This window comes from Phenylobacterium sp. (assembly GCF_036563385.1).
Lineage (GTDB): Bacteria > Pseudomonadota > Alphaproteobacteria > Caulobacterales > Caulobacteraceae > Phenylobacterium.
Window position 1 is genome coordinate 1 of record NZ_DATCML010000016.1, and the last position, 55,060, is coordinate 55,060.

A 55,060-nucleotide genomic window follows, 5' to 3' on the forward strand; every position below is an offset into this window, starting at 1 on the left:
AACTGTCGCCAGGTTGTTCTTCACGCGGTGATTGAGCTCGAGGACCATGAGCTGCAGCTGCTCCTGGCTCGCGCGAACGGCCAGTTCCGACAATGTGCGGTCGGTGACGTCCGCTCCGAGTACGAAAATCCCTGTAACCCGTCCCTCAACGTCCTTCAGCGGCTGGTAGACGAAGTCGACATAACGCTCGTTCACCGGGCCGTCAGGCTCGGCCTGCACCGCGTACTTCGCGCCCGTCGCCGAATAGGCGTTCCCGCTCGAATAGACGCCGTCGAGCAGCGTCAAATATCCTTGGACCACCGCGTCCGGCAGAGCCTCGGCGACCGTCCGGCCGAGCACCCGCCGATGGCCCACAAGGGTCATGTAGCCGGGGTTGGCCAACTCGATCCGATGCTCGGGGCCCGCCAGCATCGCCATGAAGGTCGGGGCTTGCTCAAACATGTCGCGGAGTCGCTGGCGGTCCTCCATTGTTCGTTGCTGCGCCAGCACCTTCTGCGTGGTCTCGCTCGCCATGCAAATCATGCCCTGCACACCCCCGGCGTCGTCGCGGATCGGCGTGTAGGAGAAGCTGAACCACGCGTCCTCCCGGTACCCTTTGCGCTCCATCGGTATCAGGAGGTCCTCGTGCCAGCTGGCCTGTCCGGCCATCGTGTTCTCAACGAGTGGGCTGATCTGCTCCCAAATGTCCGCCCAAACCTGGGAGAAGGGCCGTCCGAAGGCGTTGGGATGCTTGATCCCAAGTATGGGGGCGTACTCATCATTGTAGATGAAGGTGAGGTCTGAACCCCACGCGATGAACATCGGCTGCTGGGCTTCAACCAGCAGGCGCAGATAGGCCTTCAAGAGCGGTGGCCAGGTGGCCGGGGCGCCCAGCGAGGAGCTCTCCCACTCCCCGTCAAGCATCAGCCTGGCCGTCGGGCCCTGCGGGCAGAACCCGAACAGGTCAATCAGTGGTTCTGACATGTTGCTGTTCAGGACGGGGTAAGCTGAGCGGGAGCGCGCATCGTTGTTTCGCAGATGCTGAGGCTCGGAGCCAGCCCGGAGCTGTCCTGCTGTGTTCCGATCCTGACGCATCGAGTCCGCGCGTCTACCGGTAGCCTTACAGAGTACCCTCAGCGTCATCGCACAGGATCGCGCTTAGTAAGGTGCTCCGGGATTGCGCAGTTCAGCGCCGGATTGGGGCCGGTATCTTCCGCCCTGAAGCAGGGGCAGGCACCGGGCTCTACGCAGCAACGCGATCCTCTGCCATCTAGCCGTCCAATACCAGTCTGACCTTAGTCGCGAGATCAGCGATGCTGAAAGGCTTGGGAAGGAACGCGACGTCGGGATCAAGCACACCGTTGTGGACCACAGCGTTACGTGTGTAGCCGGTCGTGAACAGCACCTTCACATGTGGCGCGCGCGCCAGCACCTGGTCGGCGAGCTGGCGACCGCTCATTCCCGCCATGACGACGTCGGTGAAAAGCAGGTCGAGGCGAGCCAAGGTGTCGACGACGCGAAGCGCCTCTTCGCCCCCCGAGGCTTGGTAGACGATATACCCGAGCTCCTTCAGCGCATCGACGCTCATCTGCCGGACGCGCTCTTCGTCTTCGACCACCAGCACCACTTCCGTCCCGCCGGCCTCCGGCAGCAGCCCGCCCTGCGGCGGGTTGGCGTGCTCATCCACGACGCCAAGATGGCGCGGCAGGTAGATTTTGACCGTCGTGCCGACGCCGGGCTCCGAATAGATCGCGACGTGCCCGCCGGACTGCTTCACGAAGCCGTAGACCATCGAAAGGCCGAGGCCGGTGCCCTTGCCGACTGGCTTGGTGGTGAAGAAGGGATCGAACACCCGCTGTACGACCTCAGGCGACATGCCTGAACCCTTGTCCGTCACAGCGACCATCACGTACTGGCCCGGGTTCAGGCCCAGATGCTGCCGCGTGTAGGCGTCGTCGAGATGGGTGTTCGCCGTTTCAACGGTGAGCTGTCCGCCCTCCGACATCGCATCCCGGGCGTTGACGGCTAGGTTCAGGATCGCGCTCTCAAGCTGGTGCGGATCTGCATTCACGGGCCATAGCCCGCCGGCCAGGACAGTCTCGAGCTTGATCGTCTCGCCAAGCGTCCGGTGGAGCAGTTCGGACATGTCGCTGACTAGCCGGTTGGCGTTCAGGACTCGAGGGGAGAGAGGCTGCTGGCGGGAGAAGGCAAGCAGTCGCTGCGTGAGCGTGGCCGCACGGGTGGCCCCTTCGCGGGCGCTGTCGAGATACCGCTCGGCGCCCGCTTGACCCCGATCCAGGCGCCGCCGGGCCAGTTCCAGGCTGCCGATGACGATCGCCAGCATGTTGTTGAAGTCGTGAGCTATGCCGCCGGTGAGTTGACCGACGGCTTCCATCTTCTGCGCCTGACGGAGCGCTTGCTCGGTGCGCTGAAGGGCCTCCGCAGCGGCCTTCTCGTCCGTGATGTCCCGAGCAACGGCGTGGATGAACCCGTCGTCCGGGACGGCGGTCCAGCTGAGGCAGCGGTACGAGCCGTCCTTGTGTCTGTAGCGGTTCTCGAAGCGGAAGGTGGTCACCCCGTCCGCCAGTTTGCCCACCTCATCGACCGTGAGCTGGACGTCATCAGGATGCACAAGATCGAGGAATTTTCTCCCGTGCAGCTCTTGCGGCTGATAGCCCAGGTGCTGCGTCCATGCCGGATTCACCGCTCGGATGACCGCTTCGAAATCCGCTACCAGCATGAGCTCGGTCGAAGTCCGCCACATGCGGTCTCGCTCGGCGGTCCGCGCCGCCACCTCGGACTCCAAAGACTGGTTAAGCGCTGTGAGCGCCAGTTCCGCCTGCTTGCGCTCGGTGATGTCCATCACCACGCCAATGACGCCGGCCGGCTCGCCTGCCGGGCTCGTCAGAAACTCGGCCCTGGCCGATAGCCACCGCACCTCGTTGTTGGGCCACAGGTGACGGTATTCGAACTCGAGGTAGCGCTCGCCCTTGAACATGGCCGCTTCGGCCAGTCCCTGAAGCCGCTCCAGCTCACCGGGGTAGTACCGCGAATGGATCTCGGCCAACGTCGGACGGGAATCCTCCGGCAGGCCTAGAAGTCGGTTCAGCTGCGGCGCATGGTTGACTTCGCCTTCAGCGGTGATTTCCCAGACGGCCATTCGGCCGGCATCGACAGCAAGCTTGAGGCGGGCCTCCGACGCAGCCAGCGCCGCCTGTGTCTCGCGGGTCTCGGTGATGTCCTCCATCGTGCCGACGTAACGGACCGCGAGGACCTGACCGGCTCGCGTCTCGAAGACGGCTTCGCCATGAGCGCGGATCCAGCGCGTGCCGGACGGCGTCAGAACCCGGTACTCATAGGGCGCTTCGTCCCGTAGAGCGGGGTCGGTCGCCCGGGCGAACTGCGCCTGCACCTTGCGGACGTCATCGGGGTGCATCGCGGTTGCGAGCATCTCATACGTGACTGTCCCATCCGGCGGGAAGCCCCAGATCTGACGAGCGCGGGCAGAGAATTCCAGAGTGCCGGCGTCGAGTCGCCAATCCCAAACGCCGAGTTTCGCGGCGCGGGTCGCAAGATCCAGTCGCGCCTGCTGAGTCCTCAGCGCTTCCTCAGCACGGCCCCGCTCGATCAGCTCACGGGTCCGCTCGGCGACTTCCTCCAGAAGGAAGACTTCTTCGGAGCTCCAGGCGCGGGGCGCCCGCTGGTTGAGGTAGACGATTGTGCGGAGGCGCCCTGCCTTGAAGAGGGGCGTCACCAGAACAGCTCGGGTATCCACTTCAGCCGAGGTCTCCTGAGACGGCGCATCGGCCGTCAGAGGATTGGATCGGACGTCGTCCATAACGACGGTGAAGCCGCCTCTAAGCCGATCCATCACTTTCGCCCCAAAGGCGCTCGCGGGAAATTCCCCGACAAGGACCGGCACAGAACCGTCAGTCCAGCAGACGTCGTAGTTCACGAGGTCTTCGGCCTCTTCCACGTGGCCGTAGCCCACGCGGTCGACGCCGAACCACCCACCCAGAAAGCCACAAACGGCGTGAAGCACCTGATTGGTGTCGCCGCCGGCGCGCAGGATGTCGGTGAGCTGCAGCAGGAAGGCGTTGCGTTGCTCGTGCTGCCGCCTCTTCATCGCCTCGTCTTCTTCGGCCGTGCGGTCACGCAGGACCTTCAGGAACCCGACCGCTTTGCCGGAAGCCGGGTCTCTGAGCGGCGTTGTCACGCCCGAAGAGAAGACGCGCCGCCCGTCCTTCCGAACGCGCCAGCGTTCGTGTTCGCAGCGGCCTTCGCGCCTGGCTTCCTCGAACTCCCGCGCGCCCGTCTTGGCGAGCCGGTCTTCAGTCGTATGGATATCGGTGACGGCCTGGCCGATCATCTCAGACGCAGTCCAGCCGAAGATGGCTTCTGCGCCGCGATTCCAGCTCGTCACCCGACCTTCCAGATCGGTCGTGATGATCGCGAAATCCGTTGCGCTCTCAATTATCTGCCGCGCGAGAGCATCAAGTTCGGAGTAGCCGCGGGGGTCCAGCGTCACTGAGCGTCTGTCATCCTTAGGGGAGGCGTGAAGTCGGGCTGTCTCATAGGGGAAGGGGGCCCCAAGGTCGAGCCGCTCACCGCGCCATCACAAATATCCCGGGCGCTCAGCGGCCTTGGCAAGTTGCACCTGCTTGTCACTTAGGCGGCATGTTGCGGCCTGTGGAACGTCCGCTCTGCGCATCAGGCGAGTGTCCGCTAACCACCCTTCGCTGACGTTCGCAAAGTACGCTCTTGGCAGGCCGCCGGACGTCCTTTTTTGGGTCCTGAGCTAAAGCGCGTCCCCATCGCTGATGGCTTGGCTTGAGCGCCATCATTCTCCGACGCAGTCTGGGCCGCCGTACTCGCAGGCAGAGTTGTCCCCCCATGAGCCGATGCAGGAGAAGACGAGGACGAGCACTGCGAGCCCCCCTGCAGCCGTGAGAGCTATCGCCGCGACACACCCGTTCTCCTTCGACTGCCCGTTCTGTGGAACGCTGGACAGCGGCGGCAAGCGTCCACGTCAGCTGTCGACCCTCAGCTCACGTTGCGAACCTCCGCTGAGGTTAGCGACGAAGGCTGCGCCTGGGGCTCGCCCCCTCCACCCCCGGCTCTTCGGCCTGCGGCCTCGGCCGGCGGTCCCCCTCCCGCCGTTGCTGCCGCAACGGGGGAGGTAGGAGCGCCGCCGCCAGCTTGACGCCTACCCCTCGCTCCAGACCGCCAGCTCGTTGCCGGTCGGGTCGCGGAAGTGGAAGCGGCGGCCGCCCGGGAAGCTGAAGATCGGCTTCACGATCTCGCCGCCGGCCGCCCGCACGCGCTCGGCCATGGCTTCCAGGTCGTGGGCGTAGAGGACCACCAGCGGCTTGGCCGGCTGGTTGGCCGCGTCGGCGTCGAAGCCGCCGTCGAGCCCCTCGCTCATGGCGGCGTAGGACGGGCCGTAGTCGGTGAAGATCCAGCCGAAGGCCTGTTCGTAGAACCGCTTCAGGGGGATCAGGTCCCCGGCCGGCAGCTCCACATAGTCGATCTTGCCGTCTTCACGCATGGGGGTCTCCGTTCGTTGCAAAGGTCAGTCGGCCTGCAGCCAGACGTGGGGGCGCAGCTGCCCCGGCCGCCCGCCGGTCCAGCGGCCGGGGTAGCCGCCGGCGATCGCCTGGTCCGCCGCGAGCTCCTCGCGCAGCTCCAGCGCCACGGCGTAGGCGGTCCGGAACTCCGGGTGGTTGCGCAGCCAGCGGTAGACCATGGCCACGGCGGGCATCCCTGGTCGGGCGGCGATCTCGCGCAGGGTCAGCCCCTGCAGCAGCAGCTCGCAGAAGGCGTCGCCACGGGCCGGCGTATAGGTGCTCTTGCGGCCCGGCTTGGCGCCCAGCAGGCCGCTGGCCTGCAGCACCCGCCGGGCGTCCTCCCGGGCGGTGAACGCACGCCGCCGCTCGCGCGCCTGGCGTGCGCGGATCTGCATCCACGCCATCTCGAAGGCGGGGTGGCGCAGGCGCCAGTCATAGAGGGTGCGGCGCGAGGGCATGTCGGGCAGGGCGAGGATCCGCGCCAGCGGCCAGCCGGCGTCCAGGGCGTCGAGCACCGCCTGGGCCAGGTCGTGGCTGAACTGGCAGGACTTGGCCCCGCCCGGCGTGTGGTCCATGGCCGGGAAGGCGAGATCCGGCTCGAAGGCTGAGGGCGGCCGCGTCGGCATGCCCCAGCCTAGCCCGGCCGGGAGCGCAAGTTCAAGAACAAATAGCGAACATCAGGCGTCGGGCACGGTCACCCGGTCGCCGCCGCCATAGCTGTCCACGGCCTGCAGAACAGCCGCCACCAGCTCGCGCTCCTCCGCCGTCAGCTCCGGGCGCCAGATGTCGAAGATCAGCACCACGCGCAGCTGGTCGGGATGGCGGTTCCAGGCCTCGTGCTCGATCGTATCGTCGAAGACGCAGGCCTGGCCTTCCACCCACGGCCGCGTCTCCCCGCCCACCCGCATGGCGCAGCCGTCCGGCACGATCAGGGGCAGGTGGCAGACGTAGCGGGCGTTCATGAAGCCGTGATGCGGCTGGATGTGCGCGCCGGGCCGCAGCAGGGAGAAGAGGATCGACGGCGTGCGGCCGGCGATCCGGCAGAGCGGCGCCTCCTCCAGCGCGGCCATGGTGGCCGGGCAGCGGGCGGCGTTCTCCGGGACTGGCGCGCCGGCCTTCCACAGGTAGAAGGCGCTCCAGTCGGGATTGCCCAGCATCCCGTGGTCGTCAAAGAACGGCCGGTTCGCCTCCAGCTCCACATAGGGAGAGAAGGCGGAGTCCTCCGCCAGCACCTGGCGCAGCTCGGCGCGGATGGCGTCGGTGGCGGCCTCCACCTTGTCGAGGAAGGGGAAGGCGGCGCGCTCGGCCCATTCGATGTTGGGCAGCTCGGGGAAGTAGAGCGCCTTGGGCTGCTGCAGGTAGAGCTCGCGGCGACCGGTGAGCAGGTCGACCGCCTTGCGGGCGCGGCGGCCCGCCGGCGCGTCCAGGCCGCGGGGGCCGAGCTCGGCGTCCAGGTGCGCCGCGTAGGCGCGGGCGTACTGCTCGCGCATGTGCAGGGCCCGGCCGACCTCGGCCTCCATGGACTTCTCCACCGTGCCGGCCGCCACCGCCACCTTCACCACGGCGTCGTAGTAGGACGAGGCCGCCCGTGCGTCGCCGTCGGCGGCGTGGTTGTCCGCCGTCATCAGCAGGGCGCGGATGTCGCGCGGGTCGAGGCGCAGGGCGGCGGCCAGAGCCTCCTTGTGGGCGGGGATGTCGCCGAGCTGCTTGGTGGCCAGCGCGATGCCGATCCAGACGGCGGCGTTGGCCTGGCCGCTGTCGACGATGCGCCGGAAGTGCGGCAGGGCGTCGGCGGGCCGTCCCTGGCGCAGCGCGGTCGCGCCGTCGCGCCAGGAGGCCTGCAGGTCGGCGGGGGTGGCGGAGAGGGTCTCGCTCATGCGCGCGAGGAGGCGCTGCCTCGCGGCGCGGGTCAAGCTCGGGCGGCGAGGCTCAGGGCAGCGCCCACACGGCGGTCTTCTTGATCTCCAGGTCTTCCAGTTCCCGGGTGGTGGGCACCTGGTAGGTGGCCAGGTGGGTCAGCCCCTCGCGCGGGAAGTAGCTGCGCCCGGGGTCGCCGATCAGCACCGTGGCGCCCGCCGCCCGGCCGGCCGCCAGCCAGGCCATCACCCGGTCGGCCAGCGGCTTCTCGTAGCAGATGTCTCCGGCCAGGATCACGTCGGCCGCGGGCGGGGCGGCGTCCAGCAGGTCGGCGTCGGTGAATTCGGCCGCGACGCCGTTGGCTTCCGCGTTCAGCGCCAGGGCGGCGCCGCAGAACGGGTCGATGTCCGCGGCCAGCACCGAGGCCGCGCCGGCCTTCAGCGCCGCGATGCCCACCAGGCCCGAGCCCGAGGCGAAATCGACGACGCGGCGCCCGGCGACCAGCTCCGGCCGGTCCAGGACGTAGCGCGCCAGCGCCTGGCCGCCCGCCCAGGCGAAGGCCCAGAACGGCGGCGGCAGCCCGATCTCCTGCAGCGCCTCTTCGGTCATCCGCCAGATCGGGGTGACCTCGTCCGCCAGGTGGAGGACGATCTCGGGGGTGTGCGGCGGCCGCTGCAGGCGGGTGTGCTCGCGGATGAAGGCGCGGCGCGCCTCCGGCGTCGGGGCGATCACGCCGCCTGGGCCAGCGTCGGGGTCTCGGGTCGGCCGGCGGCCATCTTCAGCACCTGCACATAGCCGGGGGCGGTGAGCATGCGCGGGGTCACGCCCTTGCCGGCCAGCAGGCGGTTGACCTTGGGCAGGTTGTAGCAGGGCACATGCATGAACATGTGGTGCTCGCAGTGGTAGTTCACCCAGTAGGGCGCGAGGAGGGCCCGCTCCAGCCAGTTGGCGTGAGTGGTGCGGGCGTGGCGCAGCGGGTCGGGCTCGTCCTTGGCCACGCAGGCGTGCTCGGCGATGTTGCGCAGCCGGGTGACCATCGGCAGCCATGTGGCCTGCGGCACCAGCCACAGCACCGGCCACACCCACCACAGGCCGAACGGCGCGGTGGCGGCCAGCGTGACCGCCATGCCCAGGAAGAAGCGCCGGCGGCGCACGACCGCCTCCTTGAGGATCGGCCATAGCGGCTCGCCCGGCTTGCGCTGGCGAATGCGGGCGACCAGCCCGGACCACTTCAGCTTGTAGTAGGTCTGGCCGGTGAGATCGCGCAGGATCTTCCTGCGGAGCGAGACGCGGGTGATCGGAAAGGGCGCGGAGAGCACCAGGTCGGGGTCCTCGGCCTGCTGGGCGTACTTGTGGTGGCCCAGGTGGTAGGGCCGGTAGGCGCCCAGGTCGCCGGTGGTCAGGTGATTGCCCACCCAGTCGTTGACCTTCAGGTCCGGGTGCAGGGCCGCGTGGGCGGCGTCATGCATCAGGATGGCCAGGCCCAGCTGGCGCGCGCCGATGATGGCGATGGCCAGCGGAATGGTGATCGGCCAGACCACCGCCATGGCCATGGCCAGCCCGATCACCGCCCAGGCGTGGGCGACCAGCGCCGGCCCCTTCCAGGGCGAGCGCCGCGCCAGCGGGGCCCACTCTTCGGGGGTGAAGAAGCGCTTCGGGTCGACGCGGGCGGCGGCGGGCATGGGCGCAGTGTACCGCGCGCGCCGCCTCGCGAACAGCGCCGCGGCCCGCGCGTCCTAGGCCGGCCAACCATCTGAGCCCGTTCCCCAAATCGGCGTTCCGGCGTTCGTCGAAATTTAAGGGCTCGCGGCGAGGCTGCCCGCGGACGCAACTAGGGGGATCGGATGGGCGTGGGGGATGCCGGGGCGGGCGAAGGCCACAGAGCCTTCGAGCCGCGCGGTCTGGAGCGCCGTTTCGTCGCCGCGGCCCTGCTCGCCACCGTCACCGCGCTCGTCGCCTGCTTCAGCCTCTACCAGTGGACCAACTGGTCCCGCGACCGGACCGCACTGGCGGTCGGCGCCGGCCAGCTGGCCTCGGCCCTGGCGCACGACGCCCGCGCCGCCGCCGCCGGCGATCCCGCCGCCGCCGTCGAGGTCGGGGCCGCCCTCTACGCTGCGCCGCAGGTGGCGGCGGTGAGCTATACGCCGCTGGAGGGCGAACCCTTCACCGTCGGAGCCTTCGATCCGCGGTCTCCCCTGCTGCGCCCCAGCGGCGCGACCGAGCCCCGCCAAGTGTACCGCAGCCCCGGCGTGGTCGCCTACGCGCCGGTCTTCGACGACGGCCGCAAGGTGGGCGAACTCGTCCTGCTGGTGGACGACCACGGCATCATCGTCGACCGCCTGCGCAACATCGCCATCGCCCTGATCCTGTCGCTGCTGGCCACCGCCGGCGCCGGGCTGATGGCCCAGCGGCTGGCCCGCCGGGCGCTGGCCCCGCTGCGCGCCCTGAACGAGGCCATGGAGGCCGCCACCCAGTCGCGCGACTTCACCGCCCGCGCCGCCATCGGCCGCCACGACGAGGTCGGCCAGCTGACCCGCAACTTCAACCGCCTGCTGGCGGCGCTCGAGACCTACGACGCCAGCCTGAACGGCGCGCTCGTGGAGGCCACCGTCGCCCGCGACGCCGCCGAGCAGGCCAATGCGCTGAAGTCCCAGTTCCTGGCCAACATGAGCCACGAGCTGCGCACGCCCCTGAACGGCGTGCTCGGCATGGCCCAGATCCTGCTGCTCGACGAGCTGACCCCCGTCCAGCGCGAGCGGGTGGAGACCATCGACAGCTCCGGCCGCGCCCTGCTTTCCGTGCTGAGCGACATCCTCGACCTGTCCGCCATCGAGAGCGGCCGCATGGCCCTCGCCAGCGAGGCCTTCGACCTCGAGTCGGTGCTGGACGAGGCGGTGACCGCGGCCCGCGCCCTGGAGATGTCCGAGCGCCTGACGCTGTCCATGAGCGTCTCGCCCCAGGCCCGCGGCGGCTGGATCGGCGACGCCGCGCGGGTCCGGCAGATCCTGTTCCACCTCACCGCCAACGCCCTCAAGTTCACCGAGGCCGGCGCCGTGCACGTCAGCGCCGCCCGCGGCCTGAAGGGCGAGCTCACCCTGACCGTCGCCGACACCGGCCCCGGCATCGCCCCCGAGCGGCTGTCCAGGCTGTTCGAATCCTTCGTGCAGGGCGACGGCGCCGCCACCCGCCGGGTCGGCGGCGCGGGCCTGGGCCTGACCATCTGCCGCGAGCTCTGCGCCCTCATGGGCGGGCGCATCGAGGTGGAGAGCACGCTCGGCCGCGGCAGCGTCTTCACCGTCACCCTCAAGCTCAAGCGCGCCCGGGCGAAGCTCCGGGAGGCCCCGTCCCCGGCGGCGGCCGCCGACGCCGACGCCCCGCGGCCGCTCCGCGTCCTGGTCGCCGAGGACAACCAGACCAATCAGATGGTGGTGAAGAGCGTCCTGCAGGCCATGGGCGCCGAGCCCAGCGTCGTCGACGACGGCCAGCTGGCCGTGGAGGCCTGGCAGGTGGGCGGCTACGACCTGATCCTCATGGACATCCAGATGCCGGTGATGGACGGCGTCGAGGCCACCCGCGAGATCCGCAGGCAGGAGCGCAAGCGCCGGCTGCCGCGCACCCCGATCCTGGCGCTCACCGCCAACGTCCTGCCGCACCAGCAGATCGAGTACCGCGCCGCCGGCGTCGACGGCGTGCTCGCCAAGCCGATCCAGCTCCCCGAGCTGCAGGCCGCCCTGGAAGGGGCCCGCGCCCGCCGGGCCGCCTAGGCCCCGAAGCTCCCGGCGACGATTGCCGCGAACAGCACCAGCCCCGCCCAGGCGTTGGACTTGAACAGCCGCAGCGCCAGCATCGGCCGGTCCAGCCGCACCCTGCGCGCCTGGTCCAGCAGTCGCACCGCATAGAGCAGGCTGAGCGCGTAGAAGCCCCAGCCCAGGCGCGCGGCCCAGCCCGCGGCGAGCGCCAGGCCGAGGGCGGCCACGTAGAAGCCGGCGATGGCGAGCGGCGCGCCGGTCCCCAGCCGCCGGGCCGAGGACTTCACCCCGGCCAGGGCGTCGTCCTCCAGGTCCTGGATCGCGTAGATCGTGTCGTAGCCGAGGGTCCAGAAGATCCCCGAGGCATAGAGCAGCAGCGCCGGCCAGCCGACGTGGCCCGTGGCGGCGGCATAGCCCAGCAGCGCCCCCCAGTTGAAGGTCAGGCCGAGCCAGGCCTGAGGCCACCAGGTGATCCGCTTCATGAACGGATAGGCCGCCACCAGCGCCAGCGACCCCACCCCGAGCGCGACCGCTACCGGTGGGAAGCTCAGCAGGATGGCCAGCGACACCAGGCAGCAGCCGGCGATGAAGCCCCAGGCCTGCCGCACGCTGATCTGGCCGGAGGGGATCGGCCGCCCGGCGGTGCGCGCCACCTGGGCGTCGAAATCCCGGTCGACGATGTCGTTGTAGGCGCAGCCGGCCGCGCGCATCAGGGCCGCGCCCAGGAAGAACAGCCCGATCAGCCGCCAGTCCGGCCTCAGGCCCTGCTGGGCGGCGGCCAGGGCCACCCCCTGCCAGCCCGGCAGCATCAGCAGCCAGATCCCGGCCGGCCGGTCGAACCGCCCGAGCTTCAGCCACGGCCGCACCGACGCCGGCGCGAACCGGTCGACCCAGTTCTTCGGCGCGGCGTCGGGCAGGGGCGCGGTGGAGGTCATCGGCGCTTGGTAGGGCGCCGCGCCCCGGCGCTCAATCGCGCGCCGCTCACCGCCCCTTCAGGTGGCGGTCCAGGAACTTCACATAGGCCTCCGACGCGGTGACCCGGTTCTCCCGGCGCTGGAAGCCGTGGCCCTCGTCGGGGAAGACGATGTACTCGACGGGCACGTTGTTCGCCTTCACCGCCGCCACCAGCTCGTCGCTCTCCACCTGCAGGACGCGCGGGTCGTTCTTGCCCTGCACCACCAGCAGCGGCCGCTTGATGTTCCTGGCGTGGAACAGGGGCGAGATCCGCCGCAGCCGCTCGGCGTCGGTCTTCGGGTCGCCCAGCTCGTCGTAGAGCGCGTCGCGCTGCTCGCCCCACCACGGCGGGATCGACTCCAGGGTCCGCACCCAGTTGGTCACCCCGAAGATGTTGATCCCCACGTCGAAAGCCTCGGGGGCGAAGGCCAGGGCCGCGGCGGTCATGTAGCCGCCGTACGAGCCGCCCATCACCGCCACCTTGTCGTCGGCCACCCAGTCCAGCGATTTCAGCCACTGGGCGGCGGCGGTGACGTCCTTCAGGTCCACGTCGCCGTGCTTCTTGTCGTCGAGGTGGAAGAAGGTCTTGCCGAAGCCGGACGAGCCGCGGTTGTTGATCGCGTAGACCGCGTAGCCCTTGTTCACCAGGTTCTGGATGTCGGCGGAATAGCCGCGCCGGCTCTGGCCGCCCGGCCCGCCGTGCACGAACACCACCGCATGGGCCGGCCTGGCCGCCGAGGCGCCCTTCGGCCGGTAGAGGATGCCCGGGACCTCCAGCCCGTCGTAGCTCTTGAACCGCGCCACCGTCGCCGGGACCAGGTCGGCCTCCGCGATCTGCGGGTTCAAGGCCGTGGTCAGCCGGCGCGCCCGGCCGTCGGCCAGGTTGGCCACGAAGATGTCGGCCGGCGAGGTGTCGGAGTTCACCGTGAACGCCACCGCCGTCTCGTCGCGGTTGAAGCGCACCGCGTTCAGGTCGCCCGCCGGCACGCCGGCCAGCTTCACCGCACGCCCCGAGCCGGTCTCGGCCAGCTTCAGCACCGTCGAGGCGTCGGCGTTGATGTAGTCGGCCCGATAGCGGCCGGAGGGCGAGTGGCTGACGTTCATCACGTCCCACTTGTCCGCCACCAGCGCGGTCTTGGCCCCGCTCGCCAGGTCGTAGCGCCAGGCCTGGGCGAACTCGCCTGGCTCGTCGGTGGAATAGATCAGCGCCTTGTTGTCCGGCGTGAACTCGTAGACGCCGAACGCCACATTGCCCGTGTGCGGCGTGATCAGCTTCGGCTCCGGCGTCGCCTGAGACAGGTCCGCCAGGAACAGGTCGCTGTTGGCGCTGGTCCGCTCCTTCACCAGCGCCAGCCAGCGGCCGTCGTCGGACACGTCGGCGATGGACAGGCCCGCGTTCCTGAACACCATCCGGCGCTCGTAGCTCTTCGCGTCGTAGGCGTAGAGGTCGAAGGTCTGCGGGTCCCGCTCGTTGGTGGCCAGGTAGAAGGCGCCGCCGTCCTTCCGCCAGCCGGCGAACTGCGCCTTCAGCTTCTGGCCGGGCGTGAGATCCTTCACCTGGCCGTCCAGGCCGCGCACATAGACGTGGTTCAGCTCGTCGCCGCCCTGGTCGGCGCTGAACAGCACCCGGCCATCCGAGGGGAACCACGACAGGGCGAAGGTGGCGTTGGTGGTCGAGTTGGTCAGCGGCTGCGGCGGCCCGCCGGCCACCGGCAGCACATAGGCGTTGAACACGCCCGTCTTGTCGCTGGAGATCAGCAGCTGCTTGCCGTCCGGCGAGAAGGCGAACCCGTCCTGCGAAGGCAGCTGGTAGCGCGTGGTCTCGAAGAACGCCCGCGGCGGATAGATCTTCACCGCCGGCGCAGCCCGCGTCGCCTGCGCCTGCGCCATGGCCGCTGGCGCCATCGCCGCCGCCGCCAGCGCCACCGCCGCCAGAAGTCCCGCTCTCCGCCGCATCTCAGCCCCCGCGTCTGTCGTCCAAGCCGCCAACCTTACGCCCCCCGCCCGCCCCGACAACCCGCCCGGCCCCTCTACCTCCCCCGCGAAGCGGCGGGAGGGGGACCGTTCGCCGAGCGAAGCGAAGAGCGAAGGGTGGAGGGGGCAAGCCGCGCGCGCCGGCGTGTCCGCTCGCCCCCTCCACCCCCGGCTCTTCGGCCTGCGGCCTCGGCCGGCGGTCCCCCTCCCGCCGTCGCTGCCGCGACGGGGGAGGTAGGGCGGCCCCCCTCACTGCCGCAGCGCCTCGGCCCTTTCCTCCGCCAGCCGCAGCGCCGCGTCCGCCGCCGCGCTCAAGTCCCGGTAGATCCATCCAGCCGGCAGGCGCAGCACCGCCACGCCGTGGGCCTCGAGCCAGCGATCCCGCGCCGCGTCCTTCGCGGCCGCCGCGTCGTCCCAGTGCGTCGCCCCGTCCACCTCCACCGCCAGCCGGGCCATGGGGCAGTAGAAGTCCAGGATGATCGACCCAAACGGATGCTGCCGCCGCCAGGTCGGCCGCTCCGCGCCGCGCCCGCGCAGCCGGCTCCACAGCATCACCTCCGGCTCGGTCATCGCCTTGCGCATCGCCCGCGCCCGTCGCGTGATGAGGGTCCGTCGCACCTGAACATATCAGGAACAACGCCGAACGCCGTCAACCCCCTACCTCCCCCGCGAAGCGGCGGGAGGGGGACCGTTCGCCGAGCGAAGCGAAGAGCGAATGGTGGAGGGGGCAAGCCGCGCGCGCCAGCGTGTCCGCTCGCCCCCTCCACCCCCGCGAAGCGCCAGCAGCGATGGGCGGAGCAAGCCGCCCCCTACCTCCCCCGCAAAGCGGCGGGAGGGGGACCGTTCGCCGAGCGAAGCGAAGAGCGAATGGTGGAGGGGGCAAGCCGCGCGCGCCGGCATGTCCGCTCGCCCCCTCCACCCCCGGCTCTTCGGCCTGCGGCCTCGGCCGGCGGTCCCCCTCCCGCCGTCGCTGCCGCGACGGGGGAGGTAGGGCGGTCCCCCTCCCCCCTGCCGCCGCAAAACGGTCACCGTTCAGTCAGCCGCCGTTCACGAGGGGGGGCGCAGTTTGCCTGGGCTGCGGCGGCCTTTGCGGCCTTCGTGTCGACGCCACTCCCGTCCCTCGGTGGTGGCCGCCGCGGCGCCTCTCCCCACCCGCGCGCCCTCAGGCGTCCTGCTTCGCCGGGAACCTCTTCACGACCGCGGACCGGATCCAAAGCTCTGCAGCCCGGCCTTCCCTCAGCTCCTCTCCGCGCGCGATCGCCGCCTCGTCGTCGGGCGCGAAGAACTCCCGGGCCGACTCGATATGGCCGTCACGCATGAGGAAGAGCCGATAACCTTGCACGGGCCTGGCCTTGCGAACTGGGGAACGCGTGAACATGCGACCCGCCGCAGGCGGCGCACTCACATGGGTTAGTCTTCAGGCCGCCAGCTTCCGCAGGCCCAGATAGGCGAGGCAGGTCGCGAGCTTACCCCGCAGGTAATCGCCGGCCTTCCTCCGCAGTGCTCTCCTGGCCGCGTGCAAGGGAGACCTCCGATGCTTCGCCGCTCCATCCTCCTCTCCGGCCTCGCGGCCGGCGCGGCCGCCGCCGCGCCTGCAGCCGCCGCGGCGCCGTCCGAAAGGCTCCCGCTCTTCCGCCGCGACTGGGGCTCGGGCCGCCCGGTCCTGTTCGCCGCCAGCTGGGCGCTCGACAGCCGCATCTGGGCCTATCAGGTGGCCCACCTCTCCGACCGTGGCTTCCGCTGCATCGCCTACGACCGCCGCGGCCACGGTCGCTCGCCGCTCGCCCGCACCGGCTACGACATGGACGTGTTCGCCGACGACCTCCGTGGCGTGATCGACGAGCTGGACCTGCGCGAGGTGGCCCTTGTCGGACACTCCATGGGCTGCGCCGAGATCCTCCATTACCTCGCCCGCCACGGGACCGGCCGCGTGCGCAAGGTCGCCCTTCTCGCGCCGGCCGCGCCCTTCCTGCTGCGCACCGCCGACAACCCGTACGGGGCGCCCATGGCATGGCACGAGGCGGCCATGCGGCGCTGGGCCCGCGACTTCCCCGGCTGGGCGCAGGAGAACAAGGCGCCGTTCTTCACGCCCCAGACCTCCCCCGCGCTGGCCGACTGGCTGACCGGCCAACTGGTGGAGACTCCCCCCGCGGTGGCGATCGCCACCTATCGGGCGCTGCTGCAGACGGACCTCCGTCCGGGTCTGCCCAAGGTGGACCGGCCGACCCTGATCCTGCAGGGCGACCAGGACGCCTCCGCGCCCCTCGACGCCACGGGCCGCCGCGTCGCGGCCGGGGTTCGCGGCGCCGAGCTGAGGGTCTACCCCGGCGCGCCGCACGGTCTCTTCGTCACCCATATGGACCAGGTCAACGCCGACCTGGAGGGCTTCCTGCGGGCCTGAGCGCAGTTAGGATCACCCCATGCTGCAACAGCGCAAACCCGTCGGCGAGCACCTGCGCGAGTGGCGCCAGCGCCGCCGCCTCAGCCAGCTCGACCTGGCCTGCGAAGCCGAGATCTCGGCGCGCCACCTTAGCTTCCTGGAGACCGGCCGGGCTCAGCCCAGCCGCGAGATGGTGCTGCGCCTGGCCGAACAGCTGCAGGTGCCCCTCCGCGACCGCAACCTGCTGCTCGTCTCCGCCGGCTACGCCCCGGTGTTCCCGGAGCGGCCGCTGGACGACCCGGCGCTGTCGCCGGCCCGCACGGCGGTGGAGCTGATCCTCAAGGCCCACGAGCCCTCGCCGGCCCTGGCCATCGACCGGGGCTGGAACCTGGTGCTCGCCAACGCGGCGGTGGCGCCCCTGCTGCGGGACGTCGCGCCGGCCCTGCTGCAGCTGCCGGTCAACGTCTTCCGCCTCGCCCTCCATCCGGACGGGCTGGCGCCGCGGACCGTGAACCTGCCCGAATGGCGGGCGCACCTCCTGGAGCGTCTTCGCCGCGAGATCGAGATCACCGCCGACAGCGGCCTCATCGCGCTGATGGACGAGGTCGCCGCCTATCCCGCGCCGGCGGGTCCCCGCCACCGCCCCGATCCGGCGGCCGTCGTCGTGCCTTTCCAGCTGGCCACCCCCTCCGGCGTCCTTTCCTTAGTCAGCACCACCACCGTCTTCGGGACGCCCGTCGACGTCACTGTCTCCGAGCTCGCTCTGGAAACCTTCTTCCCCGCCGACGACGCCACCGCCCGCGCCCTCGCCGCCGCCCTGGCCGCCACCTGAGCCCCTTCCGGAAGGAGGCGGAGGCTCCCGCGGACAAGCCGCCGCCGCGCCCTGGCGGCCACCTGAACGAGACCCCTCCCCCCTCCGCTCACCCCGGCGAAAGCCGGGGCCCAAGCTGAGTCCCGGAAGGCGCCGCCGCCCTGCCCGAGCCGCACCGCCGCTTGGATCCCGGCTTCCGCCTGGACGAGCGGAGGACGGACCGGCTGACCCGCTGACCGTCGCAAATAAACCCAACGCCCGCCGGCCAGACGTGTTAGTCTAGCTGACGGTCACGAGCGGCTCTCAGGCCGCCCAGCTCCAGATAGATACGCGCAGCGTAGCTCTGGGCCAGATCGCGAAAGCTCACTCGATGGGCGCGATTTCTGCACGAACACTCAAGTCGAGCGGCGTCATGATCGGGGGGATCCGCCGGCCGCTCCGATCCACCTTCAGGGTGTCGGGCGAGGGCGAGGCCTGGCGGGTGCGCCTGGGCGACACCGTCTATGGCGAGTTCCTCTCGCGGGGCGATGCGATCCGTGGCGCCTGCCTGGGCGCACGGACGGCGGAAGCCCGCGGCGGCAAGGCCGAAGTCCTGAGCGCCCCAGGCGACGAGCGCATGCCGCACTACGAACCCCACTTCGCCGACTGACCGGCGCCATTGCGGGCGCCCGAGCGCGTTCGCCAGACACAACCTGGAGACCACCATGGCCAAAGGCCAGAAACGATCCACCCGCGAGACCCGCAAGCCCAAGCAGGTCACCGCGAAGCCGGCGCCGCCGCCCCGTTCGTTCCTCGAGTCGGCGGCTCCGCCCTCGTCGCAGGGGCCCCGGCGCTGATGCTGGGTTGGCTGCGGGCCGCTGCGCCCACCGACGCCGAAGTGCGCGCGGAGATCTGGAAACTTGGCGGACGCCATCTCGGCTGGCCGCTGGAAGGCGCGCTTGCCGAGCTGCGCGAGGCCGGCCTCACCGCCGCCCGCGCCGCCCTGCTGCGCGCCTGCGTGGCCAAGCTCCAGGCCCGACCGGCCTGAACCGCCGCCCGCCCGGGCGGTCTCCCTCGAACAAGGATGCAGCTCCGATGAAACGTCACCTGCCCGTCTACCAGCCCGCCATCCTCGGCGGCCTGGGCGACCCGCGATCCACCCGCACGCCCGCCCCGCAGCCCCGCAAGCCCCTGCTCAACGACACGCGCAGCACCCGCTGAGCGGGCGCTCGGAGGCCTCCGCCTTCGCTTCCCGGTCAGCTCGCTCCGGCGGGCGAGACGGGTCGACTCTGCGGTTGGCCCTGACGAGCGCCGCCGCTAGCCTTCCGGAAAAGCTCTGAAGGAGGGACGCGATGGCTGAAGAGATCCTCGATCCCGCGCTGCCGATCGTCGATCCGCACCACCACCTCTGGGACCGGCGGGTCTATCCCGCGCCGGAGGGGCCGGAGCATCCGTTCCTCACCGCCATCGCCCCGGCGCAGCGCTACCTGCTGGACGAGCTGATGGCCGACACCGGCGGCGGCCACAACGTGGTCGCCACCGTCTTTGTGGAGTGCCGCGCCTTCTACAAGGCCGACGGGCCGGAGGCGCTGCGCTCGCTGGGCGAGACCGAGTTCGTGAACGGTGTGGCGGCGATGAGCGCCAGCGGCCTCTACGGTCCGTTCCGCGCCTGCGCCGGCATCGTCGGCAACGTGGACCTGACGCTCGGCGACAGCGCCGCGGGGATCCTCGAGCGCCACGTCCAGGCGGGCGGCGGCCGCTTTCGCGGCGTCCGCAATTCCGCGTCGCAGGACGACGACCCGGCCGTGCTGGGCCCGCTCAACCGGGTGGCCGCTGGCTTCTACCGGCGTGACGACTTCCGCGCCGGCTTCGCCCGGCTCGCGCCCCTCGGCCTCTCCTTTGACGCCTGGCTGCTGGAGCCCCAGCTGCCGGACCTCATCGACCTCGCCCGCGCCTTCCCAGAGACCACCATCGTCCTGGACCACGTGGGCACGCCGCTCGGCCGCGGCCGCTACGAGGGACGGCTCGCGGAACGCTTCCCGGTGTGGCGCGACAACATCCGCGAGCTCGCCCGCTCACCAAACGTGGTGGTGAAGCTGGGCGGCCTGGCCATGGCGTTCTGCAACTTCCCCTCGTTTCTCGCCGAGCCTCGGGCTTCATCCGAACAGCTGGCGAACGAGTGGCGGCCCTACGTCGAGAGCTGCATCGAGGCCTTCGCCCCCGAGCGCTGCATGTTCGAGTCGAATTTCCCGGTCGACATGGGGGCCTGCGACTACCGGACCCTCTGGAACGCGTTCAAGCGGCTGGCCGACGGCGCCTCGGCCGACGAGAAGACGGCCCTGTTCTCCGGGACGGCCACGCAGGTCTACCGCCTCGACCTCTGAACGCGCCGCTTCCCTTCCCACGTCAGTGGGAAGGGGGGTCCGTTCGCCGAGCCGCAGGCAAGAGCGAAGGGTGGGAAGGGCAAGCGGCGCGCGCCGTGTCTGCGGCTTGCGCTCGGCCCGCCCGCCTCAGCCGTCGAGCCGGTTGCCCTTGCAGTCCACCGCGAACAGCTTGGAGTCGTTCGCCATCACCTCGACGCGGTCGCAGTCGGCGTGGCGGGCCAGCAGTTCCGGGATGGCGGTCAGGACGTCGGCGGCCCGTTCGAGGCTCACCGTCTCCGTGGGGAACGCAGCCCCTGGATGGATGACGCGTAGGCGGTACATGGCGGAATTTTCTTTCGCAATTTCCGCAGCTTTGCGCCGCCCACGAGAAATGACCAACTCAGGGGAATTACGTAGGGCGGACGGCCGCAGGCGCCTCTGCTACCCTGGCGCCGACGGCGGAAACGAAGGGAGAGGACCGTGACCGAGGCGGAGATGGAGGCCATCGTCCTGTCCTTGCCGGGCGCGGAGAAGGGGACCAGCTACGGCCAGCCCGCCTTCAAGGTGAACGGCAAGTTCCTCACCCGCCTGCGGCGCGAGGATGGCAGCCTGGTGATCATGGACGTCAGCCCGGACGAGCGGGAGATGCTGATGGAAGCCGAGCCCGCCACCTTCCACCTCACGCCCCACTACCAGGACTACCCCTGCGTCCTCGCCCGGATGGAGACCCTGCATCCGGGCTCCTTCCGCAACTTCCTGGAGCGCCGCTGGCGCAAGATCGCGCCCCGGAAGCTGGTCCGCGAGCAGGAGAAGGCGGAGGCCGGCCAATGATGCGGCTTCGCCAGATCGCCCTGGTGGCGCGCGACCTCGCCGCCGCCGAGGCCGACATCCGCGACGTGCTCGGGCTGGACTACGCCTACGACGATCCCGGCGTCGGCAAGTTCGGGCTGAAGAACGCCGTCTTCCCGGTGGGCGACACCTTCCTGGAGGTGGTCTCGCCCAAGGCCGAAGGCACGACGGCCGGCCGGCTGCTCGACAAACGCGGCGGCGACGGCGGCTACATGGTCATCCTGCAGGTGGACGACGGGATCGCGGCGCGGCAGCAGGTGGCCCGCGCCGGCGCCCGGGTCATCGAGCAGGCCGAGTTCGAGGGCGTGGTGATGACCCACATCCATCCCAAGGACATCGGCGGCGCCATCCTGTCGGTGGACTCCATGCCCACCCCGGACGAGTGGCGCTGGGGCGGGCCGGTCTGGCCGGAGCACGTGCGCACCGACATCTCCACAGGGATCGTGGGCGCCGAGCTGCAGGGTTCCGATCCCGAACGCATGGCCTGGCGGTGGGGCGAGGTGCTGGCGCGCGAGGCCGGTCGCGCCGGCGAGGGCTGGCGTATCCTGCTGGACGGGTCGGAGCTGCGCTTCGTCCCCGCCCGCGACGGCCGCGGCGAGGGCCTCTGCGCCTTCGACGTCGCCGTGCGCGATCCCGCGGCCGCCGTGGCGCGGGCGCAGGCCCGCGGCCTGGTGGACGCCGCCGGCCAGCCGACCCTGTGCGGGACGCGCGTGCGGTTCGTGGCCGCCTAGAACTCTTCCTCGATGGCCGCGCGGAACTGCTCGAAGACCTCGGCGGCATGTTCCTCCGGCGTCGCAGGCGGCTCCGGTTCGGGCGCCGCGGCGGCCGGCCCGCCGACCAGCCGCCCCACCACCGCGCCGGCCTGCACCAGGACGATCTCCTCGCCCTCGGCGGCGCCGGCCAGCAGGGCCGCCACCTTCGGCGGCACGTCGTCGAGATCGATCGTCCGGCTCATGGCCCCATCCTAGACCGCTCCCGGCGCGGCGGGTAAACCCCCGCCATGGCTTACCGATCGCTCCGCGAGTTCCTCGTCAAGCTGGAGGCCGCGGGCGAACTGGTCCGCGTCACCGAGCCGGTCTCCTCCGTCCTCGAGATGACCGAGATCCAGCGCCGGCTGCTGGCGACCGGCGGCCCCGCCGTCCTGTTCGAGAACGTCATCCGGGCCGACGGCGAGCGCTCGTCCATGCCCTGCCTGGTCAACCTGTTCGGCACGGTGAAGCGGGTGGCCATGGGCGTCACCCTCGAGGGCAAGGCCCGGACCACCGCCGGCGAGCTGCGCGAGGTGGGCGAGCTGCTCGCCTTTCTGCGCCAGCCCGAGCCGCCCCGCGGCCTCAAGGACGCCTTCGACATGCTGCCGCTGGCGAGGACCGTCATGGGCATGCGGCCGAACGTTGTGAAGAAGGCGCCGGTCCAGGAGGTCGTCTGGACGGGCGACCAGATCGACCTCTCCCGCCTGCCGATCCAGACCTGCTGGCCGGGCGAGCCCGCCCCGCTGATCACCTGGCCGCTGGTGGTCACCAAGGGCCCCTCCGACGCCCGCGAGGACGACTACAACCTCGGCATCTACCGCATGCAGGTGATGGGCCGCGACCGCACCATCATGCGCTGGCTCGCCCACCGCGGCGGCGCCCAGCACCACCGCCGCTGGAAGGCCGCCGGCAAGCCCGCCGCCCTGCCCGCCTGCGCCGTGATCGGCGCCGACCCGGGCACGATCCTGGCCGCGGTGACGCCGGTCCCCGACACCCTCTCCGAGTACCAGTTCGCCGGCCTCCTGCGCGGCGCCAAGCTCGACCTCGTCCCCGCCAAGACCGTCCCCCTGATGGTCCCCGCCCACGCCGAGATCGTCCTCGAGGGCCATGTCCACATTGATCAGTATGCGGACGAAGGCCCCTACGGCGACCACACCGGGTACTACAACTCGGTGGAGAGCTTCCCGGTGTTCGAGGTCACCGCCGTGACCATGCGCCGCGACCCGATCTACCTGACCACCTTCACCGGCCGCCCGCCGGACGAGCCCAGCGTGCTGGGCGAGGCCCTGAACGAGGTCTTCATCCCGCTGATCCGCCAGCAGTTCCCGGAGATCGTCGACTTCTGGCTGCCCCCAGAGGGCTGCAGCTACCGCATCGCCGTGGTCTCCATGAAGAAGGCCTACCCGGGCCACGCCAAGCGCGTGATGATGGGCGTCTGGAGCTACCTGCGGCAGTTCATGTACACGAAGTGGGTGATCGTCGTGGACGACGACATCGACGCCCGGGACTGGAAGGACGTCATGTGGGCGATCTCCACCCGCATGGACCCTGCCCGCGACATCACCGTCGTCGAGAACACCCCGATCGACTACCTCGACTTCGCCTCCCCTGAGAGCGGCCTGGGCTCCAAGATCGGGCTGGACGCGACCAACAAGTGGCCGCCAGAGACCAAGCGCGAATGGGGCGAGAAGCTCGCCATGGACCAGGCCGTGATCGACACCGTGACCGAGAAATGGGCCCGCCTCGGCCTGCCGGGTTCCGGCGCGCCGGTCGACTGATCAACCTGCGCTGACGAGCCTTGCCCAAGGCCGCGAACCGGGCGCAACTGCTCCCACCAACGGAGGACCGGCATGGAGGCGACGGCTTCGGCGCAGGCTGCGGCGCTGTGGGCGGGGCTGCACCTGATCCTGCTGCTCGTCCTCTCGGTGCGGGTCGTGCGGCAGCGGCGGCAGCACCAGGTGGCGTTCGGGGACGGCGGGGTCCCCTCGCTGGTCCAGGCGATCCGCGCCTTCGGCAACGCCACGGAGTACGTGCCGGCGGGGCTGGTGGCGCTCGGGATCCTGGCGGCGGCGGGGGCGGCCCCGATGGTGGTGCACAGCCTGGGGCTGATCCTGCTGGCGGGTCGGACGGCGCATGCGGTGGGGCTGTCCCGCAGCGGCGAGGCGACGCTGCCCAGGAGCCTCGGCGTCGTACTCACCTGGCTGGCCTATCTGGCGGCGGCGGTGGCGCTGCTGTTCCACGCCATCCCCTGAGCTTGCCGGGGCGGGCGTGGTCGGCCATATGCCCGGGATGGACGAAAACCTGCTGCGAGATGTGGTCGACGCCGCCCTGAAGGCGGGCGCCGACGCGGCCGAGGCCGTAAGCGCGGAGCGACGCGCGCTGTCGATCACCGTCAGGCTGGGCGATCTCGAGGAGGTTGAGCGGGAAGAGGCGCGCGACCTGGGGTTGCGGGTGTTCGTCGGACGGCGGCAGGCGACGGTCTCAGGATCCGACATCAGCGCCGAGGGCCGGGCGAAGCTCGTGGAGCGGGCCGTGGCGATGGCCCGCCTGGCGCCGGAGGACCCGTACGCCGGCCTCGCGGACCCGGCGCGGCTGGCGCGCGGGCCGCTGCCGGATCTCGACATCTTCGACCCCAGCGAGCCGACCCCGGAGACGCTGGAGGCGCGGGCGCGGACCGCGGAGGGAGCGGCGCGCTCGGTGCCGCGGGTGACCAACTCGGACGGCGCGTCCGCCTCGTGGTCGTCGTCGCAATGGACCATGGTGACCAGCGGCGGCTTCGCCGGGGTGCACCGCGCCTCGGGCTTCTCCATGGGCGCGTCGGCGATCGCCGGGGACGAGAACGGCATGGAGAACGGCTATGAGGGCCGCTCCGTCCGCTGGCAGTCGGACCTGCCCTCCCCCGAGTTCATCGGCACCGAGGCGGGCAAGCGGGCGGCGGCCCGGTTGGGCGCGCGCAAGATCGCCTCCACCACGGCGCCGGTGATCTTCGAGAACCGCTTGGCGGCCTCGCTGCTCGGCCCGCTGATCGGCGCGATCTCCGGACCGTCCATCGCCCGCGGCACCTCGTTCCTGAAGGACAAGCTGGGCCAGCCGGTGTTCGCCAAGGGCGTCTCCATCATGGACGACCCGCACCGGCCCCGCGGCCTGGGCTCCTCGCCGTTCGACGATGAGGGCGTCGCCAACGCCCGCCAGGCCATCATCGAGGACGGGGTGCTGACCACCTGGCTGCTGAACTCCTCCTCGGCCCGCCAGCTCGGCCTGGAGACCACCGGCCACGCCTCCCGCGGCCTGGCAGGCCCGCCGGGCGTCGGCCCCTCCAACCTGACCCTCATGCCCGGCGACAAGGACCAGGCGGCGCTGATCCGCGATGCGGGCAAGGGCCTGCTCGTCACCTCGATGTTCGGCCCCTCCTTGAACGGCAACACCGGCGACTGGTCGGTGGGCTGCTCGGGCTTCTGGTTCGAGGGCGGCGAGCTGGCCTATCCGGTCAACGAGATCACGGTCGCGGGCAACCTGATCGACATCTACGGCCGCCTCGTTCCCGGCGCGGACCTGGAGATCCGCGGGGCGTCCAATGCGCCGTCCCTGCTGATCGACGGGCTCGCCATCGCGGGCCGATGAGCGCCGCGGCCGACCTCGCCCTGATCCTGCAGGCGGCGCACGAAGCCGGCCAGCTCGCCCACGACCTCCGCGCCCGGGGCCTGGAAGTTCAATACAAGGCCGGCAATTCGCCGGTCACCAACGCCGACCTGGCCGCCGACGCCCTGTTGCGCGAGCGGCTGGGGTCCGCCCGCCCCGACTACGGATGGCTCTCCGAGGAGACGGCGGACGATCCCGCCAGGCTCGCATGTCGCCGGCTGTTCGTCGTCGACCCGATCGACGGGACGCGCGCCTTCCTCAACGACCGGCCCTGGTGGGCCGTCTCGATCGCCGTGGTCGAGGATCAGCGGCCGATCGCCGGCGTGGTGTTCGCCCCGGAGGTCGCAGAGACCTATGCCGCGCGCGTCGGCGGCGGGGCCACGCGCAACGGCGCGCCGATCGCCCCCAGCGGCGTCAGCGCCATGGAAGGCTGCGCCATGGCCGGCGACCCACGCCTGTTCACGCACCCGAGCTGGCCGATCCCCTGGCCTGAGATGCGCGTCGAGCAGCGCAGTTCCACCGCTTATCGGATGTGCCTCGTGGCCGCGGGTGAGTTCGACGCCGCGGTGGCGCCGGTGCCCAAGCACGACTGGGACGTGGCCGCGGCGGACCTGATCGCCAGCGAGGCGGGCTGTTATGTAGGCGACCATCATGGCCGCCCCTTCCGCTACAACGGCGCCGATCCCGTCCAGGCCAGCCTGATCTGCGCCACACCCGCGTTGGCCCCATTGATCCTGGAGCGCGTCCGGCATATCGCCACGGCAAGCTGATCCAGCATTCCCCTCGACCAAGGTTCAAGATGTCCGACAAGCAGCTGCTGCACCTCGTCATCGGCGGCGAACTGAAGTCCCTCGAAGGCAAGCCCGAGTTCCGCGACCTCAACCGGATCGACCTGGTGGGCGCCTTCCCCAGCTACGAAGACGCCGTGCGCGCCTGGCGCGCCAAGGCGCAGGAGACGGTGGACAATGCGCTCATGCGCTACTTCATCATCCACGCGCACCGGCTGCTCGACCCCGACGCGCAGGACGACCACGAGCACTAGGTCGCGGCGCGCTCGAACTCCTCGAGCAGGGCGCCGTCGCGCCAGACCTCGACCTTGTGGGAGCTGCGATGCTCGCTGAGCAGGGCGGCGGCGCGGCTCCGCACAAGCTCGACGTCAGCCGCCGGGTAGACGTCGACGAAGGACGCCACACCATCGCTGCGCACACACAGCAGGGTGTAGAAATCCTCGCTCAACCCGACCTGGCCCGACGCACTGCTCATGGCTTATGCTCGCACAGAGCCTAACGCGCGTCTGTCGGTTGAACGACTTATCGGCGATTACTCGCGCCGCAGCAGCTTCTCCGTGAGCACGCTGCCGAGCATGCCGGCGCGGAACTTGGCCTTCATGCCCGCCGGGTCGTACATCGGGCTCTGGACCCACTCCAGGAAGCTCATCCCGGCCGGCTCGCCCTCTTCGAGATAGCGCTCGAAGGTGTAGTCCAGGACGCCCGTCTTGCCCTGTTTCACGTGCAGGTAACGCAGGTGGAGCTGGTCCATGGCCTCCCGAATGGTCTTGCCCTTCCGGAAGTGCATGTAGAGCACGCTCATGATCCCAGCCCGGTCCGCGCCGGACTTGCAGTGCATCAGGGCGGGATACTGGATCGTCTCGAACAGCCGCTTGGCGCCCAGCACCCGCTGAACGCTCGGCACCTCGCGCGAGGTGATGGTGAAGTCGACCATGGTCAGGTCGAGCCGCTCGCAGGCGTCCTTCTCCAGCGCATGGAAGCTCGCGTCGAAGCCGCCGCGCAGATTGATCACCGTCTTTATCCCGCGCGCCTTCCACGCGGCGAGCTGATGAGGCCACGGCTGGTTGGTCCGCACCAACTCCTCGGAAATCCAGTGGGCGTTGGAGAAGCCGAGACGCAGGTAGGCGTGGTCCTTCCACAGGTAGTCGGCATAGGCCTTCACGCGGCCGGCCGGACTCCTCAAGTCGAACGGGTTGTGGACGGGCTCACTCGTCATGCGGCTCATCTAGGCGCTTCGGGTGGGCTCGCAAAGCGGCGGCAGGGTCGCGCCTTCAGGTCTATGCGTCGGGCTCCATCCACGCCTTTCTGGCTGGACAGGCGTCCATGGCGCGGCGGTAGCCCTCGCGGGCCGTGATGCGGGCGAGATAGGCGCGTTCGGGCTCGGCCAGGGTGAAGCCGCCGGCGTGCACGGCGAACTCGAGGGCGTAGGCCACCGAGATGTCGGCGGCGGTGAAGGCTTCGCCCGCCATGTAGGGGGCGCGGGCGAGCTGGCGGGTGACGAGGCGCAGCCGGTTCTCGAACATCGAGACGCCCTTGCGGGCGCCCCAGTTGTCGCGCTCGGCGTCGGGCGCGAGGATGTCGCTGACGACCTTCATGAACATCGGCATGGCGAGGCCGGCTTCCCCCAGGTGGAGGAACTGCTGGTAGGCTGGGAAGGCGGGATCCTGCGGCCCGGGCGCGAGCGGGGTCGGGCCATAGCGGCCTATCAGGTATTCGAGGATGGCGATGGACTCCACCACGACCACCTCGCCGTCCTGCAGGGCCGGGATGAAGCCCGCCGGATTGATGGCCAGGAACTCGGTGTCGTTCTCGACACCGGCGAGCATGTCCACGTCGCGCAGGCGGTAGGGCAGCCCCATCTCCTCCAGCAACCAGACGACCCGAAAGCCCCGCCCCTCGCCCCAGACCGTGATCATCGTCGCCCCCTGTTCCAGCGCCCCATCCATCGCCGGAGCGACGGGCCGGCGCAATCGGGTTGTCTTGACTTCGCCGACGCGACAGCCGACGCCTGCCCCATGAACCCCGGCCACGAACAGGAGCTCTCCGCCCGCGAGGTCGTGGCGCGCGTGGCCCGGGGCTACATGGCGCCGCGCTGGAAGGGCTGGCTGACGGCCCTCGTGGCCGCGATCGTCGTCGCCGCGGTCTCCGCCGAGCTGATCCGCATCCTGGAGCCGGCGGTCAACGACCTGATGGTCAACCACAAACCGGGTCAGCTGGTGGCCCTGCCCATCACGATCGCCCTGCTGGCGCTGGTCCGGGCCGTGGCTCAGATGGTCCAGGCCTCGCTGGTCAATCGGATCGGCAACGGGGTCGTGGGTGACATCCAGGTGCAGCTGTTCGGCCGCCTAGTCCGGGCCGACCTCGCACGGCTGCGGAGCCAGCACTCGGGGGCCTACGTATCCTCGGTGCTCTACGACGCGGGGCTGATCCGCGAGGCGGCCACCGCCGGCGTCATCAACTACACCCAGCACCTGCTGACGGTGATCGGCGCCATCACCGTCATGGTCTCCAACGACCGGAACCTGTCGCTAGCGCTGATCGTGGCCCTTCCGCTGTCTGGCTGGATCATGCGCCGGTTCTCCAAGCGGACCACCAAGGCCACCAAGGGGGCGATGGCCGAGACCTCGGCGCTCTCGACGGCGATCATGGAGAGCCTCGACGGCATCCGCGTGGTGAAGATCGAGAACCGCGAGGGTTACGAGGAGGCGCGCGTGGCCGAGGTGGTGCGTCGCCGCCAGAACCACCTGCTGAAGGGGGCCAACGCACGCGCGCGGGCCGCGCCCTCCACCGAGCTGGTGATGACCCTGATCACCGCGGCCGTCATCGCCTACGCGGGCTGGCGCTCGCAGCAGGGGGCGATGACCGTCGGCGCCTTCGTGGCCTTCATCGGCGCCCTGGGGCTCGCCTCCCAGTCGCTGCGCCAGCTCGCCAACCTGCAGACGGTCATGGCTGAGGGGATGTCGGCGGCAAGGCGGCTGTTCGGCGCGCTGGACGTGGAGCCGGAGGTGCGGGAACGCGCCGGCGCGCGGCCGCTGGCCTGCGGCGCAGGCCTGATCCGGTTCGAGAACGTCGGCTTCTCGTACAGCGGCGACGGCCCGCCCGCGTTGGAGGGTGTCGACCTGGAGGCCCGGCGCGGCGAGACCATCGCCCTGGTGGGGCCCTCGGGCGGCGGCAAGACCACGATCCTGAACCTGATCCCGCGCTTCTACGATCCGACCGCCGGCCGGGTGCTGATCGACGACCAGGATGTCCGCGACGTGACGCTCGCCTCCCTGCGGGCGCAGATCGCGCTCGTCACCCAAGAGCCGTTCCTGTTCGACGACACGATCCGGGCGAACATCGCCTATGCGCGGCCCGACGCCCCGGCAGAGGCGATCGAGCAGGCGGCCATGGCGGCGGCGGCGCACGAATTCATCGTCGACCTGCCGAACGGGTACGACACCACCGTCGGCGAGGCCGGCGCGCGGCTCTCGGGGGGGCAGCGGCAGCGGATCGCCATCGCCCGCGCCTTCCTGAAGGACGCGCCCATCCTGCTGCTCGACGAGGCGACGAGCGCGCTCGACACCGAGAGCGAGGCGCAGGTGCAGGCGGCGCTACGGCGCCTGATGGCCGGGCGCACCACCCTGCTGATCGCGCACCGGCTGTCCACCGTGCGGGGGGCAGACCGCATCTACGTGATCGACCGCGGGCGCATCGTGGAGACCGGCGACCACGCCAGCCTGCTGAAGAAGCGCGGCCTGTACGCCCGCCTGGCCAAGTCCCAGGACCTGGAGGCGGAGACGGCCGCTTGAAGAAGCTGCTCCGCAACGACGGCGTCCAGGCCTTCCTCGGCTGGGTGCTGGGGACCTATCTACGCGTGGTGCTGCGCACGGTGCGCTGGACGCATGAGAACGTCGAGTGCGTGGAGCCGGTGCTGGCGGGGCGAAGCGGAGCCATCGCCCTCTTCTGGCACGGGCGCATCCCGCTGTGCCTGGCGACCGCGCCGCAGTGGTGGCGCAAGCAGACGCGCGCCTTCGTCTCGCCCTCGGCGGACGGCGAATTCATCGCCCAGGGTCTGGCCATGTCGGGCTTCCCGGCGATCCGCGTCTCCTCCGCCAAGAAGGGCGACAGCGCCAAGGCCCGGCAGGCGGTGGCCGCGATCCGCGAGGCGGTGGCCTGGGTTGCGGAGGGCGGCGCCCTGGTGGTGACGCCGGACGGGCCGCGCGGCCCGAACGAGGTGATCGCGCCCGGCGCCCTGCAGATCGCCCGGCGCTCGGGCCAGCCGGTCTTCCTGATGGGCATCGCCGCCAATCCGGCCTGGCAGCTGCGCAAGACCTGGGACCAGGTGATGTTCGCCGCCCCGTTCGGCCGCGGCGCCGTGGTCTGGGAGGGGCCGCTGTTCGTGCCGCCGGACGCCGACGAGGCGACAATCCAGGCGCTGGTCGCCGACTGGTCGGCCCGGCTCTCGGCCGCCACCCGGCGGGCCGAGGCGCTCGTCGGCCGGCCGCATTGATCGCCGCTTCGCCCGGTGAGACATAGGCCCCATGGCCCGCGTGCACCACGACCACGATCATCACGACCACGATGATCACCACCACGACCATGCTCACGCCCATGGGCACGGGCACGGGCACGGGCACGGGCATTCGCACGGACACGGCCACCACCATCACGCCCCGGCGGACATGGGCCGCGCCTTCGCCATCGGGGTGGTGCTGAACACGGCCTTCGTGCTGGCGGAAGCCGGGGCGGGCATCTGGACCGGGTCCATGGCCCTGCTGGCCGACGCCGGCCACAACCTTTCCGACGTCCTGTCGCTGGTCCTGGCCTGGGGCGCCACGGTGCTGGCCCGCCGCGCGCCGACCGGCCGCCGCACCTATGGCCTGCGCAAGGCGACCATCCTGGCGTCGCTGGCCAACGCCGTGCTGCTGCTGGTGGCGGTGGGGGCCATCGTGTCGGAGGCCGTTCACCGCCTGCGCGAGCCCGCCTCGATCGAGACCGGCCTGGTGATGGCCGTCGCCGGCCTCGGCGTGGTGATCAACACAGCCACCGCCCTGCTGTTCTTCCGGGGCAGCCATTCGGACCTCAACGTGCGCGGCGCCTTCCTGCACATGGCCGGCGACGCGGCGGTCTCCCTCGCCGTCGTGATCGGTGCCTTCGCCATCGGCCTCACCGGCCTCCAGTGGATCGACCCGGCGCTCGGCCTGCTGATCGCGGCCGTTATCGTCCTGGGCACCTGGAGCCTGCTCCGCGACTCGGTGGACCTGGCCCTCGACGCGGCGCCGCGCGGCATCGACGTGGGCGAGGTGCGCGCCTGGCTTGCGGCCCTGCCCGGCGTGGAGTCCGTGCACGACCTGCACATCTGGGCCATGAGCACCACCGAGACGGCGCTCACGGCGCACCTGATCCGGCCGGCGAACGCCGATGCCGACGCCTTCCTGCACCAGGCCTGCGAGGGGCTGCACAGGCGGTTCAACATCGGCCACGCCACCCTGCAGGTGGAGACCGACGCGGCGCATGCCTGCCGCCTGGCGCCGGCCGAGGTAGTGTGAGCCGGATCGCCCCGACCCTGCCGCTCGGGCTCTACCGCCTGGCGACGGGCCTGCTGGAGCCGCTGGCGCCTGGCGTGCTGAAACGGCGGGCCGAGCGGGGAAAGGAGGATCCCTCCCGGCTGGCTGAGCGCCTTGGACGCGCCACGCCCCCTCGCCCGCCCGGGCCCCTGGCCTGGCTGCACGGCGTCAGCGTCGGCGAGAGCCTGTCGCTGCTGCCGCTCGTGACGGCGCTGCGCGCCCGTCGCCCCGACCTGAACCTGCTGGTCACCTCCGGCACGGCGACGTCGGCCAAGCTGCTGGCCGAGCGCCTACCGGCCGGTGTGATCCACCAGTTCGCCCCGGTGGACACCCCCGGCGCGGTCGCCCGGTTCCTGGACCATTGGCGGCCGGGCGCCGGCGTGCTGGTGGAGAGCGAGCTGTGGCCCAACCTGCTGCGCGCGTCGCGCGCCCGGGGCGTGCGCCTGGCGCTCTTGTCGGCCCGCATCACCGAGGCCAGCGCCCGACGCTGGGCCCGCTGGCCCGGCAGCGCCCGGAGCCTGCTGTCCGCCTTCGACCTGATCATGCCGCAGGACTCCGCGACCGCGCAGCGCCTCGCCGCACTTGGGGGCCGCGTCGGCGACGCCCTTAACCTGAAGCTGGTCGGCGCGCCGCTTTCCTGGGACGAGGCCGCGTTGGCCCACCTGGCGGCCGCCGCCGCGGGGCGCAAGGTGGTGCTGGCGGCGAGCACCCATCCGGGGGACGAGCTGCTGATCGCGCAGGCTGTGCGGAAGGCCGCGCCGGACGCCTCGCCGTTGCTGGTGATCGCCCCGCGCCATCCGGCTCGCGCCGATGAGATCGGCCGCGAGATGGCCGGAGGGGGCTGGACGATCGCCCGCCGCTCGCTCGGACAGTCGATCGGGCCCGAGACGGACACGTACCTGGCCGACACCCTGGGCGAGCTTGGCCTCTTCTACGCCTTGGCCGACGTGGTCGTGATGGGCGGCGCCTTTCCGCCGTCCGTGGGCGGCCACAACCCGCTGGAGGCGGCGCGGATCGGCAAGGCGGTGCTGACCGGACCCGAGGCGTACAACGCTGCTGAGATCTACGAGGATCTCATCCGCGAGGGCGCCGCCCTGGAGGCCGGGGACGGAGACGTGCTCGCCCGGCACATCCGCGGCCTGCTCACCTATCCCCATGTCGCCCGGCGCATGGGCGAAGCGGCCCTCGCCTATGCCGAGCGGCAGGGTGCGGCCCTGGACCGCGCGGTGGCCCGGCTCGAGCCCCTGCTGCCTGCATGAAGCTGGCCACGCCCCGCTGGTGGTATCGCCGCGACCGGAGCTCCATGCCGGTCACGCGCGGCCTCCTGACGCCGCTGTCCTGGGTCTGGATGGCGGCCACGGCGCGGCGGCTGAAACGTACCGTCGGGGCAGATCCAGGCGCGCCGGTGATCTGCGTGGGCAATGTCACCATGGGCGGTGCGGGCAAGACGCCGGTGGTGCGCGCCGTGGCCGCGCGGCTGGCGGCCCGGGGCCGCACCGTGCACCTGCTGTCGCGGGGGTATGGCGGATCGCTGACGGGGCCGGTGCGCGTGGACCCGGAGGTCCACAGCGCGGCGGACGTGGGCGACGAGCCGCTGATGCTGGCCCGTGACTTCCCGGTCTGGGTGTCGCGCGACCGAGCCGCCGGCGCGCGGGCGGCGGTGGCCGCGGGCGCAGACGTGGTGGTGATGGACGACGGCCATCAGAACTCGGCGCTGAAGAAGGCGCTGTCGCTGCTGGTGGTGGATGGCGAGACCCGCAACGAGGAATGGCCGTTCGGCGACGGCCGCGTCTTCCCGGCCGGTCCGATGCGCGAGCCGCTGTCGACGGGACTGGCGCGCGCCGACGCCTCCGTCGTGCTGCTGCCGGCCGACCTGCCGACGGCGGAGCCGGACCTGCTGGCCGCGCTGAGCGCCCGGCCGACGCTCTGCGCTCACCTGGTGGCCGCCGAGCCGCCGCCGGCGGGCCCGCAAGTCGGCTTCGCAGGCGTCGGCAAGCCGTGGAAGGTGGAGCGGGCGCTGCAGGCGGCCGGGTGCGAACTGGCGGACTTCGCGCCGTTCCCGGACCACTTCGCCTACGACGAGGCGACACTCGCGCGGCTCGCCGCCCGGGCCGGCCAGTTCGGCGCCGGCCTGGTGACCACGGAAAAGGACTGGGTGCGCCTGCCGCCGGCCTGGCGCTCGCGGGTCGCCGCCTGGCCGGTCCGCGCCGTCTTCGACGACGAGGCGGCGCTGGACGCGGTGCTGGCGAAGGCGGGGCTCTAGGCGCTGGCCCCGGCTTTCTGGGCGTAGGCCCAGCTCATCTTGGCGAGCGCCTCGACCCGCGGGCCCATGTTGGCGGCGTCCGGATGGTTGGCGGTGCCGTCGCGCACCCGGCCGAGGATGCCCTGCAGGATGCCGACCAGCCGGAAGGCGTTGTAGGCGAAGAACCAGTTCAGGTCGGGGATGCCGGAGCGGCCCGTCAGGCTGCAGTAGTAGTCCACCGCCTGGTCGAGGGTCGGGATCCCGTGGGCCTTCAGGTCGGGCAGGGTCGAGATCGTGCCGTTGACCCAGTTCATCAGGACGTAGGTGAAGTCGGCGAGCGGCTCGCCGAGGGTGCCGAGCTCCCAGTCGAGCACCGCCACGACCCGCGGCTCGGTGGGGTGGAAGATCATGTTGTCCAGGCGATAGTCGCCGTGGACGATGGACGTGCGCTCCTGCGGGGGCACCGTCTTGGGCAGCCAGTCGATGAGGCGCTCCACCTCCTCGATGTGGCGGGTCTCCGACGCCTTGTACTGCTTGGTCCAGCGGTCGACCTGCCGGGCCATGTAGTTGCCGGGCTTGCCGTAGTCCTGGAGGCCGACGGCGGCGTACTCGGTGTTGTGCAGGTCGGCCAGGGTCTTGATCTTGGCCTTGAAGATCGCGTTGCGCTCGGCCGGGCCATAGGCGGGCAGGCTCTGGTCCCAGAGGACGCGGCCCTCCACCATGTCCATGACGTAGAACATGGTGCCGATGACGCTGTCGTCGGCGCAAAGGGCGTAGGGCCGCGCCACCGGGAAGCCGGTGGGATGCAGCGCGCTGATCACCTTGAACTCGCGGTCGACGGCGTGCGCGGAGGGCAGCAGCTTGCCGGGCGGCTTGCGGCGCAGGACGTACTTCTTGGCCGGGGTGATCAGCTGGTAGGTCGGGTTGGACTGGCCGCCCTTGAACTGGCGGACCTCCAGCGGGCCCTGGTAGCCCTCGACGTTGGCCTCCATCCAGCGGGCGAGCGCCGCCTCGTCGAAGCGGTGGGTCTCGGCGACCTCCTTGGTGCCCGTGTTGGCCTGCTCGCGAGCCTGTTCGGCGGCGACGTCGGTGGTCACGGACATGGGGTCCCCTCCTGCTGCGTTCGTACGCTTGTTTGAAACCACCTTACCCGCCGGCGGCCAAGCCCGGAAGGGTTCAGCGGGAGAGCGCGCGCCAGCCGATGTCGGTGCGGTGGAAGCCCTCGGGCCAGTCGATGGCGGCCACGGCGCCATAGGCGTGCTCGCGCGCCTCGGCGAGGTCGCGCCCCGTGGCGCAGACGTTGAGCACGCGGCCGCCGGCGGCGCGCAGCTGGCCGTCCTCGCCTCGCGCCGTGCCGGCGTGGAACACCTGCACATGCGGGCCGAAGTCCTGCTCGGCGCCCCGGATCACGCTGCCGGCCTCCGGTGCGCCCGGGTAGCCGCGGGCGGCGAGCACCACGCAGACGGCGGCCTCGTCGCGCCAGACAGGTTCGGGCGTCTCGGCCAGGCGGCCGGTGGCGCAGGCCATCAGGTAGGGGACGAGATCGCTCTCCAGCCGCAGCATCAGGACCTGGCACTCGGGATCGCCGAAGCGGGCGTTGAACTCCACCAGCTTCGGCCCGTCGCGCGTCGCCATCAGCTCCACGAACAGCACGCCGCGGTAGGGGGCGCCCTCCTCCGCGATGGCCCGGAAGGCCGGCTTCACCAGCCGCTCGTCGGTCTGGGCGACCAGCTGGTCGGTGAAAACGGGGGCCGGCGAATAGGTCCCCATGCCGCCGGTGTTGGGGCCCTGCTCGCCGTCGAAGGCGCGCTTGTGGTCCTGGACGCCGCCGAACAGCTTGGAGGTCGCGCCGTCGCTGAGCGCGAAAAGCGAGCCGATCTCGCCCTCGAGGAACTCCTCCAGCACGATCACCTGGCCGGCCTCGCCGAAACCGCCCGAGAAGGCGTCGTCGATGGCCGCTTCGGCGGCGGCGCGATCCTCGGCGATCACCACGCCCTTGCCGGCGGCCAGGCCGTCAGCCTTGACTACGTAGGGCGGCTGGAAGTCCGCGAGCGCGGCGTGGGCGGCGTCGCGATCCTGGCAGATGCGGTAGCGAGCGGTGGGCAGGTGATGGCGCTCGGCGAAGGCCTTGGTGAAGGCCTTGGAGGACTCCAACCGGCCGGCGGCGGCGGTGGGGCCGAAGCAGGGGATCTGCGCCGCCTCCAGGGCGTCGGCGAGGCCGGCGGCGATCGCCACCTCGGGGCCGATCACCACGAGGTCGGCGGCCATGTCGCGGGCCAGCTGGACCAGCCCGGCGACCTCGGTCGGCTTGTGCGGCGCGCACTCGCAGATCTGCGCCATGCCAGGATTGCCCGGCGAGGCGACGAGGCGGGTCACCAGCGGCGACTGGGCGATCTTCCAGGCCAGGGCGTGCTCACGCCCGCCCGAGCCGACGAGGAGGATGTTCATGGCCCGGCGCTTTCGCCCGCGCACGCGCCACGGTCAAGGATCAGCCTTCGAGGTCGAGGGCATAGCCCGCGGAGCGGACCGTGCGGATCGGGTCGCCGCCCTCCGATGCGTTGAGCGCCTTGCGCAGCCGGCCGATGTGCACGTCCACTGTCCGGGCTTCCACGTAGACGTCCGAACCCCAGACGGCGTCCAGCAGCTGCTCGCGGGAAAAGACGCGCCCGGGGTGCTGCATGAAGTGGTCGAGCAGGCGGAACTCGGTGGGCCCGAGGTGAACCTCCTGGCCGCCGCGCTTCACCCGGTGGGCGACGCGGTCCATGACGATGTCGCCGCAGCGCACGCGATCCTCCGCCAGACCGGGGCGCAGGCGGCGCAGCACGGCGCGGACGCGGGCGGCCAGTTCGGTCATCGAGAACGGCTTCACCACATAGTCGTCGGCCCCGGTGTCGAGGCCGCGAATACGGTCGCTCTCCTCGCCGCGGGCGGTGAGCATGATGATCGGCACATTGCGCGCCTCCGGCCGCTGGCGGATCCGCCGGCAGACCTCGATGCCCGAGACCTTGGGCAGCATCCAGTCCAGCACGATGAGATCCGGCAGGCGCTCGTCGACGAGCAAGAGGGCCTCCTCGCCGTCGCCGGCCAGGACGACGTCGTAGCCCTCCTTCTCGAGGTTGTAGTGCAGGAGAGTGGCCAGGCTGTCCTCGTCCTCGACCACCAGGATGCGGGGCTGCAAGCGGGGTCCTCCTTACGCCGTGAACGCGTCGGTCTTGGGACGCGCCTGGACCATCTCTTCGCCGGTGTTCTCGTAGCAGACCATCTCGGCGATGTTGGTGGCGTGGTCGCCGATCCGCTCCAGGTTCTTGGCCACGAACAGCATGTGGGCGCAGGCGGTGATCGTCCGCGGATCGCCCATCATGTAGGTGAGCAGCTCGCGGAACAGGCTGTTGTAGTGCTCGTCGACCTCGTCGTCCTGAGACCAGACGGCAAGCGCGCGCTGCACGTCCGAGCGGGTGTAGGCGTCGAGCACCGAGTTCAGCCGTGCCAGCACCAGCTTGCCCAGGCGCTCCAGCGAGCGGGTCAGCGGCTGCATGGGTTCGGACTCGACGATCACCAGCGTCCGCTTGGCGATGTTCTTGGCCAGGTCGCCGGTGCGCTCCAGCTCGCCCGCGATCTTCATGGCGGCCACGGTGCGGCGCAGGTCGTTAGCCAGCGGCTGGCGAAGCGCGATCAGGCGGATCGCCTTGCGCTCGATCTCCTGCTGCAGGACGTCCAGCTGCTCGTCGCGCTCGACGAGGCTGGAGGCCAGGGCCTGTTCGCGCTTGACGACGGCCTGAATAGCGTCGGCGACCTGCGCCTCGGCCAGGCCGCCCATGCGGGCGCACTCGGCGGTCAGCGTGTTCAGCTCGTCCTCGAAGGACTTGACGATGTGTTCGTGCATCGGAGGCCTCGCTAGCCGAACCGGCCGGTGATGTAGTCCTGGGTGCGGGTGTCCCGCGGGTTGGTGAAGATCTCGTCCGTCGGCCCGGCCTCCACCAGCTTGCCCAGGTGGAAGAAGGCGGTCTTCTGCGAGACGCGGGCCGCCTGCGCCATGGAGTGGGTGACGATGACGATCGTGTACTCCTCGCGCAGTTCGTCCATCAGCTCCTCGATGCGGGCGCTGGCGATGGGGTCGAGGGCGGAGGAGGGTTCGTCCATCAGGATCAGCTCGGGCTTCACGGCGATGGCGCGGGCGATCACCAGCCGCTGCTGCTGCCCCCCGGAGAGGCCGGAGCCCGACTGGTGCAGCCGGTCCGAAACCTCGTTCCACAGGCCGGCGCGCTTCAGCGAGGTTTCGACGACGGCGTCGAGCTCGGACTTGGAGGTGGCCAGCCCATGAATGCGGGGGCCGTAGGCCACGTTCTCGTAGATGCTCTTTGGGAACGGGTTCGGCTTCTGGAAGACCATGCCGACGCGCGCCCGCAGCAGCACCGGATCCAGCGCGCGATCGTTGACGTCCTCGCCGTCCAGCTCGATCGAGCCCTGCACCCGTGCGCCGACGATGGTGTCGTTCATGCGATTGATGCAGCGCAGGAAGGTGGACTTCCCGCAGCCTGACGGCCCGATCAGGGCGGTCACGGCGCGCTCCGGCACGTCGAGCGAGACGTCGAACAGGGCCTGCTTGTCCCCGTAGAAGACGCTGACGTTACGGGCGCGGACCTTCACGGGTCGCGGCGGGACGCTCGCCGACTGTACGTCGACAGAGATGTGCGGATTGAGGTTCATGGCGCTCACCAGCGACGTTCGAACCGGCGGCGCACCAGGATGGCCGCCAGGTTCATGAGGATCATGAAGACGAGCAGGACGAGGATCGCCGCCGCCGTCCGTTCGTGGAAGGCGCGCTCGGACGCGTTCTCCCAGATAAAGATCTGCACCGGCAGAACCGTGGCCCCTTCGGTGAAGCCAGCGGGCACGCCGGGCACAAAGGAGACCATGCCGATCATCAGCAGGGGCGCGGTCTCGCCGAGCGCATGGGCCAGGCTGAGGATGGCGCCGGTCATCACACCCGGCATTGCGAGGGGCAGGACGTGGTGGAAGACGGTCTGGGTGCGCGAGGCCCCCACCGCCAGCGCCGCTTCGCGGATCGACGGCGGCACGGCCTTCAGCGAGGCGCGGGTGGCGATGATCACCGTAGGCAGGCTCATCAGGGCGAGCACCAGCCCGCCGACCAGCGGAGAGGAGCGGGGCACGGCCAGCCAGTTGATGAACACCGCCAGACCCAGAAGCCCGTAGACGATGGAGGGCACGGCGGCGAGGTTGTTGATGTTCACCTCGATGATGTCGGTCCACCGGTTCTTCGGCGCGAATTCCTCGAGGTAGACCGCGGCCAGCATGCCGATCGGCACAGCCAGGGCTGCGGTCACGATCAGCATCAGTGCGGAGCCCACCACCGCCCCAAGCACGCCCGCCTGCTCGGGCTCGGTGGAGTCGGAGCGGGTGAGGAAGCCGAGGTTGAAGCTGGAGGAGACCATGCCCTGGGCCTTCATCTTGTCGAGCCAGGCCAGTTGGCGGTCGTCGAGCTTGCGGTCCGCCTCGGGGGTCGCGCGATCCAGCTCGCCTTTGAAGTAAAGTCCGGCGTCGGCGCCGAGCGGACCCGTGACGGTCACCGTCCGGCCGATCAGGCCGGGGTCGGCGCGGACCTGGTCGAGGATCTGGAAGCCCAGGTCGTTGGAGAGCAGTTCCTTCAGCTCGCCCGAGGTCTCGCCGAACTCGTCGTCGGTTTCCCCCAGCTTCGCCAGCACCGCCTCGGCGACCATCTGGTCGTAGTTCGCGCCCGTGATGTCCGCGCGGTCCACGCGCGCCGGATCCACCAGCACCGGCACGCTGATCCGGTAATCCACGAAAGTCGTGTAGCCCTGGAGGGCGATGCGCCCGATCAGGATGGTGAGGAAGGCGAGCGCCACCAGGATGGCCAGGCGGCCATACCACATGAAGCGCGTCTCCTGCGCGCGGCGGCGCTTCAGCCGCGCCTCCGCCAGGCTGCGCCGTTCAGCGGCGGTCGCCGCGGTGGGAAGGGCGGCGTCAGTCATACTGTTCCCGGTACTTCTGGACGATGCGGAGAGCGACGACGTTGAGCGCCAGCGTCACGACGAAGAGCGTCAGGCCGAGTCCGAAGGCAGACAGCGTCTTGGGGCTGTCGAATTCCTGGTCCCCGGTGAGCAGGGTGACGATCTGCACGGTCACGGTGGTCACCGTGTCCAGCGGATTGAAGGTGGTGCGCGCCTGCAGGCCCGCGGCCATGGTGACGATCATGGTCTCGCCGATCGCGCGCGAGACGCCCAGCAGCAGGGCGCCGACGATGCCCGGAAGCGCGGCCGGAAGGACCACCTTCTTCACGGTCTCGGAGCGGGTCGCCCCCATCGCCAGGCTGCCGTCGCGCAGCGACTGGGGCACGGCGTTGAGGATGTCGTCCGACAGCGAGGAGACGAACGGGATCAGCATGATCCCCATGACCGCCCCGGCTACCAGCGCCATCTGGTTCTGCACTTGCGCGAGGTAGAGCCCGAGCTCGTTGAACGGCCCCCCCACCAGGCGCTCGCCGATGGCGTTGAAGAAGCCGCGGAACAGTGGCCCAACGGTCAGCGCGGCGAAGAAGCCGTAGACCACCGTCGGCACCCCGGCGAGGATCTCCAGCAGCGGTTTGACGACCGCCCGGGTCCAGCCGCTGGCGTATTCCGAGAGATAGATGGCCGAGAACAGGCCGATCGGCGCGGCCACGGCCATGGCGATCAGCATGATTAGGAAGGTGCCCACGAAGAGCGGCACGGCGCCGAAGGCGCCCTCGGCCGCGACCTGGTCGGCGCGGATGGCGATCTGCGGGTCCCACTGGGTCCCGAACAGGAAGTGCAGCGGCGATACGGCCTGGAAGAAGCGCAGGCTCTCATAGGCCAGCGAGGCGACGATGCCGACGGTGGTGAGTACGGCCACCACCGAACAGATGAGCAGCAGGCCCGCCAGCCATCCTTCGACCCGGTTGCGGGCCCGGAACGCCGGCGACAGTCGCCGCCAGGCCAGAACGAAGCCGCCGGCGGCCAGCACCGCCGCCAGGGCGAGCGCGCCTAGCCGCAGGCCCTGGTCGAGGCTGCGGGCCTCGGCCGCCTCGGCGTCCAGCGCGGCCTGCTGCGCGGGGTCGTAGATGGTCTCGCTGGGCTGCGCGCCCCGCGCGATAGCCCGCACGTCGTCGAAGAACACCTGTTGCTGCTGGGCGGTCATGGCGGTGACCGCAGGCGGCGCGTCGACCCGCAGGAGTGCGGCCTCGAGCCGGCCGGCGAAAGCCATGTGCAGGATGAGCACCAGCAGCGCCGGGACGGTCGCCCACAGCGCGACGTAGGCGCCATGATAGCCGGGGCGGGAATGGCTCTCGCCCGACTGGCCGGCGAGCCGTCGGCGGCCCAGGACGTAGGTCGCCGCCGAGAAGAGGAGAAGCGCCGCCAGCGCAGCCCAGGTGATCATGCCGGGTCCCACTTGCCGCGGGGACGCCCCCGCCGGACCCGGGCGGTATGCTACAGTCTCATGACACTTTGACGACAGCCGCCGGGGCGGCCTGCGAGGCAGGCGCGGCGGCCTGGGGGAAGTAGACCGTGAACGTCGTCCCCTGCCCCTGGGCGCTTTCCACGGCCAGGCCGCCCCGGTGGCGATTGGCGATGTGCTTGACGATGGCCAGACCGAGCCCGGTGCCCGAGCGCTCGCCGCTCTTCTGGCCCTCGACGCGGTAGAACCGCTCCGTCAGCCGGGGCAGGTTCTCGCGGGCGATGCCGGCGCCCTCGTCGGCCACCCGCAAGGCGACGTAGCGGGCATACGGCTCGTCGGGCGTCAGCAGCGGCAGGCGCGCCGCGTCAGCTCGGCGGCCGGCCGCCGCGGCGTCGGCGTTCAAGCCGGCGTCCAGGCCGATGCGCACCACACCGCCCGGTCTCGAGTACTTCAGCGCATTGTCCACAAGGTTCTGGACCACCTGAACGATCTGGTCGCGGTCGCCGGTGATCAAGGCCGAGCCCGGCGCGGTCACTTCAAACCGGACCTCGCGTTCCTGGGCGATAGGCGCGGCGGCGTCGAGCACGTCGGATACGGCGCCGGCCAGATCGACCTGGCCGGACGGGGCCACGTGCTCGTTCAGCTCGATGCGCGACAGCGACAGCAGGTCGTCGATCAAGCGGCGCATGCGCTCGGCCTGGGCCTGCATGATGCCGAGGAATCGGTCCCGCGCGGCGGCGTCGTCACGGGCATGGCCGCGAAGGGTTTCGATGAACCCGGAGAGCGACGCGAGCGGGGTGCGCAACTCATGGCTGGCGTTTGCGAGGAAATCGACCCGCGTCCGCTCCAGACGATGGAATTCGGTCTCGTCGCGGAACACCAGAAGCGCCAGCCGCCGTCCGTTGAGCGCCAGCCCCAGGGGGCGGGCATAGGCGCGCAGCACGCGCGCCTGAGCCCCGCCGCGGTCGTGCAGGGCCTCGGCGTCGCGTCCTTCGAACAGCGCCTCGTCCACCGCCCGCAGGACCGCGGGGTCCCGGGTGGCGCTGATCAGGAGTCCCTCGCTGCGGCTGACGCCGAGCAACTCACGGGCCGCCGGATTGGCGAAGATGAACCGCCGGCTGGTGAAGTCATCGGCCTCGCCGGCAGAGACCACCAGGATCGGATCCGGCAGGACGCTGATCAGGGTGGAGAACGGCGGAGCCTCGTCCGCCTGTTCGGCCGACGCGCGGAGGAACGCCTGGAACCTCGCCTCCGCCGAACGATCCACCAGCACCATGACGATGGCCGCCGCGAAGGCGATCAGCGCGCCGCCGAAAGCCGCCTCCGAGATGGTCAGGCTGCCCAGGATCGCGAGCACCAGGAGAACCACGAGCCCTGCCCCGGCCACGGCGAGCAGCGGCCAGCGGGGCGCCTGCTCGGGGGCGCGCGGCGGTGTGGCAGGCAAGACGATTCCTCCTTGGGGCGGAGTCTCCAGCATCTCCAGCCGTGTGTCACGGCGATGACAGCGCGCTCGGATTACGCGGGAACCAACCTTTGCCGTTACCGTTCCAGTCCGTTCGGGACATTCCACTCGCCATGACCAACGTCAAAGCAGCGCAGCGCGCAGGCCGAGCCCTGGACGCAGAGCACGCCACCGACGACCCCTTTGCAGCGGCGATCCGCGGCACGCGGATGCCCATCGTGATCACCGATGCGAGGCAGGCCGACAACCCGATCATCTTCGCCAACGACGCCTTCCTCGGCCTCACCGGTTATGGCCGGGAAGAGGTGATCGGCCGCAACTGCCGCTTCCTGCAGGGGCCTGAAACCGACCCGGCGACGCTGGCGCAGGTGCGCGACAGCCTGGCCGCGGGCCAGGACGTGACGGTGGAGCTCGCCAACTACCGCAAGGATGGCCGGCTGTTCTGGAACCAGCTCTTCGTCAGCCCGGTGCGGAACGACGCCGGCGAGATTGTCTACTTCTTCGGCTCGCAGTTCGACGTGACCGCCCGCCGCGCGGCGCAGGACGCCGAGCGCGAGCACCTGAAGAGCGACATCCACGTGCGGGCCCGCGAACTGGAGGCGGCCCTGGAGCAGAAGACCAGCCTGCTGCACGAGGTCGATCACCGGGTGAAGAACAACCTGCAGCTGATCTCGTCGCTGCTGCTCCTGCAGACCCGGCGGACGCCGGAGGAGAGCACCCGCAAGGCGCTGCGCAGCATGCTCGAGCGTGTCGGCGCCATCGCCACGGTTCACCGGCGGCTGTTCCAGGGGGGAGACGTGCAGCGCTTTGACGTCGCCGACTTCCTGCGTGATCTGGCCGCCGATCTGGCGGCGTCGGCGCGCCGCGACGACCTGCAGCTGCGCCTGGACCTGGAACCCGTCGCGGTGCCGGCCAGCCAGGCCGCTCCTCTGGCCCTGCTCGCCAACGAGCTGGTCTCGAACGCGCTCAAGCACCCCTATCCCGAAGGAACCCCCGGGGTGGTCACCGTCGCGGTGCGGCGATACCCCGAGGCCTTCGACCTGGTGGTCGCCGATACCGGGCCCGGCCTCCCGCCGCCAACCGAGCGCAACGGCTTCGGCCTGACCATCATCCAGCTGCTCGCCCAGCAGCTTAAGGCCAAGCTCGTGTTCGAGGACACGCAACCCGGGCTTCGTGCGGTCGTTACGATGCCGACGCCTCCGTGAGCCCCATGTCCTCCGAACCGCCCCTGAACATCCTGATCGTCGAAGACGAGGTCCTGCTCGCGGTGGAGCTGCAGTTCATCGTGCGCGAGGTGGGCTGTCGTGACGTGGGGTTGGCGATGAGCTCGGACGAGGCGGTGGAGCTCGCGAGCCAGCTTACACCCGACCTCGCCCTCGTGGACGTGCACCTGCAGGACGGACCGACGGGCGTGGACGCGGCGCGGCGGATCGCCTGCGACTGCGGCGCCGTGGTTCTGTTCATGACCGCCAACGTTCTGCGCCTGCCGGAGGACTTCGCCGGCGCCTGCGGGGTGGTCGGGAAGCCGTACTCCGAGCACGGCGTGAAGCTGGCGCTGAGCTATCTCGAGACGTGCCTGAGACAGGGCCAGGCGCCGGGACCGCCGCCGATCGGGCTCCACCTGTCGCCCGCTTACCAGCGCCGTTGGGGCGCGGATTACGCGATGACGGCCTGAACCTTGGAAAAGTGGGCAGACATCATCGGAACCGGCGCAGCGCTCTGCTCCATGCTGAGCTTCACGCCCCAGATCGTGAAGATCTGGCGCGAGCGGGACGCCTCGTCGATCTCGCTGCGGATGTTCATGCTGACGGTGACCGGCTTCGTGCTTTGGACGCTTTACGGCGTGCTGATCCGCAGCTGGCCGGTGATGGGGGCCAACGCCGTCTGCCTGGTGCTGTCGGCGACCATCCTGACCCTGAAATGGCGCTTCAGCCGTCGCGCCTGAGGGCTGCGGCGCCCCGCCCCTAGCCATGCACGCCGCCTGGCCTTAAGCCTCCCGCCGTTTTCGCCACGCTGCGGACAAAGGGGCGCAAGGGCATGAGCAACCGGTTGGAGTTGGCGGAAGCGGCGCTGAAGGCCGGTCGCTCGTCCGAGGCTGTCGAGCACCTCACCGCCGCGATCGACGAGGATCCGGCCCGACCGGCCCAGGTCTACCGCGTGCTCCTGGTCCAGCTGTACCGCCAGGGTCGCTACGCCGAAGGGGAGAGCTGGGCGGCCAAGGCCGTGGAACGCTACCCCCGCGATTTCGAGATCTGGAACGTCCGCGGCGTGCTGCTCCGGCAGCTCAAGCGATACGACGAGGCGTTGAAGGCGCTGGACCAGGCGTCACGGCTGCAGCCGAAGAACATGGCCCCGCTCAGCAACCGCGGAAATGTCCTGCTGGACATGGGCGAGCCGGCGCGCGCTGAGGCGGTATTCGCCAAGCTGGTGCGGCTTTCGCCGCGAGACGCGGAGCTGCAGCGGCAGTACGGGCGGGCCCTGCACCGGCAGGGCAAGCGCGAACCGGCCATGCTGCGGTTCCGGCAGGCGACCAGCCTCGACAAGACGCTGATCGACGCCTGGCTCGACCTTTCCGGGTGCCTGGATGAGCAGCACCGGCCGCGCGAGGCGGAGGAGGTTCTCGACAGGGCGATCGCCGCCAACCCGACCAGCACCAAGCTGCTCGAGGCCAAGGCGGTGCTCCTGCGTCGGGCCGGCGAGAACCGCCGCGCGGAAGCCTACCTGAACGAGCTGAGCCCGAAGTTCGGCGGCGAGGCGTGGCTGCATGGCCAGCTGGGGTCCGTGCTCACCGATATCGACCGGGAGCGCGCGAACGGGCATCTGCGGCGCGCGGTCGAGCTCGCGCCCGACCGGCTCGACTACCGGATGTCGCTGATCGAGAGCCTGGAGCGCACCCGCTCCGGCGACGAGGGCGCGAACATCGAGGAAGCCTACCAGCTGATCCGGGATGCGCTGCAGCAGAAGCAGGCCTTCACGGCGGCGCACTCGAAGATCGCCAACGAGGTGCTGATCCGGGTGTGCGCCTTCGACGAGATGGACCAGCTGGGCGACTTCCGCACCCTTGGCCGGCAGTGGGCGGAGACGGGCCGGCACACCGCCCTGCTGAAGCAGCTCGCCCGGGTGAAGACGCACGAGGACCGGCTGGAGCTCGTGGAACAGCACCGCATCTGGGGTCGCACCATCGAGGCGACGGCCAAGAGCGTGCCCATCAAGCGTCCCCCGCCGGCGCCGCGGAGCGGCAAGATCCGCCTGGGCTTCATGTCCTCCGACCTGCGACAGCACCCGGTGGGGTACTTCGCCCTGCCGCTGTTCGATCACGTCGACCGCGACCGCTTCGAGGTGTTCGTCTACTCCTACTACCTGGGCCAGGAGGATCCGCTTCAGCGCTACATCGCCGAGCAGGTCAGCGCCTATCGCTGGTGGCCCGACATCACGCCACGCGACGCGGCCGAGAGGATCGCGGAGGACCAGCTCGACATCCTCATCGAACTGGGCGGCTCGACCTACATGAACCGGCTCGAGGTGATGGCCTGGCGCCCCGCCCCGCTGCAGGCGAGCTGGCTGGGCTACCCCCATTCCGCAGGGCTCTCGACGATCGACTACTTCGTCTGCGACCCCTATTCCAAACCTGACAAGCCCGACCTGCTGGTGGAGAAGCCGCTGGTGATGCCGCACACCTGGCTTGCGCTGGGCCGGGCGGTGTTCGCCGACCAGCACCCGGTCGCCGACGGCCTGCCGGAGGAGCGCAACGGCTTCATCACCTTCGGAACGGCCAACAATCCGCACAAATATGGCCGCGAGGTGCTGCGCGCCTGGGCGCGGGTCACCGCCAGCGTGCCGCAGGCCCGCTTCGCCTTTGTGCGCCCGGAGGGCGGCACGGCGACCTTCCGGAAGAACGTCCTGGCCGAGTTCGCCGCCGAAGGCGTGTCCGAGGACCGGGTGATCTTCCACACCGTGCGCGGGCGGCACATGCCGTTCTACAACGAGATCGACATCACCCTGGACCCCTTCCCGCTCACCGGCGGCACCACGACCACCGAGTCGCTGTGGATGGGCGTTCCCTTGGTCAGCCTGCGCGGCGAGGCGTTCTTCGAGCGGCTGAGCTACTCGATCCTGTCCAACGCCGGACTGGGCGACCTCTGCGCCACGTCGCTGGAGGAGTACCAGGCGATCGCCCACAGGCTGGTGGACGACCGCGAGCGCCGGCGCGCGCTGCGCCAGAGCCTGCGCGAGACCATCCGACAGAGCCCGCTCGGCCAGACGGAGACCTGGGCCCGCGACTTCTACGACATGGTGGCGCGCGCCGTTGAGAGCGATCAGCCCGCGAAGGCCCGCGCCTAGAGCCGGAAATATTCCTGCAGCAGGTCCTCGGGCCGCGGGCTGAAGGCCAGGCCTTCGGCCGCGCGGAACACCATCTGGCCGGCCGGCGTGCGCCTGTTGATCACGCTCGTGCCCTGGCTGATGACGCAGTCGTTCTCCACCACCGAGCGGCCGATCACCGCGGTGTTGGGATAGAGCACCACCCGGTCGCCGATGACCGGGATCTGGTCCTTGTGTCGACCGACGGTGGAGTTCTGGTAGAGCACCAGGTAGTTGCCGTAGGTCGCCTTGGCCAAGACGATGCCGACGCTGTGGCCGATGTAGAACACCTCCGGCATGGCGATCTCGTAGAACAGGTCGATGCCGTTGAAGGCCTTGTTCATCAGGAACAGGCGCGTCGGCGCGGCGGTGTCGCCCGAGCGCCTCCAGATCGTGTTGCTGAGGTAGTAGAGATAGATGCAGTGCTGCGAGGACTGCAGCACGTTGAACTGGTCCGGGCGCCACGGCGCGCAGGCGTTGATGCAACGGTGGAGCCGTTCCAGCGCCTCGTCCAGGTGGGCGTCGACGACGGTCCGGAACGCCGCGTCCTGTCCGTCCGGGACGACGTGGGCGCACTGGCGCACGGTGTAGTCCAGCAGGGACTCGCGGCTATGGTCGACCAGCTTCACGGGGCGAGGCCCTCCAGATAGGCCCGGACGACGTCGCGGACGGGGCGCGGGTGGACACCGAGCCGGCGCAGCTTGTCGATCCGGGCGTTGGGCGGCGGCGGCGGCTCCGCCTCGCCAGCGAAGGCGATTTCCCAGCCGGCGGCGCGGAAAACCCCGGCGATCTCGGCGTTCGACACCAGTTCGCCGCTGGCCAGATTGACGATGCCCGCCGGCTCACCGCTCGCCATGGCCACCAGGGCTTCCACCACGTCGTCCAGGTGGATGTAGTCGCGGCGGATGTGCGGACTGGACTCCAGGCGCAGCGACCGCTCGCGCCGGGCGCGGATCAGCCATTCGGACAGGAAGCCCGGCGCGCCGTCCGCCCAGTCATAGACATTCGCCAGCCGCGCCACGGCGCCGCGGCCGCCGGTGCGGGCGACGGTGATGTTCTCGCCCAGGGCCTTGGAGAGGTCGTAGACCCGGCGCGGGTCGCGGGGATCGAACAGCAGGGGCTCGTCCTCGCCCACCTCGGCGCGCAGCTGACCATCGTAGAGCCGCGTGGACGACAGGTAGATCAGCCGCTCGAACCGCCCCTGCCGGGCGATCTCGCTGACCAGGCTGGCGTGCGCGGCCACGGTGTCGAACGGCCGGCGGTCGTAGTCGGCGGTCAGGCCTGCGCAGTAGAACACGACGCCCAGGTCGCGGCCGAGCAGCTCCGGGTCGCCCTTGGCCGGCGCATAGAGGTCCCAGCCTTCGGTTCTCAGGCGGGCGTGCAGGCGCTGGCCGACGAACCCCGGTGCGCCAACGATGGTCGCCTGCCGGCCCAAGGCGTTCAGAGGCCGCCGATGGGATGGTGCAGCGCCGGGTCCTTGTGGCGCAGGTATTTGGGGCTGACGTCGCGGACGATCCGGTAGCCGGGGTTGTCGAACACCGACGCGTCCTTCACCGCCACCATGTTGAACCCGTGCGGCGGGCCCTCCAGGTAGACGGCGTCGGCCGGGATCAGCTCCACGGGCCTGCCCGCCAGGTCGTAGTTCGAGTTGAAATCTCTAAGCGCAAAGAGCGTGTAGCCGTGGCCGGTGAGCAGGCGGGCGATGTCCGTCTCCAGCAGGCCGTGGGTCCAGTCCACGTAATGGCGATGCACCTCGAACAGGATGTCGGGCGCCTCGCCCGCGGGCCGGGCCAGGAACGGCTCGGCGCCCTTCAGCGCCCCGAGCTCCGCGCCTTCGATGTCGAGCACGATCAAGTCCAGGCGGTCGACGCCGGCGGCCTGGAGATAGTCGGCGATGGTCACCGTACGGAAGCTGTCGTCGGCGCCCTCGTCCGCCGCTTCGGCGCTGGCGAAGCTGTCGTAGCCCACGAGCTTCAGGTTGGTGGAGCTGTCGTGCCACAGGCCCTCGGGGCGCGGCCGGATGTTGCCCAGGCCGTTGATCTCGGCGTTGCGGGCCAGCATGGCGCGCTGCTGGCTGTTGGGCTCGAAGGCGTGCACCACGCCGCCGCGCTGCGCCACCTCTCGGGCGATCAGCACCGCGTGGTCGCCGAAGTAGGCGCCGCCGATCACCACCTGCTGGGCGCGCCGGGCGAGGTCCACCAGGATGCGGCTGGTCATCGGCTCCCAGGCGTGGTCGGGCGCCTCGGGCGTCGACATCACGAAGTCGCGGGCGATCTTGGAGCGGTAGAGGAACTCGAAGGTGACGCCGCTGGAGAGGGTCTTGCGCACCACCTGGTCATCGTCGAACAGGGCGTCGACCAGCGGGCCGGTGAGCTCTTCGCGGACGTCGACGCCCGGGGCCTGCACCTGGCCTTCGAAGGCGATCAGCTGGCGGACGAAAGCCTGGCGCCAGTCTTCCTTCTCCGCGATGCGCGAGAGCGCCTCGATCGCCTTTTCCTGAGCCATCAGTCTGTACCTGTCCTTGTTCGGCGCTTCCTAGCAGATCGCGCCTGGGAGCTTTAGCCCCGGTAGTCGGGGTAGCCCGCGTCGCGGGCGGAGATCAGGATGGGGGCCGTGGGCCAGGCGACGCCGAACGCCGGATCGTCCCAGCGGACCCCCGCCTCGTGGCCCGGGCGGTAGGCCGGGCTGATCTGGTAGAGCACGTCGGTGTCCGGCTCGAGCGTCAGGAACCCGTGCGCCACCCCCTCCGGGATCAGCAGGGCGCGCAGGTTCTCGGCCGACAGCTCGGTGGCCGTCCAGCGGCGGTGAGTGGGGCTCGCGGGGCGGAGGTCCACGGCGACGTCGAAGATCCGCCCGCGCACGGCTCGCACCAGCTTGGTCTCGGCGTGGGGCGCAGGCTGGTAGTGCAGACCGCGCAGGGTGCCTGCGGTCGGGTTGCGGGACAGGCTGGTCTGGGCCGGCGCGAAGGCGCTCCCCGCGGCGGCGAAGGTGTCGGGGCAGTGCAGCCGCGCGAAGGCCCCCCGCTCGTCGCTGCGCGGCTCGGCGTCGACGATCACGACGCCGTCGATCTCGGTCGGAGAGAACCGCATCAGGGCAGGATCCGGGTCTCCGGCGAGGCGGTGACGAACCGGCCGCCCCACTCCCGGACGTAGTCCAGTTGCCCCATGATCTCGTCCTTGAGGTTCCAGGGCAGGATCACGACATAGTCCGGTCGCACTTCGCGCACCGCTTCCGGCCCGTGGATCGGCACGTGGCTGCCGGGCAGATAGCGGTTTTGCTTGGCCGGGTTGGCGTCGAACGCCGCGACGATGTCGTCCGCGGTCGCGCCGCAATAGTTCAGGAAGGTGTTGCCCTTGGCGGCCGCTCCATAGGCCGCGATGCGCTTGCCCTCGGCCTTGGCCTGCCGGAGGAAGGCCTGGAAGCTGTCGCGGACCGCCTCCACGCGCGGCGTGAACCCGCCGTAGGTCTCGATCCGGTCAAGACCAGCCGCCGCCTCGCGCGCGCGCAGCGCCCGCAGCGCGTCGGTCTCGTCGTGGCCCGAGCCCACATGGCAGACGAACAGTCGCAGCGAACCGCCGTGGGTGGGCAGAAGCTCCACGTCGAACGGCCGCAGGCCGTTGGCCGCGAGCACCTGCTCCACCGTCACCAGCGACAGGTACGAGTAGTGCTCATGGTAGATGGTGTCGAACTGGACCTGCTCGATCAGGTTCAGCAGGTGCGGGAACTCGAAGGTGAGGACGCCCTCGTCCTTCAGCATGCGCCCGAAGCCGGCGACGAAGTCGCCGATCCGCGGCACGTGGGCCAGCACGTTGTTGGCCGCCATCAGGTCGGCCCGGCCGTAGCGGGCGGCGAGCTGCGGGGCCGTCTCAGCGTTGAAGAAAGTCACCTCGCTGCGCACCCCCTTCTGGCGCGCCGCTTCCGCGGTGTTCGCGGTGGGCTCGACCCCCAGCACGGGGATGTCCATGGCCACGAAGTGCTGCAGCAGGTAGCCGTCGTTGCTGGCCACCTCCACCACCAGTGACTCCGGCCCGAGCCCGAAGCGCTCGGTCATGGCCTCGGCGTAGCGCTTGGCGTGCGCAACCCAGCTCGCCGAGAACGATGAGAAGTAGGCGTAGTCGGCGTCGAAGATCGCCTCCGGCGGCACGGCGTCGTCCACCTGCACCAGGAAGCAGCGGCCACAGACCCGGGCGTGCAGCGGCCAGGCCTGTTCGGTTCCGGCGTCGAGCTGCTCGCGGGTCAGGTAGGCGTTGGCCACCGGCTGGCGGCCGAGGTCGAGGAAGGTGTGGGTGAGCGGGGCGCCGCAGAAGCGGCAGGCGGGCGTCGTCATGCGCGGGCTTCGTACCCCTCGATCTGTTCGAGGCAAAGCGCGCGCGCGTCCTCCCCGTTCGCCTGGCGGCGGTACCAGTCCATGGTCAGCTGCACCGCCTCGGGGGCGTCGAGCCGGCTCTCGAAGCCCAGCACCCGCTTGGCCAGGCTGGCGTCAATGGCCAGTGACCTGGCTTCCAGGGAGTTCGGATCCGGCTCGTGCCGCCAGGGCTGGGCGCCCAGCCCCTCGACGCCGAGGCTCGCCAGTTCCCCCACCGTCACTTCCGATCCGCCCGCGCGGGGCCCGAAGTTCAGGGCCCGCGGCGCGTCTGGCCGGGTGGCCAGCGCCTGGGCGTGCACGAGGTAGCCGGCCACGCAGTCCAGCACGTGCTGCCAGGGACGCGTCGCCTCCGGATGGCGCAGCACCACCGGTTCCTGGCTGCGTGCGGCCCGCACGATGTCGGCCACCAGCCGGTCGCGCGAGAAATCGCCGCCGCCGATGACGTTGCCGCCGCGGGCCGTGGCGACCGGGACGCCGGCGTTGTCGAAGTAGCTGCGGGCGAAACTGGCGGCGACGATCTCGGTAGCCGCCTTGGACGCCGAATAGGGGTCTTTGCCGCCGAGCGCGTCGCCCTCCTGGAAGGCCTTGCCCGTCTCGCTGTTGGCGTAGACCTTGTCCGAGGTGATCACCAGCACGGCCTGCAGCGCGGGCTGGCCACGCAGCGCCTGCAGGAGGTGCGCGGTCCCCATGATGTTGGTGGCGAACGTCGCCACCGGGTCCTCGATGGCCGTGCGCACGATCGGCTGGGCGGCCATGTGCAGGACGACGTCCAGGCGCTGAGCGGACAGCGCCGCCTCCACGGCCGGCAGGTCCCGCAGGTCCACCAGCCGCGACTGCGTCACGGCCGCCACCCCGGCCAGTTCGAACAGGCTGGGCTGCTGGTCCGGCGCGAGCGCCAGGCCGGTCACCTCGGCGCCCATTCGCTGCAGCCAGAGCGCCGCCCACGCGCCCTTGAACCCGGTATGGCCCGTCAGCAGGACGCGCTTGCCGGCCCAGAAGGCCGGATCTACCTGCGCCACGGGGCCTCGCCGGAGGCCCACAGGCCTTCCAGGATGTTCTTGTCGCGCAGGGTGTCCATCGGAGCCCAGAAGCCCGTGTGGCGGAACGCCATCAGCTGCCCGTCGGCCGCAAGCCCTGTCAGCGGTTCCTGCTCCCAGATCGTGGCGTCCCCCTGGATCCGCTCGATCACCTTCGGATTGAGCACGAAGAAGCCGCCGTTGATCAGGCCATTGTCGCCGGGCGGCTTTTCGATGAACCGCTGCACCTGGCCGTCGACGATCTCCAGCGCCCCGTAGCGCCCGGGCGGTATGACCGCGGTCACCGTGGCGTCCTTGCCGTGGCTGCGGTGGAACTCGGCGGCCTTGCGAAGGTCGAGGTCGGCGACGCCGTCCCCGTAAGTCATGAAGAACGGCTGGTCGGGTTCGAGGTATCGCGCCACGCGCTTCAGGCGGCCGCCCGTCATGGTCTCTTCGCCGGTGTCGACCAGGGTGACGCGCCAGGGCTCGTGGTTGGTGGCGTGGTACTCCAGCGCGCCGGAGGCGAGATCGACGGTGAGGTCGGCGTTGTGGAGGACGTAGTTGGCGAAGTACTCCTTCACCACGTAGCCCTTGTAGCCGAGGCAGATGACGAAGTCGTTGAAGCCGTAGTGCGAGTACAGCTTCATGATGTGCCAGAGGATCGGCCGGCCGCCGATCTCGATCATCGGTTTCGGCTTGAGATGGCTCTCCTCGGAGATGCGTGTGCCGAGACCGCCGGCCAGGATCACCGTCTTCATCTGGACCTTACACCGTGCAGGGCCGCGCCCCCGGAATCGAGGCTCCTCTTAGCGTGTCGTTCACGCCCCGCGAAGGCCCTTGCGACGCCGGGGCTTGCCCGACGCCGCGCCGCGGGTGATTGACGGCGCCATGGGCGCGGAACCGCAGGTCAGCTTCATCGTCGCCGGCGTCCAGAAGGGCGGCACCACGGCGCTGTTCGACTATCTGGGCGACGAGCCCGGTCTGGCCCTGCCTCGCGTCAAGGAAGTCCACTTCTTCGACGACGAGGCGCAGGACTGGAGCCGGCCTGACTACGCCGCCTACCACGCCCACTGGGACGCCGCGGCCGGCCGGCCGATGGGCGAAGCCACGCCCATCTACATCTACTGGCCCAACTGCCTGGAGCGCATCCGGGCCTACAATCCGGCCATGAAGCTGATCCTGCTGCTGCGTGATCCGGTGCAGCGGGCGTGGTCGCATTGGCGCATGGAGTACGCGCGCGGGGCAGAAACCAAACCCTTTGCCTGGTGCATCCGCGAAGGACGCCAGCGGCTGTTCGCCGGCGAGCCTTGGGGCCATCACCGGGAATTCTCGTATGTGGAGCGGGGCTTCTATGGCGAGCAGGTGGAACGGCTGTTTGAACTCTTCCCGCGCGAGCAGGTGCTGATCCTCGAGGCCGAGGATCTGCGAAGCCAGCCGGGACCGGTCCTGGCGCAGGTGCGCGCCTTCATCGGCGCGCCGCCGGGCCCCGACCCCACGCCCCGAGAGGTCCACGTCGGCCGACAGATGGAATACCCGTCCCGCCTTACCGCCGAGGACGTGGACTTCCTGCGACAGCTCTATGCCCGCGACATGGCGCGGCTGCGCGAGCTCACCGGGATCGGCTTCGACTAGCCACAATTCGTGGCAAGCTGGCCGCATGAGACGTCCAGCCTTGGCCTTCCTGACCCTTCTTGCCGGCTGCAGCCCGGGAGCCGACCGCCCACAGGCGCAGGCGGCGCAAGCAGCGCCCGCGCCCCTCGCCGCTGCGCCCCCGGACCAGCCCGGCCCGTCCACCCCCGTGGCCCCCGCCGGCGGAGGGTTCAGCATGGCCCTTCCGATCGCCTGCGAACTCGGCCGCACCTGCGAGGTGCAGAACTATGTTGACCTCGACGCCGGGCCCGGCGTGAAGGACTACCGCTGCGGGACGGCGGCCTATGACAAGCACTCCGGCGTCGATATCCGCATCCTCGACGTTGCGGCCCAGCGGCGCGGGGTCGACGTGCTGGCCGTGGCCCCCGGGGTGGTGACCGGCGTCCGGGACGAGATGCCGGACATCATGAGCGATGCGCCCGGCGCGCCGTCGGACCCCCGCATGTGCGGCAACGGAGTCGCCATTGACCACGGCGGCGGCTGGGTCACCCAGACCTGCCATATGGCGCGCGGCAGCCTTTCGGTCGCTGTCGGCCAGCGCGTGGCGGCCGGGCAACGGCTGGGCCAGGTCGGCCTGTCGGGAGCCACCGAGTTCCCGCACGTGCACGTCACCGTCTGGAAGGACGGGCAGGTGGTGGATCCCTTTGCGCCGAACGCGGCGCTGGCCGCCAGCTGCCAGCCTCAGGCCTCGCTCTGGACCGCGCAGGCCGCCCGCGGGCTGGCCTACAAGCCTGGCGTCATCTTCAACACCGGCTTCGCACCGGGCCCGGTGACGGGCCCTTCCATCGAGCAGGGCGGCATTCCAACGCCTGACCGCACCTCGGCCTATCTCGTCGCCTACGTCACGGCGATCAATCTGCGCGCGGGCGACCGCGCACAGCTGACGCTGCGGGGGCCGGACGGGGCTGTGCTGGCCACCGACACCCACGCGCCCGTGGAGCGCAGCAAAGCCGAATACTTCATGCTGGTGGGCAAGCGCCGGCCCGGGGCCGCCTGGCCGGTGGGAAGCTACGCCGCCGAGGCCCGCATCCTGCGCCCGGACCTGCCGCCAAGTGTTCGTCGCTTCACCCTCAGGCTGTGAGATCTCGCAGCCGGGCTTGAGGAAAAGGCCCTGCCCGGTGGCAAGCAGCAGAACTTCCAGGCCACGCTCGGCGAACCAGCGCCGTTCCGCATCGAACTGGGCGCGGGACGGCAACCAGCCATAATCGTCGAAGAGGATGGCTCCGCCTGGCGACAGGCGCGGATAGAGTCGGTCGAGCGCCGTGGCTGGCCTACATTGGAAGCTGCAGACGGTGCTGTGGGCGGCGAAGCGTGCGGCTTTGGTCG

Annotated in this window: 56 protein-coding genes; 25 read left to right on the forward strand and 31 right to left on the reverse strand. The window is 70.6% G+C overall.

Going from position 1 to position 55,060, the window contains the following annotated elements:
• The 7 genes from VIL67_RS17570 to VIL67_RS17600 form a co-directional block, all read right to left on the reverse strand.
• The coding region (locus tag VIL67_RS17570; protein ID WP_332050217.1) for a PAS domain-containing protein at positions 1–963 on the reverse strand (963 nt) is incomplete at its 3' end.
• Between the two features lie 286 nt (positions 964–1,249).
• Entirely contained in the window at positions 1,250–4,507 is a 3,258-nt protein-coding gene (locus tag VIL67_RS17575; protein WP_332050218.1) for a PAS domain S-box protein, read from the reverse strand.
• A gap of 678 nt (positions 4,508–5,185) precedes the next feature.
• Entirely contained in the window at positions 5,186–5,527 is a 342-nt protein-coding gene (locus VIL67_RS17580; RefSeq protein ID WP_332050219.1) for a VOC family protein, read from the reverse strand.
• Between the two features lie 24 nt (positions 5,528–5,551).
• Positions 5,552–6,172, reverse strand: coding sequence for a terminase small subunit-like protein (locus VIL67_RS17585; RefSeq protein WP_332050220.1), 621 nt, complete (start codon positions 6,170–6,172; stop codon positions 5,552–5,554).
• 51 nt (positions 6,173–6,223) lie between these two features.
• Positions 6,224–7,423 carry an aspartyl/asparaginyl beta-hydroxylase domain-containing protein gene (locus VIL67_RS17590; protein ID WP_332050221.1) on the reverse strand — a complete coding sequence of 400 codons (1,200 nt, stop codon included), beginning with the start codon at positions 7,421–7,423 and terminating at the stop codon, positions 6,224–6,226.
• A 52-nt stretch (positions 7,424–7,475) separates the two neighbouring features.
• Positions 7,476–8,135 (reverse strand): class I SAM-dependent methyltransferase, encoded by a 660-nt coding sequence (locus VIL67_RS17595; RefSeq protein ID WP_332050222.1) that lies wholly within the window; start codon positions 8,133–8,135, stop codon positions 7,476–7,478.
• Positions 8,132–9,085 (reverse strand): fatty acid desaturase family protein, encoded by a 954-nt coding sequence (locus VIL67_RS17600; RefSeq protein WP_332050223.1) that lies wholly within the window; start codon positions 9,083–9,085, stop codon positions 8,132–8,134. The genes VIL67_RS17595 and VIL67_RS17600 overlap by 4 nt, the downstream gene beginning before the upstream one ends.
• A 162-nt stretch (positions 9,086–9,247) precedes the next feature.
• Between VIL67_RS17600 and VIL67_RS17605 the strand changes: the two genes are divergently transcribed.
• Positions 9,248–11,167 (forward strand): ATP-binding protein, encoded by a 1,920-nt coding sequence (locus VIL67_RS17605; protein WP_332050224.1) that lies wholly within the window; start codon positions 9,248–9,250, stop codon positions 11,165–11,167.
• Here VIL67_RS17605 and ubiA read toward each other — a convergent pair.
• The 4 genes from ubiA to VIL67_RS17625 all read right to left on the reverse strand — a co-directional run bounded on the left by ubiA (position 11,164) and on the right by VIL67_RS17625 (position 15,398).
• Positions 11,164–12,087 carry a 4-hydroxybenzoate octaprenyltransferase gene (gene ubiA, locus VIL67_RS17610; RefSeq protein ID WP_332050225.1) on the reverse strand — a complete coding sequence of 308 codons (924 nt, stop codon included), beginning with the start codon at positions 12,085–12,087 and terminating at the stop codon, positions 11,164–11,166. The two genes, VIL67_RS17605 and ubiA, sit on opposite strands and share 4 nt — an antisense overlap.
• A 46-nt stretch (positions 12,088–12,133) precedes the next feature.
• A complete protein-coding gene (locus VIL67_RS17615; protein WP_332050226.1) occupies positions 12,134–14,062 on the reverse strand; it encodes a S9 family peptidase in 1,929 nt (642 codons plus the stop codon).
• A gap of 267 nt (positions 14,063–14,329) precedes the next feature.
• Entirely contained in the window at positions 14,330–14,698 is a 369-nt protein-coding gene (locus tag VIL67_RS17620) for an endonuclease domain-containing protein (RefSeq protein ID WP_332050227.1), read from the reverse strand.
• A 544-nt stretch (positions 14,699–15,242) separates the two neighbouring features.
• Positions 15,243–15,398, reverse strand: a complete 156-nt coding sequence (locus VIL67_RS17625; RefSeq protein WP_332050228.1) for a hypothetical protein — start codon at positions 15,396–15,398, stop codon at positions 15,243–15,245.
• Positions 15,399–15,614: 216 nt separating this feature from the next.
• Between VIL67_RS17625 and VIL67_RS17630 the strand changes: the two genes are divergently transcribed.
• From VIL67_RS17630 to VIL67_RS17655, 6 genes are all read left to right on the forward strand, one after another.
• On the forward strand, positions 15,615–16,481 hold the full coding sequence (locus VIL67_RS17630; protein ID WP_332050229.1) for an alpha/beta fold hydrolase: 867 nt from the start codon (positions 15,615–15,617) through the stop codon (positions 16,479–16,481).
• 19 nt (positions 16,482–16,500) lie between these two features.
• Positions 16,501–17,292 carry a helix-turn-helix domain-containing protein gene (locus VIL67_RS17635; protein ID WP_332050230.1) on the forward strand — a complete coding sequence of 264 codons (792 nt, stop codon included), beginning with the start codon at positions 16,501–16,503 and terminating at the stop codon, positions 17,290–17,292.
• A 391-nt stretch (positions 17,293–17,683) separates the two neighbouring features.
• Entirely contained in the window at positions 17,684–17,920 is a 237-nt protein-coding gene (locus VIL67_RS17640; RefSeq protein ID WP_332050231.1) for a hypothetical protein, read from the forward strand.
• A gap of 186 nt (positions 17,921–18,106) precedes the next feature.
• The gene (locus tag VIL67_RS17645; RefSeq protein WP_332050232.1) at positions 18,107–18,298 is read left to right on the forward strand and encodes a hypothetical protein; all 192 of its coding nucleotides are present in this window, start codon (positions 18,107–18,109) and stop codon (positions 18,296–18,298) included.
• Between the two features lie 47 nt (positions 18,299–18,345).
• Positions 18,346–18,471, forward strand: a complete 126-nt coding sequence (locus VIL67_RS17650; protein WP_332050233.1) for a hypothetical protein — start codon at positions 18,346–18,348, stop codon at positions 18,469–18,471.
• A 131-nt stretch (positions 18,472–18,602) separates the two neighbouring features.
• Positions 18,603–19,634, forward strand: a complete 1,032-nt coding sequence (locus VIL67_RS17655) for an amidohydrolase family protein (protein ID WP_332050234.1) — start codon at positions 18,603–18,605, stop codon at positions 19,632–19,634.
• Between the two features lie 126 nt (positions 19,635–19,760).
• Here the strand turns inward: VIL67_RS17655 and VIL67_RS17660 are convergent, their stop codons facing one another.
• Positions 19,761–19,955 (reverse strand): hypothetical protein, encoded by a 195-nt coding sequence (locus tag VIL67_RS17660; RefSeq protein WP_332050235.1) that lies wholly within the window; start codon positions 19,953–19,955, stop codon positions 19,761–19,763.
• Positions 19,956–20,093: 138 nt separating this feature from the next.
• Here VIL67_RS17660 and VIL67_RS17665 point away from each other — a divergent pair, with 138 nt between their 5' ends.
• Positions 20,094–20,444, forward strand: a complete 351-nt coding sequence (locus VIL67_RS17665) for an MmcQ/YjbR family DNA-binding protein (RefSeq protein ID WP_332050236.1) — start codon at positions 20,094–20,096, stop codon at positions 20,442–20,444.
• Entirely contained in the window at positions 20,441–21,193 is a 753-nt protein-coding gene (locus tag VIL67_RS17670) for a VOC family protein (RefSeq protein ID WP_332050237.1), read from the forward strand. Before VIL67_RS17665 ends, VIL67_RS17670 begins: the two co-directional genes overlap by 4 nt.
• Here the strand turns inward: VIL67_RS17670 and VIL67_RS17675 are convergent.
• Complete coding sequence (locus tag VIL67_RS17675) at positions 21,190–21,417, reverse strand: hypothetical protein (RefSeq protein ID WP_332050238.1); 228 nt, start codon at positions 21,415–21,417, stop codon at positions 21,190–21,192. The genes VIL67_RS17670 and VIL67_RS17675 overlap by 4 nt on opposite strands.
• A gap of 45 nt (positions 21,418–21,462) precedes the next feature.
• On the opposite strand from VIL67_RS17675, the gene VIL67_RS17680 reads away from it, so the two are divergent.
• The 5 genes from VIL67_RS17680 (at position 21,463) to VIL67_RS17700 (ending at position 25,892) form a co-directional block, all read left to right on the forward strand.
• A complete protein-coding gene (locus VIL67_RS17680; RefSeq protein ID WP_332050239.1) occupies positions 21,463–22,989 on the forward strand; it encodes a UbiD family decarboxylase in 1,527 nt (508 codons plus the stop codon).
• Between the two features lie 72 nt (positions 22,990–23,061).
• Positions 23,062–23,463, forward strand: a complete 402-nt coding sequence (locus VIL67_RS17685; RefSeq protein ID WP_332050240.1) for an MAPEG family protein — start codon at positions 23,062–23,064, stop codon at positions 23,461–23,463.
• Positions 23,464–23,500: 37 nt separating this feature from the next.
• On the forward strand, positions 23,501–24,832 hold the full coding sequence (locus VIL67_RS17690; protein ID WP_332050241.1) for a TldD/PmbA family protein: 1,332 nt from the start codon (positions 23,501–23,503) through the stop codon (positions 24,830–24,832).
• A complete protein-coding gene (locus VIL67_RS17695) occupies positions 24,829–25,620 on the forward strand; it encodes a 3'(2'),5'-bisphosphate nucleotidase CysQ (protein WP_332050242.1) in 792 nt (263 codons plus the stop codon). The genes VIL67_RS17690 and VIL67_RS17695 overlap by 4 nt, the downstream gene beginning before the upstream one ends.
• A 29-nt stretch (positions 25,621–25,649) precedes the next feature.
• Entirely contained in the window at positions 25,650–25,892 is a 243-nt protein-coding gene (locus VIL67_RS17700; protein ID WP_332050243.1) for a DUF4170 domain-containing protein, read from the forward strand.
• Here the strand turns inward: VIL67_RS17700 and VIL67_RS17705 are convergent.
• The 3 genes from VIL67_RS17705 to VIL67_RS17715 are packed head-to-tail and all read right to left on the reverse strand — an operon-like array spanning position 25,889 to position 27,554.
• Positions 25,889–26,113, reverse strand: a complete 225-nt coding sequence (locus VIL67_RS17705) for a hypothetical protein (RefSeq protein ID WP_332050244.1) — start codon at positions 26,111–26,113, stop codon at positions 25,889–25,891. The two genes, VIL67_RS17700 and VIL67_RS17705, sit on opposite strands and share 4 nt — an antisense overlap.
• A 57-nt stretch (positions 26,114–26,170) precedes the next feature.
• The gene (locus VIL67_RS17710; protein WP_332050245.1) at positions 26,171–26,863 is read right to left on the reverse strand and encodes a fused DSP-PTPase phosphatase/NAD kinase-like protein; all 693 of its coding nucleotides are present in this window, start codon (positions 26,861–26,863) and stop codon (positions 26,171–26,173) included.
• A gap of 52 nt (positions 26,864–26,915) precedes the next feature.
• Entirely contained in the window at positions 26,916–27,554 is a 639-nt protein-coding gene (locus VIL67_RS17715) for a glutathione S-transferase family protein (RefSeq protein WP_332050246.1), read from the reverse strand.
• A 99-nt stretch (positions 27,555–27,653) separates the two neighbouring features.
• On the opposite strand from VIL67_RS17715, the gene VIL67_RS17720 reads away from it, so the two are divergent.
• From VIL67_RS17720 to lpxK, 5 genes are read left to right on the forward strand one after another with little or no spacing between them, the layout of a single operon-like run.
• Positions 27,654–29,429: an ABC transporter ATP-binding protein gene (locus VIL67_RS17720; protein ID WP_332050247.1), complete on the forward strand. Its 1,776-nt coding sequence runs from the start codon at positions 27,654–27,656 to the stop codon at positions 29,427–29,429.
• A complete protein-coding gene (locus VIL67_RS17725; protein WP_332050248.1) occupies positions 29,426–30,130 on the forward strand; it encodes a lysophospholipid acyltransferase family protein in 705 nt (234 codons plus the stop codon). Before VIL67_RS17720 ends, VIL67_RS17725 begins: the two co-directional genes overlap by 4 nt.
• A 31-nt stretch (positions 30,131–30,161) precedes the next feature.
• On the forward strand, positions 30,162–31,169 hold the full coding sequence (locus VIL67_RS17730) for a cation diffusion facilitator family transporter (RefSeq protein ID WP_332050249.1): 1,008 nt from the start codon (positions 30,162–30,164) through the stop codon (positions 31,167–31,169).
• A complete protein-coding gene (locus VIL67_RS17735) occupies positions 31,166–32,446 on the forward strand; it encodes a 3-deoxy-D-manno-octulosonic acid transferase (RefSeq protein WP_332050250.1) in 1,281 nt (426 codons plus the stop codon). The genes VIL67_RS17730 and VIL67_RS17735 overlap by 4 nt, the downstream gene beginning before the upstream one ends.
• Complete coding sequence (gene lpxK / locus VIL67_RS17740; RefSeq protein WP_332050251.1) at positions 32,443–33,450, forward strand: tetraacyldisaccharide 4'-kinase; 1,008 nt, start codon at positions 32,443–32,445, stop codon at positions 33,448–33,450. The genes VIL67_RS17735 and lpxK overlap by 4 nt, the downstream gene beginning before the upstream one ends.
• Here the strand turns inward: lpxK and VIL67_RS17745 are convergent.
• From VIL67_RS17745 to VIL67_RS17780, 8 genes are all read right to left on the reverse strand, one after another.
• Entirely contained in the window at positions 33,447–34,532 is a 1,086-nt protein-coding gene (locus VIL67_RS17745; protein WP_332050252.1) for a phosphotransferase family protein, read from the reverse strand. The two genes, lpxK and VIL67_RS17745, sit on opposite strands and share 4 nt — an antisense overlap.
• A 73-nt stretch (positions 34,533–34,605) precedes the next feature.
• Positions 34,606–35,877, reverse strand: coding sequence for a phosphoribosylamine--glycine ligase (gene purD, locus VIL67_RS17750; protein ID WP_332050253.1), 1,272 nt, complete (start codon positions 35,875–35,877; stop codon positions 34,606–34,608).
• A 40-nt stretch (positions 35,878–35,917) separates the two neighbouring features.
• Positions 35,918–36,607 carry a phosphate regulon transcriptional regulator PhoB gene (phoB, locus tag VIL67_RS17755; protein WP_332050254.1) on the reverse strand — a complete coding sequence of 230 codons (690 nt, stop codon included), beginning with the start codon at positions 36,605–36,607 and terminating at the stop codon, positions 35,918–35,920.
• 12 nt (positions 36,608–36,619) lie between these two features.
• The gene (gene phoU, locus VIL67_RS17760) at positions 36,620–37,312 is read right to left on the reverse strand and encodes a phosphate signaling complex protein PhoU (protein ID WP_332050255.1); all 693 of its coding nucleotides are present in this window, start codon (positions 37,310–37,312) and stop codon (positions 36,620–36,622) included.
• 11 nt (positions 37,313–37,323) lie between these two features.
• Positions 37,324–38,136 (reverse strand): phosphate ABC transporter ATP-binding protein PstB, encoded by an 813-nt coding sequence (gene pstB / locus VIL67_RS17765; RefSeq protein WP_414696221.1) that lies wholly within the window; start codon positions 38,134–38,136, stop codon positions 37,324–37,326.
• 5 nt (positions 38,137–38,141) lie between these two features.
• The gene (pstA, locus tag VIL67_RS17770) at positions 38,142–39,440 is read right to left on the reverse strand and encodes a phosphate ABC transporter permease PstA (protein WP_332050256.1); all 1,299 of its coding nucleotides are present in this window, start codon (positions 39,438–39,440) and stop codon (positions 38,142–38,144) included.
• Positions 39,433–40,863 (reverse strand): phosphate ABC transporter permease subunit PstC, encoded by a 1,431-nt coding sequence (gene pstC, locus VIL67_RS17775; RefSeq protein WP_332050257.1) that lies wholly within the window; start codon positions 40,861–40,863, stop codon positions 39,433–39,435. Before pstC ends, pstA begins: the two co-directional genes overlap by 8 nt.
• 58 nt (positions 40,864–40,921) lie before the next feature.
• Positions 40,922–42,325, reverse strand: coding sequence for an ATP-binding protein (locus VIL67_RS17780; protein ID WP_332050258.1), 1,404 nt, complete (start codon positions 42,323–42,325; stop codon positions 40,922–40,924).
• A 131-nt stretch (positions 42,326–42,456) separates the two neighbouring features.
• Between VIL67_RS17780 and VIL67_RS17785 the strand changes: the two genes are divergently transcribed.
• The 4 genes from VIL67_RS17785 (at position 42,457) to VIL67_RS17800 (ending at position 46,684) form a co-directional block, all read left to right on the forward strand.
• Entirely contained in the window at positions 42,457–43,548 is a 1,092-nt protein-coding gene (locus VIL67_RS17785) for a histidine kinase dimerization/phosphoacceptor domain -containing protein (RefSeq protein WP_332050259.1), read from the forward strand.
• 5 nt (positions 43,549–43,553) lie between these two features.
• Complete coding sequence (locus VIL67_RS17790) at positions 43,554–44,018, forward strand: response regulator (RefSeq protein WP_332050260.1); 465 nt, start codon at positions 43,554–43,556, stop codon at positions 44,016–44,018.
• A 3-nt stretch (positions 44,019–44,021) separates the two neighbouring features.
• Positions 44,022–44,288 (forward strand): SemiSWEET family sugar transporter, encoded by a 267-nt coding sequence (locus tag VIL67_RS17795; RefSeq protein WP_332050261.1) that lies wholly within the window; start codon positions 44,022–44,024, stop codon positions 44,286–44,288.
• A gap of 92 nt (positions 44,289–44,380) precedes the next feature.
• Positions 44,381–46,684: an O-linked N-acetylglucosamine transferase family protein gene (locus tag VIL67_RS17800; RefSeq protein ID WP_332050262.1), complete on the forward strand. Its 2,304-nt coding sequence runs from the start codon at positions 44,381–44,383 to the stop codon at positions 46,682–46,684.
• Here the strand turns inward: VIL67_RS17800 and VIL67_RS17805 are convergent.
• The 7 genes from VIL67_RS17805 to rfbF are packed head-to-tail and all read right to left on the reverse strand — an operon-like array spanning position 46,681 to position 52,842.
• A complete protein-coding gene (locus tag VIL67_RS17805; protein ID WP_332050263.1) occupies positions 46,681–47,331 on the reverse strand; it encodes an LbetaH domain-containing protein in 651 nt (216 codons plus the stop codon). The two genes, VIL67_RS17800 and VIL67_RS17805, sit on opposite strands and share 4 nt — an antisense overlap.
• Positions 47,328–48,137, reverse strand: coding sequence for an NAD-dependent epimerase/dehydratase family protein (locus tag VIL67_RS17810; protein WP_332050264.1), 810 nt, complete (start codon positions 48,135–48,137; stop codon positions 47,328–47,330). The genes VIL67_RS17805 and VIL67_RS17810 overlap by 4 nt, the downstream gene beginning before the upstream one ends.
• Before the next feature lie 5 nt (positions 48,138–48,142).
• A complete protein-coding gene (locus VIL67_RS17815; RefSeq protein ID WP_332050265.1) occupies positions 48,143–49,207 on the reverse strand; it encodes an FkbM family methyltransferase in 1,065 nt (354 codons plus the stop codon).
• Positions 49,208–49,260: 53 nt separating this feature from the next.
• Positions 49,261–49,791, reverse strand: coding sequence for a dTDP-4-dehydrorhamnose 3,5-epimerase family protein (locus VIL67_RS17820; protein ID WP_332050266.1), 531 nt, complete (start codon positions 49,789–49,791; stop codon positions 49,261–49,263).
• Positions 49,791–51,029, reverse strand: a complete 1,239-nt coding sequence (locus tag VIL67_RS17825; protein WP_332050267.1) for a class I SAM-dependent methyltransferase — start codon at positions 51,027–51,029, stop codon at positions 49,791–49,793. The genes VIL67_RS17820 and VIL67_RS17825 overlap by 1 nt, the downstream gene beginning before the upstream one ends.
• A complete protein-coding gene (rfbG, locus tag VIL67_RS17830; protein ID WP_332050268.1) occupies positions 51,026–52,087 on the reverse strand; it encodes a CDP-glucose 4,6-dehydratase in 1,062 nt (353 codons plus the stop codon). The genes VIL67_RS17825 and rfbG overlap by 4 nt, the downstream gene beginning before the upstream one ends.
• Positions 52,075–52,842, reverse strand: a complete 768-nt coding sequence (rfbF, locus tag VIL67_RS17835) for a glucose-1-phosphate cytidylyltransferase (RefSeq protein ID WP_332050269.1) — start codon at positions 52,840–52,842, stop codon at positions 52,075–52,077. The genes rfbG and rfbF overlap by 13 nt, the downstream gene beginning before the upstream one ends.
• A gap of 94 nt (positions 52,843–52,936) precedes the next feature.
• Between rfbF and VIL67_RS17840 the strand changes: the two genes are divergently transcribed.
• Positions 52,937–53,716 carry a sulfotransferase domain-containing protein gene (locus VIL67_RS17840; protein WP_332050270.1) on the forward strand — a complete coding sequence of 260 codons (780 nt, stop codon included), beginning with the start codon at positions 52,937–52,939 and terminating at the stop codon, positions 53,714–53,716.
• Positions 53,717–53,909: 193 nt separating this feature from the next.
• The gene (locus tag VIL67_RS17845) at positions 53,910–54,815 is read left to right on the forward strand and encodes a M23 family metallopeptidase (protein ID WP_332050271.1); all 906 of its coding nucleotides are present in this window, start codon (positions 53,910–53,912) and stop codon (positions 54,813–54,815) included.
• Positions 54,816–55,060 lie beyond the last annotated feature (245 nt).

Excerpts from the sequence above, each read along its gene's own strand:
- VIL67_RS17820 (WP_332050266.1), bottom strand. The coding sequence starts at position 49,791 with ATGCGGTTCTCTCCGACCGAGATCGACGGCGTCGTGATCGTCGACGCC.
- pstC (WP_332050257.1), bottom strand. The coding sequence starts at position 40,863 with ATGATCACCTGGGCTGCGCTGGCGGCGCTTCTCCTCTTCTCGGCGGCG.
- VIL67_RS17600 (WP_332050223.1), bottom strand. The coding sequence starts at position 9,085 with ATGCCCGCCGCCGCCCGCGTCGACCCGAAGCGCTTCTTCACCCCCGAA.
- lpxK (WP_332050251.1), top strand. The coding sequence starts at position 32,443 with ATGAAGCTGGCCACGCCCCGCTGGTGGTATCGCCGCGACCGGAGCTCC.
- VIL67_RS17675 (WP_332050238.1), bottom strand. The coding sequence starts at position 21,417 with ATGAGCCGGACGATCGATCTCGACGACGTGCCGCCGAAGGTGGCGGCC.
- pstB (WP_414696221.1), bottom strand. The coding sequence starts at position 38,136 with ATGAACCTCAATCCGCACATCTCTGTCGACGTACAGTCGGCGAGCGTC.
- VIL67_RS17635 (WP_332050230.1), top strand. The coding sequence starts at position 16,501 with ATGCTGCAACAGCGCAAACCCGTCGGCGAGCACCTGCGCGAGTGGCGC.
- VIL67_RS17630 (WP_332050229.1), top strand. The coding sequence starts at position 15,615 with ATGCTTCGCCGCTCCATCCTCCTCTCCGGCCTCGCGGCCGGCGCGGCC.
- VIL67_RS17715 (WP_332050246.1), bottom strand. The coding sequence starts at position 27,554 with ATGATCACGGTCTGGGGCGAGGGGCGGGGCTTTCGGGTCGTCTGGTTG.
- pstA (WP_332050256.1), bottom strand. The coding sequence starts at position 39,440 with ATGACTGACGCCGCCCTTCCCACCGCGGCGACCGCCGCTGAACGGCGC.
- VIL67_RS17680 (WP_332050239.1), top strand. The coding sequence starts at position 21,463 with ATGGCTTACCGATCGCTCCGCGAGTTCCTCGTCAAGCTGGAGGCCGCG.
- VIL67_RS17660 (WP_332050235.1), bottom strand. The coding sequence starts at position 19,955 with ATGTACCGCCTACGCGTCATCCATCCAGGGGCTGCGTTCCCCACGGAG.
- VIL67_RS17730 (WP_332050249.1), top strand. The coding sequence starts at position 30,162 with ATGGCCCGCGTGCACCACGACCACGATCATCACGACCACGATGATCAC.
- VIL67_RS17625 (WP_332050228.1), bottom strand. The coding sequence starts at position 15,398 with ATGCGTGACGGCCATATCGAGTCGGCCCGGGAGTTCTTCGCGCCCGAC.
- phoU (WP_332050255.1), bottom strand. The coding sequence starts at position 37,312 with ATGCACGAACACATCGTCAAGTCCTTCGAGGACGAGCTGAACACGCTG.
- VIL67_RS17655 (WP_332050234.1), top strand. The coding sequence starts at position 18,603 with ATGGCTGAAGAGATCCTCGATCCCGCGCTGCCGATCGTCGATCCGCAC.
- VIL67_RS17690 (WP_332050241.1), top strand. The coding sequence starts at position 23,501 with ATGGACGAAAACCTGCTGCGAGATGTGGTCGACGCCGCCCTGAAGGCG.
- VIL67_RS17790 (WP_332050260.1), top strand. The coding sequence starts at position 43,554 with ATGTCCTCCGAACCGCCCCTGAACATCCTGATCGTCGAAGACGAGGTC.
- VIL67_RS17815 (WP_332050265.1), bottom strand. The coding sequence starts at position 49,207 with ATGGCTCAGGAAAAGGCGATCGAGGCGCTCTCGCGCATCGCGGAGAAG.
- rfbF (WP_332050269.1), bottom strand. The coding sequence starts at position 52,842 with ATGAAGACGGTGATCCTGGCCGGCGGTCTCGGCACACGCATCTCCGAG.
- VIL67_RS17685 (WP_332050240.1), top strand. The coding sequence starts at position 23,062 with ATGGAGGCGACGGCTTCGGCGCAGGCTGCGGCGCTGTGGGCGGGGCTG.
- VIL67_RS17615 (WP_332050226.1), bottom strand. The coding sequence starts at position 14,062 with ATGCGGCGGAGAGCGGGACTTCTGGCGGCGGTGGCGCTGGCGGCGGCG.
- purD (WP_332050253.1), bottom strand. The coding sequence starts at position 35,877 with ATGAACATCCTCCTCGTCGGCTCGGGCGGGCGTGAGCACGCCCTGGCC.
- VIL67_RS17585 (WP_332050220.1), bottom strand. The coding sequence starts at position 6,172 with ATGCCGACGCGGCCGCCCTCAGCCTTCGAGCCGGATCTCGCCTTCCCG.
- VIL67_RS17745 (WP_332050252.1), bottom strand. The coding sequence starts at position 34,532 with ATGTCCGTGACCACCGACGTCGCCGCCGAACAGGCTCGCGAGCAGGCC.
- VIL67_RS17710 (WP_332050245.1), bottom strand. The coding sequence starts at position 26,863 with ATGAGCCGCATGACGAGTGAGCCCGTCCACAACCCGTTCGACTTGAGG.
- VIL67_RS17605 (WP_332050224.1), top strand. The coding sequence starts at position 9,248 with ATGGGCGTGGGGGATGCCGGGGCGGGCGAAGGCCACAGAGCCTTCGAG.
- VIL67_RS17720 (WP_332050247.1), top strand. The coding sequence starts at position 27,654 with ATGAACCCCGGCCACGAACAGGAGCTCTCCGCCCGCGAGGTCGTGGCG.
- VIL67_RS17670 (WP_332050237.1), top strand. The coding sequence starts at position 20,441 with ATGATGCGGCTTCGCCAGATCGCCCTGGTGGCGCGCGACCTCGCCGCC.
- VIL67_RS17845 (WP_332050271.1), top strand. The coding sequence starts at position 53,910 with ATGGCCCTTCCGATCGCCTGCGAACTCGGCCGCACCTGCGAGGTGCAG.
- VIL67_RS17785 (WP_332050259.1), top strand. The coding sequence starts at position 42,457 with ATGACCAACGTCAAAGCAGCGCAGCGCGCAGGCCGAGCCCTGGACGCA.
- VIL67_RS17580 (WP_332050219.1), bottom strand. The coding sequence starts at position 5,527 with ATGCGTGAAGACGGCAAGATCGACTATGTGGAGCTGCCGGCCGGGGAC.
- VIL67_RS17695 (WP_332050242.1), top strand. The coding sequence starts at position 24,829 with ATGAGCGCCGCGGCCGACCTCGCCCTGATCCTGCAGGCGGCGCACGAA.
- VIL67_RS17590 (WP_332050221.1), bottom strand. The coding sequence starts at position 7,423 with ATGAGCGAGACCCTCTCCGCCACCCCCGCCGACCTGCAGGCCTCCTGG.
- VIL67_RS17800 (WP_332050262.1), top strand. The coding sequence starts at position 44,381 with ATGAGCAACCGGTTGGAGTTGGCGGAAGCGGCGCTGAAGGCCGGTCGC.
- VIL67_RS17705 (WP_332050244.1), bottom strand. The coding sequence starts at position 26,113 with ATGAGCAGTGCGTCGGGCCAGGTCGGGTTGAGCGAGGATTTCTACACC.
- VIL67_RS17700 (WP_332050243.1), top strand. The coding sequence starts at position 25,650 with ATGTCCGACAAGCAGCTGCTGCACCTCGTCATCGGCGGCGAACTGAAG.
- VIL67_RS17650 (WP_332050233.1), top strand. The coding sequence starts at position 18,346 with ATGAAACGTCACCTGCCCGTCTACCAGCCCGCCATCCTCGGCGGCCTG.
- VIL67_RS17640 (WP_332050231.1), top strand. The coding sequence starts at position 17,684 with ATGATCGGGGGGATCCGCCGGCCGCTCCGATCCACCTTCAGGGTGTCG.
- VIL67_RS17645 (WP_332050232.1), top strand. The coding sequence starts at position 18,107 with ATGCTGGGTTGGCTGCGGGCCGCTGCGCCCACCGACGCCGAAGTGCGC.
- VIL67_RS17825 (WP_332050267.1), bottom strand. The coding sequence starts at position 51,029 with ATGACGACGCCCGCCTGCCGCTTCTGCGGCGCCCCGCTCACCCACACC.
- ubiA (WP_332050225.1), bottom strand. The coding sequence starts at position 12,087 with ATGACCTCCACCGCGCCCCTGCCCGACGCCGCGCCGAAGAACTGGGTC.